A 57671-nucleotide genomic window follows, 5' to 3' on the forward strand; every position below is an offset into this window, starting at 1 on the left:
AGACAGCTCGTGCGCCGGGTCCTCTCGTCCGTCCCTCGGGGTCGGGAATCCCGACTCGGCTAGAAGAGCTCCTCGCCGATCACGCCGAGGTTCTCCTCCCACCACTGCTCGTCGAGGAGCTTGCCCTCGTCGTAGAGCCGCAGGAGGTTCGAGGTGAGGATGCCCGAGGCGTCCCCGGCCGTCCCGAGGCCGCTGATGTACCAGCTCCCGTCCTCCTCGACCGCGATGAGCGAGAGGTCGCCGATCCCGAGCTCGACAAGTGCCGGGATGTCCTCGAGGCAGCCCTTGATCTGCTCGCCCTCGACGTCGGCGCTGAAGCACTCTGCGTCCAGCTCGATCGAGCCGGACTCTCCGTCGATCTCACCCGCGATCGTCAACGAGTCGAGGACGAGCCACGCGATGCCGTCGTCCTCCTCGCGGAGCGAGAACGACGCCTCGACGTCGAGCTGCTCGAAGACGTCTTGCATCTCCTCGAGGTCTCCGCTCTCGAGCGCCTCGGTCGTGGCGTAGAGGGCCGCGGTGCGGCGGTCAGCCAGCGGGAGGGCCCTGAGGTAGGCATCGATCTCACCGGTCTCCGCGTACTCCTTGAGCCCCTCGACGAGTCCGACCGCAGCCTCCTCGGGAGTGTCGAAGGCGCCCGCGAGGTCGTCGGACGGCATGGTCCCGCGCACTCCGCCCGCCGAGACGACCGAGTACTCCATCACTGTGAGGTATGGGCTGACGTACCAGTCGCCGTCTTCCTCGACCACCATGAGGAACGGGTCGATGGCTTCCTCGGACGGCACGTCCTCGAGATCCAGGTCACCGGTGCCGAGGGAGTCGAGCGAGTCGAACGAGTCGAGGGACAACCCGCTGGGGTCGAACGCCAGGTCCTCGGCGGCCACCGTGACCGGGAGCTCCTCGACCGCGGTGGCGATCTGCTCACGGATCTCGTCGTCGGACGGCACCTCGCCACCGGCCGAGAGCTCGTCCCAGAAAGAGGACTCCTTCGCCATGTCGAGCGTGTCGATGACCGCGTCGCCGAGCTTGTCCGCATCCGCGTCGATCTCGAGGCTGCCGGAGGTGATCGTCACCTTCGCGAGACCGTCCTCGATCTCCTCGACGTCGACCTCGAGGTCGCTCAGCTCGAGCTCCATCGCGTCGAGGTAGGCCTCGAGGGTGTCCTTCGCGCCGTCGTCGTCGATGTCCTCCATGTGGCGCAGGAACAGGTCGTAGCCGGTCGAGACCTGGGACACCTCCGCGGGAGACATGACGCCGTAGACGGAGACGAGGTCCTTGTCCGCCACCCCCTCGACCAGCTGTGTCACAGCCGCCTCGGGGCTCGAGGCGCCACCCACCTTGGAGAACCACAGTGCGTTCGCCGCGAACGCCCCGCCGCCGATCGCGAGCACGCCGGCCACGCCGACACCGATCCACAGCCCACGCCGGGACTTCTTCTCCTGCGGCGGCGTGCCCCACGCGCCCGCCGCCGGACCCTGTCCGTACGCCTGGGCACCCGTCTGGTAGCCCTGCTGTCCGTACCCCTGAGCGGTCGGCTGCTGCCCGAAGCCGTGCGCGCCCTGCGGCTGCCCGGAGGACGCGAACGCCTGGCCGGCGGCGCCGAACGCCGAGGTTGCCGCGACACCGGTCGCAGACTCGGGCACCTGCGGAGACCAGGACGTCTGCACGGGGCGCTGCGCGATCGCGGCGTCCACGGCGGGGTCCCCGAAGGAGGCGAGCCAGGTGAGCAGGTCCGGGTACGCGGTCGGGTTCGACGCGACTGCAGCGCGCAGGTCGGGACGGTGGGTCGCGATGTCCGCGAGCACTGCGGCGGGAGTCGCCGGGTCGGCCGCCTGGGCCGCGGTGAACTGGGTGGGTTCGGTCATGATCAGCCTCACATCTCGGTGTCACAGGTGACCATAGTGGCCCTGCTGAGGGGGGCCAATGGGGACATCTATCCCCACTGTCCTGGGTGAAATCGATCGCCGACGCCAGACGCCGTACGGCCCCGCGCGACGGAGGAGCCCGGACGCGTGCGCGTCCGGGCTCCTCCGTCGGCCGTCGGGAGACGACCGGGCGTTGCGTCGAGCTGTCAGGTAGTGCGCGACCGGATCGCCGCGTCGATCTGAGGGTCCCCCAGCTGGCCGAGCCACTCGACGAGCGCCGGGTACGCGGTGGGGTTCGCCGCGACCTGCGCGCGCAGCTCGGGCGCGTTCTGGACGATGTCCGCGAGGACGGCCATCGGCGTCGCAGGGTCGGACGCCTGCGCAGCGGTGAAGCCGTGTGCTGCCGGCGCCGCCTCGGCTGCAGGTGGGGGCGTCGGCGCCGGTGCTGCCGACGGGGCGGCGGGCTGCGGCGCCGACTCGGTCGGCAGCGCCTTCGTCTGCCATGCGCCCGTCTGGGGGTTCTGGTCGCTCCCCTGGTACGGGGCCTGCGGCTGAGGAGCCCCCTGGTACGGGGCCGGAGCCTGCGGCTGCCCGGGGTACTGGTAGCCCGGCTGCTGCGCCTGAGGAGCGCTCCACTGGTACGCGGAGCTGTTCACCGCACGCGGGGCGGGACTGTTCGCCTGGAAGTAGGCCCGCACCTCCTTGGGCGCCGTCAGAGCGATCGCGATCATGGCGGGAAGGCCGAACGCGAGCACGAGGTGGCCCGGCGTCACGTACTTGAGGTCGCTCCCGTAGGAGTCGCTCGGGACGAGGATGAGGATGACGAGCCCGAGGACGAACAGCGCGCCGGCCGCCCCGAGGGCGATGGTGCGGCTGCCCGCGGGATCCTTGCGCAGCTGCATGCGTGCATAGAGGGCTGCTCCGACCGCGAGCAGTCCGAGGATGATCGTCGTCACGAGAGTCCCCGTGGGCTTCTCCGCGACGAAGAAGCCACCGTCCTCGAGCGTGAACCAGAGGATGGCACCCAGGACTGCAGCCCCGGCGACGAGGATCGCGTAGTCGAAGCCGTGCACGGCCGTGCCGATCCAGCTCTGCTCGCGCGGCTCGCGAACCATCGCCCGCAGCGTGGCCGGTGCCGACGCAGCGGCAGCGACCGCAGGGATGAAGATCGCGCCGAGTCCTTCGGCGAGCGACAGCGGGAAGACGAACGGGCTGAGGACGTCGCGCATCGTCTGGATCTTCGTCAGCGAAGCGTCTTCGCCTGCCCCGAACACGAAGATGCACACGAGGATCGTGGCCACACCGATGAGCGTGAGGCGCCACGACGGTGACTTCTGGACAGCGGTGCCGTAGATCATCCACAGGCTGAACGCGACGGCGATCGCCCAGGCGACGAGGTGGCCGACGACGTACATCGCGCCGAAGTCTGCGACGTCGCCGACGTCGACGAGGAAGAGGATCAGCGAGACGAGGTAGGTGAGGGCGATGAAGGCGCCGAGGCCGAGGGTGATCTTCAGCCAGAGCTCGCTCACCCCGCGGTCCAGGTCCTCCGGGCCGAGCTCGCACTGCCGTGGCTGCGCAGCGAGCACCGCGCCGGCCAGGCCGAGGGCGAAGATCGTGCCGACACCTTGGATCTTGTCGCTCGTGACCACGTCGAGCACGACATAGACGAGCACCACGAGGACATAGGGGGCGTTCGCGAGCAGCCGGACCAGTCGCGTCGTGTGGACGGTCCAGGACGGCGGGAAGATGCTCGCACGGGCCAGGTACGGCAGCGCGAGTGACACGACGGACAGCAGCGTCACGAGTGTGACGATGTAGTGGAAGCGGTCACCGACCCCCTCGAGGCCACGACCGGCCGTGACCGGGAGCACGAGCGAGACGAGGAGCAGCAGCGCTGCGAGACCGTCACGGACGAAGTCCGCGACGGGGATCCCCTTGAAGGGATTCGGGCGCGGAGCGGCAGCCTGCTGCGGGTACTGCCCCTGCTGGTACTGCCCTGGCTGCTGGGCGTACTGCCCCTGCTGGGGGCTGTACTGGCCCGGCGCGGGTGCGTACTGGCCGGGCTGAGGGGCGTGCTGCCCCGGCGCAGGCGCGTACTGACCACCCTGGGGCGCACCACCGGCAGGTGGCGGGTAGGACCCGGGCGGCGGGGTCTGCTGAGAGGGTCCACCCTGGGGCGGGTAGCCTCCCGTGCTCGGCGCCTGACCTTCGTTGCTCATCATCTTCCCTTCGTCTGTGCCGTCTGTGACAGCTCTCGTTCCGCGACGATCCCGGGACCCGGGATCTCGCGCTCGCGCTGCGCGACGTGACCCTCACAACCTACCGAACACGGCGGGACTGCGCCCGCACCGACCTGCGGCGTCATCACGCCGTCTTCTGTCGGTCCGCGTTCCCCTCCGGGCGGTCACCAGGAGTCGTCGTCCCGCCCGTCGTCCGTCGGCGTGACCACCGCCGCAGCGTCGGAGCGGGATCCCGCCCGCGCTGCAGAACCGAGATCCTGGGCGACGGGGTTGCCGTCCTCGTCGAGCGTGGGCGCCATGTAGTCCCCGGAGCGTCGCCGAGATCGCGACGAGCTGCCACCGCGGCCTGCCCCTCCCGCGCCTCCCGCCATCATGCCGTTGGCCCCTGCGCTGCCTGCCTTGGTCGCGGCACCGCCCTCGCCGCCCGCACCCGGACCGCCGAGCCCGGTCAGACCGCCCGCGCCGGGCATCGTGCCGAGTCGTCCGCCCGCCAGGCTCGCTCCTGCACCACCGACGCCGAGCACGCCTGCTCCGAGACCACCAGCCCCTATCCCACCCGGGCCCCCGGGACCGAAACCGCTCGTGGCGCTGCCGCGCGAGCCGGAGCCGGCTCCGCCGAGCCCGTCCATGCCGCCCGACGCTCCGCCGGCGCCCATCGCACCGGGCCCGCCCGGGCCGTAGCCGGCGCCGTACGCGCCTCCTGCGGTCACGGTGCCACCGACACCGCCGTCGACGGACGTCCGGCCACCCGGTCCGGTCACCGTGCTGCCTGTCCCCGTGCCGTCGCCGGTCCCGTCGCCGACATGGTCCGGGGTCAGGTCCCCGAGGTCACATCCCACCGTGGTCTCGCCGGAGCCGTCCGGCCGACCGATGGTGGTGGTCCCGTTCCCGTTCCCGTCTCCCTTGCCGTCGCCCGTGGACACCACTCCAGTGCTGTGTCCCGGATCGGCGTGGAGCGAGGAGTCGTCACCGCCCGGTCCACTCGTCGGCGACCCGGGAGCACGGGTGGGTGTGGGTGCCGAGGGCCCCTGGCCACCGGGAGGCGGTGGCTCGACGGGATTCGTCTCGATCGTCTCGAGTATGGTCTGGGCCTCGGTCGTGACGGTGGCCATCGCCGTGTCGAGCGTCGTGAGCGCGGTCGTGGCCCGAGCCTCCCGCTGGGCGGCGGTCGCCTCGGCCGTCAGGTCCGCATCTCCGTCGATGAGCGGTGCGTTCGGCTGGACCACGGTGCCCTCGACGACGTCGAGCCCCGCCCGCGCGGAGACCACCGCGGCATCGGCCGCCGCAGCGACCGAGGACAGCTTCGTCATGTTGTCCACGTGGACGTAGAGCGTCGAGCCGAGCGTCGTGAACGTCTCGCTCGCACTGTCGGCCGACGTCCCGGTCCAGCCGACGTCCGCCGCGATGTTCTTGAGCGACGCGGCGATGCTCTCCAGAGAGAGGGCGGCCGTGCTGAACTTGGTCACGTCCCGGGCCCACGGCTCGGTCCCCGTGTCCTTGACGAGCTTGAGCTCTTTCTCGTTGGGGCCGGCTACCATCTCATGTCCCTCGCTGTTCGTGTACGAGCCTCACCTGCACGGTACGGATGCTTCCGTACCTCGTCCTGCCGCCTGCGGGTCGGCGCACGACCGCGGCGACCTGCGTCATTCGGGCCGCGGTGCGTACGGCCCGTAGGTCGGGAGGGACATGACCGGCCCCTGCACCGGCGTCTGTCCTGGGCGCAGGAGGACCTCGTCCGCCTGCCTCTCCAGCTTCTCGAGCGAGGTCAGCGCGTCCTCGTCCGCGAGCTGGATCTCGTCGGCGAACTTCCGCAGCGACTCGACGAGCCCCGAGACCTTCGACTCCGCCTGGAAGAGCACGTCGACCGTCGCGTTCACGGCACCGAGGTAGCTCGCCGCGAACGCCTGGCACGACGGGACCGCGGTCCACGCCTGCGTGGTCGATCGCGCACCGATCTCCTGCAACGGCTTGTACACCGTCTGGATGTCCTCGAGGAGGACCGAGACGGTCTTGATCCTCGCCGCCAGGACTTGCTCATCGACGCTGACGCTGTCAGTGCTCACGGTCGTCCTTCCTCTCGCTCGTTCCGGCTCGTCGTTCGTCCGGGCTCGCAGTGCTCACGGCACATGCCGAGACGGAGAGAACCCGTCCGCCTCGGCACGACCGTCAGGACTACCAGCGCTGGGTGTTCGCGCGCTCTGTCGCCTGGTAGTCGTCGTTGCTCGAGGACACGGCCTTGCCGACGTCGGCAAGGAGCAGCTTCATGTCGCTGATCGCCGTCGACCACTTCGTCTTGGCGGTGGTGTAGGCGGAGGAGGCCTCACCGTTCCAGTTCGCGCGGAGCGGCTGGAGCGAACGATCCATGTCGTCGAGGATCCGCTCGAGGTTGGTCGCGCTGCCCTGGATGTCGGCTGCTGCGGTGGAGAGTGCTCCGAAGTTGACCTTGAGGTCGCTCATCGTGTCAGTCCTTCCTGGTCTGTGGAGAGTGGGGTGAGGGTCAGCCGAGACGCTGCGTGAGGTTCGTCATCGACGTGGACTGCGTCTCGTCCGCCGAGTCGTACGTCGTGCTCGAGGAGTTGAGGTTCGCCTCGAACTCGTTCAGCGCGTTGATCATCTTGGACGCGTCCTCGCGCCACCGGGACATGAGCGACGTGAAAGCCACGGCACCCTGACCGGTCCACGCAGAACCGATCGAGGAGAGCTTTCCTTCGAGCCCGTTGAGCTCCTTCTGGAGCTCCCCACGGGACTGGACGACCGCCTGGGCACCCTGCTTGAGTGCACCTTCGACTGCAGAGACTTCACCTGCCACAATGACTCCTTCTCACAGGCCCGAGGGCCAGATCTGGTGCACCCGTCGACCGACCGGTGCGCAGGGGCCGGGATCGCGGCTCCTGCATGCTGATGACACTCCGGACACTAGGGCGTCGGCCCGCCCGGACGCATCCCCGCGACGTGGGTAGATGTACCCATGAAGCGCGTAGCTCCAGTGTTCGTGTCACATCCGCCCCATGGGGAGTTCTCTCCTTCACCCCCGGACGCGGGTCCCGGGCGTCCGGACGGTCCGCGTCGCCGGCCCAGGGGTGCGCAGCAGGAAGGGTGCCCCGTCGTCCCGATGCCCCTGCCGCGAGCCGCGCAGGTACTCTGAACCGCACCTCAGCACGACGACACCACCGATGATCGCGCGCAGGCGCACGCAACCGACGAGCGCGTGCACGCGCTCACCACGCGCAGGCACGACCCGCGCAGAGAAAGAGGATCCGATGGCAGCACAGCCGAGCCCTCCTGCCGGATGGGGCCAGCGACCCGACACCGCACCCGCACCCGGGACGGACGGCCCCCGGCCGCGGACGGTCTGGATCGTCGTCGCGGTGGCTGTGCTGCTCGTCGTCGCCGTCGTCGTGGGGATCTCGATGCTCACGGACGACGACGAGCCGTCTCCCCCTGCTGCGACGTCAGCGACGACAGAACCCGCGGACGAGTCATCGACCAGCACCGAGGACCCGGCCGACGAGCCGTCGGTTCCCGTCGACACAGAGGGACCCGCAGGCACGCGCGACGACCCCTTCGCCGCCGGTGACCCCGTCACCGCGGGCGGCTGGACCACGACGATCGGGCCGACGGACGTCGACGGCTGGGCCTCGCTCAGTGCAGAGATGAGCGACGTCGAGCTTGCGCAGTACGCGCCTGCCGCGGGCACGAGCTACGTCGTGGCACCCATGACCGTGACCTACGCCGACGGCGTCCCGACCGACCTCGGCTCCTTCGAGGTCTCGTACGTGGGCGCCAGCGGCACCAGCTACACGGTCATCGGTTCCACGTGCCGTCTCGCGCTCGACGACCTCTTCCCCACCTCCGACGTCTACGAGCAGGCCGAGGTCACCGGAACCGTCTGCACCGACGTCCCGGCGGCCGACGCCCCGGGCGGGACCTGGCGCGTCGCCCTGAACATCTACGACGACAGCTCCTCCTCGGCCAGCACGGACTACGAGGGGTTCGTCGCGGTCGACTGACGGGCACGCCGCACCGGGCGTCCGGTGACTCACTATGCTGAGGCCCGTCGTCCCACCGTCTCGTCCCCCGAGCACACCGCCCGCCCGCTCACACCGCACAAGAGGACCCGCATGGTCGAGGTATCGCCAGCACCCACCGCACTCGGGACGCTCGTCCGCGTGTCCGTCGTCGCCGGCGACCGACGGCTCGACGTCGGTGCGCCCGGCAGCATCCCCGTCGCGGAGCTCGTGCCCGGTTTCGCCCGCACGCTCCGGCTCCTCGACTCGACCTCGGTGTACGGCGGGTACCACCTCGTCCGGGCGGACGGGACCGTGCTCGACACGAGCGTCTCGCTCATCGCACAGAGCGTGAGCGACGGCGCGGTCCTCACGCTCGAGGCCGGTGCGACGCGACCCGCACAGCGTGTGTACGACGACGTCGTCGAGGCCGTCGCCGACGCTGTCGAGAAGGACTACGCCCCCTGGACGGAGCAGGACAGCGCACGGACGGCCGTCGGTGCCGCGTCCGCCTTCCTGCTGGCCGGGGCCGTCCTCCTCCTCGGGGGCGAGCGTGGAGAGCTCCTCTCCCCGGTCGTCGCGACCGTCGTCGGCACCCTCGTCCTCATCAGCGCCGCCGTCATCGGTCGACGCGAGAACCACACCACCGGGGCCCAGGCGATGGTGCTCTGCGGTGCAGCGTTCTGGATGGTCGCCGGCTACCTCTTCATCACCGATCCCGGTGCCTCGGGCGCCTGGGGCTGGCCGCTCGCAGCCACCGGCGCAGGAGCGCTGTGCGCGGGACTCGCCGGTCTCGTCATCCTTCCCGAGCGCCACGAGATCTGCATCGTCCCCGTGACGATCGGCGTGGTCCTCGGCGCGGCCGGCTCGGGCATCGCGCTGACCGACGTCGGAGCAGGTGAAGCGCTGGCGCTCACGATCGCCCTCGCAGTGACCGCTAGCAACGGGATCCCGTGGCTCGCGCTGTCGAGCACATCGCTGCGGGCCGTCTCGCCGCAGTCCGACGCCGAGATCGCACTCACGCCGCCGCCCGTCGTCGAAGCAGACGTCCGCCGCGACTACCAGCGCGGCTACCGCATGCAGTTCGGCCTGCGCGGCGCCGTGGCGCTCGTCGCGCTCCTCGTGACACCCGCCGTCGTCGGCCTCGGCCTGAGCGGGACCATGCTCATGGTCCTGTGCTACACGGGCATGCTCCTCAGCGTGCGCCAGACGTTCTCCCGCGCGGACGTGCTCATCGTCATGGCGACGGGCATCCTCGGCGTGACCTTCACAACCCTCACCGCGGCGGTGCTGCACCCGGAGTGGCGCGGGACGCTGCTCGTCGTGGTCGCCGTCGTCGCTGCGGTCGTCGTCGGCGCGTGCCTCATCGCTCCTCGACCACGAGCGGCGTTCGGGCGCGTGGCCGACTCCATCGAGATCCTCAGCCTCGCCCTCCTCCTCCCGCTCGGCGTCACCGCCGCCGGTCTCCTCTAGAGCGGGCGACGATGGCCTCGAAGAAGGAGCTCGTCGAAGCGCAGGCGTTCAGTCGTCGGCGCCTGCTGACGGCATTCGTCAGCGGAACGCCAGGGGGACGCGAGCTCGAACCGACCAAGCCCATGCGTGCCGTCGTCGCAGGTGTCGCGCTCTCGGTGCTCCTCGTCCTCGGCAGCCTCGGCTTCGGGCTCCTCAAGCCCGGGCTCCCGAACGGCTGGGACGACAGCTCTCTCGTGCTGACCCAGGGCAGCGGTACCCGCTTCGTCGCCGTCAAGGGCACCCTCTACCCGGTCACCAACACCACGAGCGCCCGCCTGCTCATCCCGTCTGCCGACTTCAAGGTCGTCGAGGTCCCCGAGGACAAGATCGCCGAGGTCCCTCGCGGTGCCCGCATCGGCATCACCGGCGCGCCCGACGAGCTGCCCTCTCGCGAGAACCTCGTCGACGACGGATGGTTGTCCTGCACCGCCGAGGACGGCGCCGTCCTCACACAGGTCGTCCCCGACGCGGGAGGGGCCACGCTGTCGACCAGCAGCGCGGTCGTCACCACGGGCGACCAGACCTTCGTCGTGCACGGCGCGTTCCGCCACCTCGTCGCGCCGGGACAGGAGACCGCCGTGCTCCGCGCACTCGGGCTCGAGTCCGCCGAGGTCACCGCGGTGCCCGGCCTGTGGCTCAACACGTTCACCGCCGGGTCGACGCTCGAGCCGCTCACCCTCGCAGGAGCGGGCACACCTCTCGGAAGTCCCCTCGACGTGTCGGGCGCGGTCGTCGGCTCCGTGCTCGAGGTCCCCGGGACCGGGAACGCTCCCAAGCGGTACGCCGTGACGTCCGCCGGAGAGCTCGCTCCGCTCACCGAGGTCGCCTACCAGCTCTACCAGCTCGGCTCCGGGTCCGACCTCACCGGTCCGATCCGCGCGACGAGCGCCGAGATCCGCGACCTCGAGACTGCGGCTCCGCTCGCACCCGAGTCCTGGCCCGTCGATCCCTCGCCGGCCCTGGACTCCGGAGCGCCGCTGTGCGTCGTCCTCGACGGGTCGGCGAGCCCGGCTGCCCGAGGACACCTCGCGGACGCACCGGAGGACGCAGCACCGACCGCACCAGGGCTCGAGGTGGTCGTCGCCCCCGCTCGTGGCGCACTCGTCCGTGGGACCGGCGACGAGATGCCGGACCGCGGGATCGTCCAGCTCGTCGACTCCTCCGGGACCACCTTCGCCGTACCGGACGCGTCGACCGAGGTGCTCGCCCAGCTCGGCTACACCGACGCGGACATCGTCCCCGTCCCGCAGGCGTGGCTCGCGCTCTTCCCCGCCGGACCCGAGCTCACCGCCGAGGCAGCGAGCCAGACGCCGCAGGTCGCGAGCGCCTCGTGACCCGGCGCGCCCTCGTGGGAGGCGTCCTCGCCCTCCAGGTGGCCTGCGCGGGACTCGTCGTGCCGGTCGCGGTCGCGGCCGCGCACGATCTCCCGTCGGCGGCCCCTGTCCCGGGCGCCTCCACGCTCGCTCTCCCGGGCGCCGCCTGCACCCCCGAGACGACCGTCTACTCCCCTGACGTCCCGGCGGCGCTCGAGCAGCTCAACAGCGAGCTCGCCTGGCAGGTCGCGACAGGACGCGGGGTCACGGTCGCTGTCGTCGACTCCGGTGTGGCGGCCGGGAACGCGCACCTCGGCACAGCCGTCCTGCCCGGTGTGTCGCTCGTGAGCGTGCCCGAGGCCGACAGCTCCCCGACCGCGGACGTCATGGCTCACGGCACGGCCGTGGCCGGCCAGATCGCCGCTCGCCCCGTCACCGGCTCCGGCGTCGTCGGGCTCGCGCGGGACGCCACCATCCTCCCCGTCCGCGTCTACTTCTCGACCGACGAGCAGATCGTCGATGCCGGCAACGGGCCGCGGGACGACCGCATGGCTGCAGGCATCCGGGCTGCCGCCGACGCCGGCGCGCAGATCATCAACGTGTCGATGAGCAGCACCGTCGACAGCCCCGAGCTGCGGTCGGCCGTCGAGCATGCGACGTCGCTCGGCTCGCTCGTCGTCGCCAGCGCCGGCAACCGGAACACCACAGAGGACAAGGAGGACTCGCCCCGCTACCCGGCTGCGTACCCCGAGGTCCTCTCGGTCACGTCCGTCGACAGCGCTGGCCTGGCCACTGCGGACGCGATCCACGGCCCCCACATCGACGTCGCCGCGCCCGGCACGGACGTCCTGACGACGTATCTCGCAGCAGGCGACTGCCTCATGGGCGACGGCGTGCCGTCGACGAGCTACGCCACCGCCTACGTGAGCGCCGCGGCGGCGCTCATCGCCGAGGCACATCCCCAGGAGAGCCCCGCGCAGTGGGCCCACCGGCTCGAGGTGACCGCGAGCCGGAGCACGCTCGACGTCCGGGACTACTACACCGGGTGGGGCGTCATCCGCCCGACCGAGGCGCTCACCTTCGTCGACGACGGCACAGCCCGCGGTCCGGAGAGTCCCGTCTTCCCGCGCCAGGACCAGCCGACTCCTCCGCCACAGTCGCTCGACCTGGACCAGACGGTCGACCCGATCCTGCGCACGCAAGGAGTCGCCGTGTGGTGGGCCCTCGGAGGTGTCGGAGCAGTCCTCGCGACCGTGCTCCTCGGCCGGCTCGTCGGCCGGCGCCGCACCACCCGCCGCTGACACGACGTCGCCGCGCCGCGCGTGCCGGCGCTGCGCGTGCGGTCCGGCACGCTTCCGGCTGATCAGCGTCAGTGCACGGGCTGCGTCGACGCCACCTGGATGACCTCGCGGCCACGCTCGCGGGTGACGAGCTGCGCACGGCCCGGCACGGACGGGATCGGTCGCGCGGTCCCGATGAGCTGTCCTTCTTCGGAGCTGCCCGAGAGCAGGATGCCCGGGGCGGCCGTGTCACGGAGCGCCTGGAGGACCGGCTCGTAGAGGACCCGGCTCGCGCCTCCGGAGCGGCGTGCGACGACGAGGTGCAGGCCGACGTCCCCCGCCTGCGCGACGAGCGGAGCCAGGGCCGCGAGCGGGTTGCCCAGCGAGGTCGCGACGAGGTCGTAGTCGTCGACGAGGACGAACACCTCGGCGCCCGACCACCACGACCGCGAGCGGAGCTGGTCCGCCGTCACGTCCGGGCCGGGCAGGCGACCACGCAGGTACGTGGCGAGGTCGGTGAGCTGTCCACCTGCCGTCTCGTGGGTGGTGAGGTATCCCGCGAGGTACTCCTCCGGGATCTCGCCGAGGAGGGACCGCCGGTAGTCCACCGCGAAGAACTGCGCCTGGGCGGGCGTGAACTGGCGCATGACCTCGCGAGCGTAGCCACGCAGGAGCCCGGACTTGCCCGACCCGCCGTCGCCGAAGGCGTAGAGGTGCGGCTCGTCCATGGGGTCGAGACCGACCGGGGCGAGGTTGGCCTCGTCCACCCCGAGCCAGATGGTGCGCGTCCCGGCCGGGGCCTGGGCGCGGACTGCATCGAGCGAGATCTCGTCGGGCAGGAGGCGCAGCTTCGGTCCGGCCGGACCCGTCCAGCTGGCATTGACGGTCTCGACGAGGTGCTCGACACCGGCTCCGAGCGTCGTCGCGCTCGTGTCCGAGTCGATCCGCGGGAGTGCGGAGAGGATGTGGTGCTTGGAGGCGACGATGCCACGACCGGGCCGGTCCTTCGGCACGTTGACGGCGACCTTGCGGTCGACGTCGGAGTCCATGGGGTCACCCATGCGGAGCTCGATGCGCGTCCCGAAGACGTCCTTGACCTGGCTGCGGTAGTCCATCCACCGCGTGGCGGTGGCGAGGAGGTGGAGACCGAAGGTCAGGCCGCGCCCCGCGAGCGCCTGGATCTGCGGCTCGAGCTCGTCGAACTCTGCGCGGATGGTGCTCCAGCCGTCGACGACGAGGAAGATGTCGCCGTAGCCGTCGTCGACACGGCCTTCTCGACGGCGCTGCCGGTACGTCTCGATCGAGTCGATGCCGTGCGCCCGGAAGTAGTTCTCGCGGCGGTCGACGATGCCGCGGACCTCGGCGATGATGCGCCGGACCACGTCTGGCTCGCTGCGGCTCGCGACCCCGGCGACGTGCGCGAGAGAGGCGAGAGGGCTGAACGTGCCGCCGCCGAAGTCGAGGACGTAGAACTGGACCTCGAGCGGCGTACGCGTCAGCGCGAGGGCGGTGACGACCGAGCGGGCCACCGTGCTCTTGCCGGTACGTGGACCACCGACGACCGCCATGTGACCGGCCGCACCTCCGAGAGAGACGACGAGGTCCTCTCGGCGCTGCTCGAGCGGACGGTCGACGATCCCCAGCGGGACCACGAGGTCTCCCGCCGCTCGCCACGACGGCGAGACGAGCCCGAGCGAGGGATCGACGACGAGGTCGGGCATGAGCTGGTCGAAGGTCTGGGGCGTGATGAGCGGCGGCAACCACACCTGGTGCGCGGCAGGTCCGCGGCCAGCCATGGCGCGGACGGCGATGTCGAAGGTCGCCCGCTCCTCCTCGGCCTGCGCGGCGATCTCGACGGGGGCGACCTCCTCGACCGACCTGCGTACGACGGGCGCCGCGGTGAAGGGCTCGAGCCCCCCTGCACCGGACGTCTCGAGCGAGCGACGCTGGCCGCTGCGGGCCTTCGGCGGACCCGACACGTACGACGCCCGGAACTGGATCATCGTCGTCGTGTCCGGCTTGAGGTAGCCGATGCCGGGGATCGGCGGGAGGTTGTACGCGTCCGGGACGCCGAGCACGGTGCGCGACTCGGCAGCCGAGAAGGTCCGCAGACCGATCCGGTAGGACAGGTGGGACTCGAGCCCACGGAGCCTGCCCTCCTCGAGCCGCTGCGAGGACAGCAGGAGGTGCATCTGGAGGGAGCGTCCGAGCCGGCCGATCGCGACGAAGAGGTCGACGAAGTCGGGACGGGCCGCGAGGAGCTCGGAGAACTCGTCCGCGACGATGAGCAGGGCGGGCAGTGGCGCGAGGTCCGTGCGTCCGCCGAGGCGCGCCTTCTCGTAGTCCGACACGTTGGAGAAGTTCCCGGCGGAGCGCAGGAGCTCCTGCCGACGCGTCATCTCGCCCTGCAGGGCGTCCTGCATGCGGTCGACGAGCGTGAGCTCCTCGCCGAGGTTCGTGATGATCGCCGAGACGTGGGGCATGTCAGCCATGCCCGCGAACGTCGCACCACCCTTGAAGTCGACGAGGACGAAGTTGAGGTCCTCCGGCGAGTGGGTCAGCGCCAGCGCGAGGACGAGGGTGCGGAGCACCTCGGACTTGCCCGAGCCCGTCGCACCGATGACGAGGCCGTGCGGGCCCATACCCTGATGGGCGGACTCCTTGATGTCGAGGGCGATCGGCTGCCCCTGGTCCGTGAGGCCGATCGGCACCCGCAGGCGGTCGCGCTGGAGCCGCGGACGCCACGTGACGTCGAGGTCGAGATCACGGATGTCACCGATCCCGAGGAGGTCCACGAGCTCCGCGGACACCGCGGTCGACTCGCTCGGAGACTCCCCGGAGCCCACGAACATCGGGGTCAGCCGGCGGGCCATGGCCTCGGCGTCCGGGATGGACGCCGCGTCGGCGAGAGCGAGACGCGGCTCATCCCCGAGGTGCACGAGCTCCACCGGCGCGCGAGCCCCGGCGCGCGCGGGGGCCGCGCCGACCGCGAGCCGCAGCCGGAGCGGGTCGGAGAGATCGTCCCAGAACTCCGGGAGCTCGAGGACCGTGACGCCCATGACACCCTCGGGTGGCGCGATGACGCTCCCGGGCGCGACGCGGCCCCCGTCGAGGACGATGAGGACGTGCGGCGAGACGGCCTGCCCGTTCGGTGAGAACCGCGACCGCTCGTGCATCCCGGCGGGGAGCATGGCCTCGAGGTCGTCGAGGTCCGTCCCGATCATCCGGGCGGGGCCGACGCTGTCCTTCTCGCGCGTGCTGTGGGTGTGCGGGAGCCACTTCGCCCACTCCCACTCGGCGAGCGCCGTCGGCGAGGCGACCACAGCGATCTGGAGGTGCTCCGGGGAGTGGAAGGCGGCGAGCTGGGACACGAGCGCACGGGCGAGCCCGCGGGCCCCGCTCTCGGGCCCCGTCACCTCGATCCGCGAATAGCCCGCGATGTCGATCGACACCGGGATGTCGGGCTGCATCTCGTGCGTGACGAGGAAGCGGTGGGCCGCCGACGCGGCGACAGGGTCGAGCTGGGCGAGGGGTGGTGTCTCGGCAGCCTCGAGAGCGAGGCACAGCGGTTGGCTGGCGACACCGATGCGGGCGTGGAGGTAGTCACCCTGACCCGGCGAGCGCTCCCACACACGTTCGCCGTCCTCGGCGAAGGAGGCCAGCGCCGTGGGCTCAGGGTTGTTCCACAACCCGTGACGGCGCTGCTGGTTCGCGGCCTGCCGCACCGTGGCGCGCAGGTCCGCGAGGTACGCGAGGTACTCGCGCCGGCTCCCGAGCACCGTCGCCTGGTGCTGCGAGCGCTGCCGCCAGCCGTTGACGACGACGAAGCCGAGAGAGGCGACGAGGAACATCCCGCCGGCGATCATGCCGCGGGGGCCGGGCGACGCCATGGCGACGAAGACGATGGACCCGACGCTGCCGAGCATCGGGACGAGAGACGAGATGAGTCCGCTGACGCCGTCGGACGGGACGAGCTCGGGGGGTGCCTGCATGACGACGCGGCCGGAGGGCAGCGGCGGGGCGGGCTTGCGCACGTCACGGTACAACGGGGTACTCATGAGGGCCTCTCATAGCTGTCGTCCACGGTGAACGGCCCGCCAGCTGGACGAGCGCACGACCGCACGGGAGTCAGCCCACACAATAATGGGTAAACTCGCGCAGCACGGCGTGAAGCAGCAGCGACGGTGAGGAGGTCTCGCGTGACGGACACGATCGCCCCGTCCCGACGCGTCGTCCTCCAGTTCTCGGCTCACAGCGTCGACGTCCTCATCCCCGACCACGTCGCTCTCGCGGACGCCTTGCGGTCGGTCGGCGTCGACCCCACCGACCCCTCCGTCGTCGTCGTGACGTCCGACGGGGCGCGGGTCGACCTGCGGGCGACCGCGGGCGACTCCCTGCGCGACGGCGCGGTCCTGCACGTGAGCGCGGTGCCGTCGCGGTCGGTCGAGCGCGCGAGCACCCGTCCGGTCCCTGCTGACGCCGCACTCCCACGGACCGTCCCTGCTCCACCTCCCCAGGTGCTGCTCGTGGCTCTCTCCGGCGCCTGCGCGCTGGTCGTGGTCCTCGTGTGGGCGATCCCCGGCCTCCTGCCCGTCGACCGGATCTCCGCGGCAGGCCAGCAGACCGTGGCCGGGGCCTTCCTCCTCGCCGCACTCCTCCTCGCGCTGTGGCCCACGGTGCGGCACGCAGGTCGCAACGAGATCTGCATCGTCGTGGCGGCTCTCCTGGCGTGCGCCGGCGGGGCGAGCGCGGTCGACGCGAGCCTGGCGGCCGGCAACCAGCTGGCGGTCCTCGCGGCCTTCGTCAGCGCGAGCGCGGTGTCGGCCCTGGCTGCGGTCCGCGCTCGCACAGCACGGGGTGAGGGGCTGCAGGTCGCGGTCGTCCTCACGTCCCTGTTCGCGCTCTTCGCTGTCGTCGCCGGCGTCGTCCTCTTCCTCGAGCTCTCTGCGTGGGTCACCGCGGCTGTCCTCCTCGGGCTCGTCCCTCTCCTCCTCCGAGCCCTGCCGTCCTTCGCGCTCCAGGTCCCGGTGGTCTACCTCGTGGACGCAGCCCACGTGACCCGGAGCGCGCTGTCCGTCCGCGGCGGGCCGGCCCGCCCGTCACCTGCGCTGCGCAACCCCGTCGTCGAGACCGCCGTCGGCCGCGGCGACCGGCTGCTGGCCGCGGGGACCGTCGCCCTGAGCGTCTCGGCCGCGATCCTCACCCCGTTCGTCCTCCTCGGTGCGCCGTCCGGTGGCACGGCGGGAGTCGCCGCCCTCGTCCTCGTCCTGCTCGTGGCGTTCGCCCTCGTGAGCATCCCGCGCACCGCCCGGGCGTCGTCGTCGAAGACCGCGCCGCGCGCGGCCGCCGCCGTCATGCTCCTGACGCTCGTCCTCGAGACCACGTTCGTCGACCCGCCGGACAGCATCACCGCGCTGGCGTGCGCCCTCACGATCCTCGGCCTGCTCATCGCGTTCGTCAGCGGCCCCATCCGTCATGGGCGCCGCTCCGTCGGTCTGTCCCGCCTCACCGACGGCCTCGAGGGACTGGCCGTCACGCTCAGCCTGCCGGCCGCGCTCGTCGCGATCGGAACCATCGAGATGGTGCGGAGCGCCTTCTCCGGATGAGCGGATCCCGAGCCCGTGAGGACCACCGGCTGCTAGCATCGCCCGCACGCGCACCGGGTCGACGACCGGAGACGCAGAGCGCGACCTGCGCCTCTCCCAGAGCTCTCGAGGGACGGACATGACCATCACGACCGGCGCACCTCTTGCTCCGCACAGCACGTCCCGTGCCGGCCTCGACCCCGCGCCCGCCCGGGTCCCGTCGATGAGCGTCGCACCCGTCGGGCGCCGCGTCGCAGCCTTCGCGGTCGACCTCGCCGTGACCGCACTCGTGGTCGCCGGCGTCTACCTCGCGACCGACGAGGTCGTGTACGCCGCGCTCGCCCTCGTCGAGGTCCCCGTCGCGCTCTGCGTGTGGGAGGCCCGTTCCGGCCTCACCGTCGGCAACGCTCTCCTGGGGGTGCGGACCGTCCGAGCGGACGGCCCGTACGCTCCCGGGATCGCGCGCAGCACCGTGCGCGGCCTCGTCGTGCTGACCGGCTTCCTCGTCGCCGCAGTCGGGCAGTGGGTCGTGGTGGCCTCAGGTGCCTGGGACCGGAGCCCGCTCAGGCAGGGCTGGCACGACGCCGCCGCACGGACGACGATGATCGACGTCTCCCGGCGGTCTCGCTCACGACGCGCAGAGGAAGACCGTACCGCCGGCCCAGGCAGCGCGCTCGAGCAGTCCCGACCGGCCTTCCACGAGCCCGTGCTGAGCGCGCCGGAGGGACCCACACGGCGATCGGACGTCTCCACGTCGATCTCCCCGGCCGGGCCAGGTGCGCTGCCCCTCGCTCCCGCTGTGCCTGCGACACCTGCAGCGCTCGCCGTGCCTGCAGCGCCTGGAGTGCCCGCCGTGCCTCCCGTGCCTGCACGCACTGTGACGCCCGTCCCGGCGCACGGCGCAGGATTCACCCAGGCGCTGCCGAGCTGGTCCCCGCCGCGCGCGGACGTCACGCCGGACCTACCGGCTGCGCCAGCGGTCCAGCCGCCCCCCGCCGCTCCCCCGCGGCGCGCGGCGGCGGTGGGCTTCCTCCTGTCGTTCGACAACGGGCAGTCCTTCACCGTGCACGGCTCGGGCCTCGTCGGCCGCAAGCCTCAGTCAGCCCAGGGCGAGCGGCACGACGACCTCCTGGCCGTCGACGACGAGAACCGCTCGCTGTCCAAGACCCATCTCGAGTTCGGCATCGACGAGGGCGGCTTCTGGGTGACCGACCGGGGGTCGACCAACGGCACGAGCGTCCTCACCGCGCACGGCGAGCCGCTCGACGTGCTCGTCGGGATGCGGGTCCACGTCCCTGGCGACGGCAGCGTGCGCGTCGGTCAGCGTCAGTTCACCGCGCGAGCACTGACCCGCTGAGCCCCGTCAGAACCCCATGCGGCCGAGCTGCTTGGGATCGCGCTGCCAGTCCTTGGCGACCTTCACGTGGAGGTCGAGGTAGACCCGGTTGCCGAGCAGCGCCTCGATCCCCTTGCGCGCCTCGGTCCCGACGTGCCGGAGACGCGATCCGCCGCGACCGATGATGATGGCCTTCTGGCTGTCCCGCTCGACGAACAGGTTCACCCGGACGTCCAGCAGGGGGTTGGGGCCGCTGCCCCCCTCGCGCGGCGTGATCTCGTCGACGACGACGGCGAGCGAGTGCGGGAGCTCGTCCCGGACACCCTCGAGCGCCGCCTCACGGACGAGCTCGGCCACCATGACGCTCGCGGGCTCGTCGGTGAGCTCGCCGTCGGGATAGAGGTCTCCGCCCTCGGGCAGGTGCTTGACGAGAACGTCCGCGAGCGTCTGCACCTGGTACCCGTCGACCGCCGAGACGGGCACGATGTCCGCCCACTCCCCCAGGCCGTCGATCGCCAGGAGATGGATCCCGAGGTCCTCGCGGGACACGAGGTCCGCCTTCGTCACGACAGCCACCACCGGTGTGGGGTGACGGCCGGTCATGAGCTGCGACAGCTCCTTCGCGATGTACCTGTCCCCAGGGCCGACCTTCTGGTCCGCGGGGAGGCAGAACGCGATGACGTCGACCTGGGTGAGGGTCTCGCGGACGAGGTCGTTGAGCCGCTCGCCGAGCAGCGTCCGCGGCCGGTGGAGCCCCGGGGTGTCGACGAGGATGAGCTGCGCGTCCTCGCGGTGGACGATCCCGCGGATCGTGTGCCGCGTGGTCTGCGGACGCCCCGAGGTGATCGCGACCTTCTGGCCGACGAGCGCGTTCGTCAGCGTGGACTTGCCGGCGTTGGGCCGTCCGACCATGCACGCGAACCCGGACCTGTGCGGCGCCGTGCCCCCGGACCTGTCTGTGGCTGTGCTGGGGGTCATCGTTCCATCTCCTGCTGCTCGGTGGGTGCGCGGCGGTCGTCGCTCGCGCGGTTCTCGTCCAGTACTCGTCGTTCTTGGGTGGTCGCCCGCTCGCCGGTGTCGCTGCGCCGGACGAGGATGGTCGCAAGCTGCTTGCGACGACCCTCGATGCGCTCGGCGACGAGGTGGAGCCCGGTGATGTCTGCCGTCGCGCCGGCGAGCGGTACCTTGCCGAGAGCCTTCGCGAGCAGGCCGCCGGCCGTGTCCACCTCGTCGTCGTCGACGTCGAGGTCGAACAGCTCGCCGAGCTCGTCGAGGGCGAGTCGTGCTGGGACACGGAACGTGCCCGGCTCGATCTCCTCGACCTCCGGTGCGGCGGAGTCGTGCTCGTCGGTCAGCTCGCCGACGATCTCCTCGAGCGCGTCCTCGATCGTCACGAGCCCGGCGATGCCGCCATACTCGTCCACGACGAGCGCCATGTGCGAGGAGGCGCCCTGCATCTCGCGGAGGAGGTCGTCCACCGCCTTGGACTCCGGGACGAACGTCGCGGGGCGCATGACCTCGCCGAGGGTCCGGGTCTGGCCGTCCTGCGAGTGGTTGAGCACCCGGACGACGTCCTTGAAGTAGGCGATGCCGAGCAGCTCGTCGACCGACTCACCGACGACAGGCACCCGCGAGAAGCCCGAACGCAGGAACAGAGCGAGGGCCTTGGGGAGCGGTGTCGCCGCCATCGAGGTCACCATGTCGGTGCGCGGCACCATGACCTCGCGTGTGAGGGTGGTCCGCAGCTCGAACACCGACCGCAGCATGGACCGCTCGTCGTCCTCGATGACGCCGGAGTCGCTCACGCGGTCGACCATGTCCCGCAGCTCGTGCTCGTCGCTCGCGTCGGAGGGTGTCCGTGCAGCTCCCGTGTACCGCGTGACGGGCCCGGTCACACGGAGCACGACGGACAGGAGCGAGCTGAGCAGGACGAGCGTCTGCGCCGGCCTCCTCCTGCCGAGCGTGCGCGGGCTGATCCGCACGAGGACGAGCGCGACGAGAGCACCGACGACCACGGAGACGAGGAGCACGAGCCACCACGGGTCCACGAGAGACCCGACGCAGACGGTGATGCAGGCGGTCGCGAGCATCTCGGCGAAGACCCGGACGAAGGCCGCGGACGCCGCGGTGTGCCCGGGGCTCTCGACGAGGCGCCGGATCCGGTCGGCGATGTCTCGACGGTTCTCGGTGATCTCGCTCACCGCGGAGCGCGTCACCCGCACGACGGCCGCCTCACCGGCGCTGAGCAGCGCGGCGAGCGAGATGCCGAGGAGCGCCAGGACGAGGAGCCACCCGATGGGGGCGCCGCTGAGCGCGTTCACCTCACGACGACCGTCGACCGGCGAGGAAGGTGAGGAGCAGGGTGCGCTGGAGGCCGAACATCTCCTTCTCCTCCTCCGGCTCTGCGTGGTCGTAGCCGAGGAGGTGGAGGATCCCGTGCGTGGTGAGCAGGAGCATCTCCTCGACCGTCGAGTGACCTGCTCCGGCGGCCTGCTGCGCGGCGACCTCGGGGCACACGACGACGTCGCCGAGGAGGCCGGCGGGGGTGACGTCGCCCTCGCGGCCAGGGCGCAGCTCGTCCATGGGGAAGGAGAGGACGTCGGTCGGGCCCGGCTCGTCCATCCACTGCACGTGGAGCTCGGCCATCACCTCGGTATCGACGAAGAGGATGGACAGCTCCGTGAGGGGGTGGACGTGCATCTCCTCGAGCACGAACCGGCCCAGCGCCGCGAACTCTGCCTCGTCGACCTCGTAGCCGGACTCGTTGTTGACTTCGATGCTCACCTGCGGTGGCCCTTCTCGTGTGCCCGGTCGCGAGGACCGCGGTGTGCTGACGTTGCGGTGGTGCTGCTGACGTCCCAGCGTGCGTAGGCGTCGATGATCTCGCCGACCAGCCGGTGACGGACCACGTCGGCGGAGCTCAACGTGCAGAACTCGACGTCGTCGACACCCGTGAGGACGTCTTCGATCATGCGCAGGCCCGACGGCGTCCCGCCCGGGAGGTCGACCTGGGTGACGTCCCCGGTGATGACCATCTTCGAGGAGAAGCCGAGCCGCGTGAGGAACATCTTCATCTGTTCGGTGGACGTGTTCTGGGCCTCGTCGAGGATGATGAACGCGTCGTTGAGCGTCCTGCCGCGCATGTAGGCGAGCGGCGCGACCTCGATCGTCCCGGCCTCGATGAGCTTCGGGATGGACGCCGGCTCGAGCATGTCGTGGAGGGCGTCGTACAGCGGCCGCAGGTAGGGGTCGATCTTGTCCGACAACGAGCCCGGGAGGAAGCCGAGCCGCTCGCCTGCCTCGACGGCGGGTCGGGTGAGGACGATGCGGCTCACCTGGCGCGCCTGCAGCGCCTGGACGGCCTTGGCCATCGCGAGGTACGTCTTGCCCGTCCCCGCCGGGCCGATCCCGAAGGTCACGGTGTTCGCGTCGATCGCGTCGACGTAGTGCTTCTGGCCCGCCGTCTTGGGGCGGATGGTCCGGCCCCGGCTCGACAGGATGCTCAGGGTGAACACGTCCGTCGGTCGCGTCGCCGACTGCGCCATGAGCATCGTGATCGACCGCGCCACCACGTCGGCCGTCAGCGCCGTCCCTGCTGCGGCGACATCGATGAGCTCGTCGACGAGGCGTGAGGCGAGCGCGAGGTCGCCGACCGGGCCGCGCAGGGCGATCTCGTTCTCGCGGACCCGGACGTCGACGGTCGGGAAGCCTGCCTCGATGGCGCGCAGCACGGAGTCGACCGGCCCGAGGAGCGCGGAGACCGACACGTCCGTGGGAACGACGATCCGGTGCTCGACGTGGGTGTGCGGCGCTCCCGCGCTCGTGTCGTCTGGTGCCATGTGGCGTTGTGCTCGCTCCCGTGGTCCTCGCTCGTCCGGACGTGTCGTCGCAGATCGTCCCAGTCTATCTTTCGCACGGTCTCCACCAGCACGCGGGGTGGCCGATCAGGCGGGCGACCACCCGAGGTGCGTGCCACCGATGACGTGACCGTGGACGTGGAAGACGCTCTGGCCGGCGTGCGGACCGGAGTTGAAGATGAGTCGGAACTGGCCGTCCGCGTGCTCGCTGGCCACCTCGTCGGCGAGCGCCACGACGTCGGCGAGGAGATCGGGCGCCCCTGCCGCGAGCTGGGCGATGTCGCCGAAGTGCTCGCGCGGCACCACGAGGACGTGCATCGGGGCCTGGGGGTTGATGTCACGGAACGCCAGGACACGCTCGTTCGAGGCGACGACGTCGGCCGGGACCTCCCCCGCGACGATCTTGCAGAACAGGCAGTCTGCGTCAGCGGGCATGGGCTCGGTCTCGCGGTCTGTCGTCATCCTGCGAGGCTAGCGCGTCAGCGCCGGGCCGTCAGCGCCAACGGCCGAGCCGCTGTGCGACGAGGGCAGCGGCGACCGGCCCGGCGGTCGAGGTCCGCAGGACGTGAGGTCCGAGCCGCACCGGCACGGCACCCGCGTCGACGAGGCGTGCGAGCTCGCGGTCGCTGATCCCACCCTCGGGCCCGACGACGAGCATCACCTCGCGGGGAGGCCCGGTCGGTGGTCGTCCGTCGCTCCCGTCGCTCGCTCCGGGAAGCTGCACGTCGGCGAGAGGCTGCGTCGCCTCCTCGTGGAGGACGAGCGTCACCCCGCCGTCTGCCCGCACGCGCTCGACGGCGGCGGCGAGGCCGGTCGCGTCGACGACGAGCCCGACGCGGGGCATGACGGCTCGACGAGCCTGCTTGGTCGCCGCACGCACGACCCCGAGCCAGCGGGCGCGCGACTTCGCCGCCCTGTCCCCGCGCCACACGACGACCGACCGCTCCGCCTGCCAGGGCAGGATCGCGTCCACACCCACCTCCGTCGCTGCCTCGACGGCCATCTCGTCCCGGTCACCCTTGGCGAGCGCCTGGACGAGCACGATCTCGATCCCGTCCCTCGGCTCGTGCACCACGTGCTCGACCGTGAGGTCGAGGTGCGAGGACTGGACGGACGCGATGACGCACCGCAGCCGCACGCCCACCCCGTCGACGACGTCGATGCGCTCCCCCGGACCGCGCCGCTGCACGACGCCGGCGTGCCGACCCTCGGCCCCGTCGAGCACGAACGTGCTCCCGGCCGCGTACGAGGAGAGCTCGCCCGGCTCGGCGAGGAAGACGGGCGCGCTCACTACCGGCCTGCGAGCTTGTCGCGCAGCCGGGAGAACACCCCGGGGTGAGCGGCGGACATCTGCCCCTCGACGCGCTCCTCGCCCCGGAGTGCAGCGAGCTGACGGACGAGCTCCGTCTGCTCGTCGGACAAGCCGGTCGGGATGTGCACCTCGACGTGGACGTTGAGGTCCCCACGCCCGCTGGAGTGCAGGTGGCCGATACCGAGCCCCTTGAGCGTGATGACCTGGCTCGGCTGGGTGCCCGGGCGCAGGTCGAGCTGCTCGGGTCCGTCGAGCGTCTCGAGCTCGACGACCGTGCCGAGCACGGCAGCAGTCATCGGGACCTCGAGGGTGCAGTGCAGGTCGTCCCCGCGCCGCAGGAACGTCTCGTGCTTGCGCTCGCGGATCTCGAAGTAGAGGTCCCCGGCAGGGCCGCCCGCCGGGCCGACCTCGCCTTGCGACGTGAGCTTGATACGGGTCCCGGTCTCGACGCCGGCAGGCACCTCGACGGCCACCGTGCGACGGCTGCGGATGCGCCCCTCACCGGCGCACTCGGCGCACGGTTCCGGGATCGTCGTGCCGAAGCCCTGGCACGCGGCGCACGGCGCCGTCGTCATGACCTGACCGAGGAAGGAGCGGGCGACCCGCTGCACGGTACCGCGACCGTGGCAGACGTCGCAGACACGCGGGGAGGTGCCGGGCGCGCAGCACGAGCCGGAGCAGGTGCCGCAGACGACCGCGGTCTCGACCGGGATCTCGCGGCGCACGCCGAACGCGGTCTCCGCGAGGTCGAGGTCGAGGCGGATGAGGGCGTCCTGGCCGCGGCGCGAGCGCGGGATCGGGCCGCGCTGGGCCTGCCCGCCACCGAAGAAGGTCTCAAAGATGTCCTGGAAGCCGAAGCCTCCGCCCATGCCGCCACCCGGTGCCGACGGGTCGCTGCCCATGTCGTACGAGCGACGCTTGTCCGCGTTGGACAGCACCTCGTAGGCGCGGGACACGTCCTTGAACCTGTCCTCGGCCTCCGGACCGGCGACGTCCGGGTGGAGCTCGCGCGCGAGCTTGCGGTACGCCTTCTTGATCTGGTCCTGGCTGGCGTCCCGGGCGACGCCGAGGATCTCGTAGTAGTCAGTCACTGAGTGCTCTCTGCCGTTCTGTGGTGGGTGCTCGGGGTCTGGCGGGGAAGGATCACGAACCGAGGATCCTCGAGAGATAGCGGGCCACCGCTCGCACGGCGGCGATGGTGCCGGGGTAGTCCATCCGGGTGGGGCCGATCGACCCGATCGTCGCGACGGCGTCGCCGTCCGACCCGTAGCCGGTCGTGACGATCGACGTCTCGAAGAGGCCGGCCAGCTGCGTCTCACGACCGATCCGCACGTTGACGCCGGCCGAGTCCTCGGCCATCTCGGTGAGGAGGTTGAGGAGGACGACCTGCTCCTCGAGTGCTTCGAGGACAGGGCGCAGGGCGTGCTCGAAGCGCATGCCCGCCTGCGCGAGGTTCGCCGTGCCCGCGAGCACGATGCGCTCCTCGCTCTCCTGGGAGAGCGTCTCGGTGATGACGTCCGCGATCCGCTCGACGAGGTCGCGGTCGACCGGGTGGTAGGTCTCGGCGAGCGCAGTCAGCGCGGTCCGGAGCTCTTTGAGCCTGCGGCCGGCGGCCGCGGCGTTGAGCCGGGCACGAAGGCCGATGAGGAAGGTCTCGTCGGGAGGTTCGGCGAGCTCGAGCGTCCGCTGCTCGACGCGGCCGGTGTCGGTGATGAGCACGACGAGGAGGCGGCGCTCGCCGAGGACGACGAGCTCGAGGTGCCGCAGGCCCGACCGGCGCAGAGAGGGGTACTGGACGACGGCGACCTGGCCGGTGAGCTGCGCGAGGAGGCGTCCGGCGCGCGTGACGACGTCGTCGAGGTCGACCGCTCCGGCGAGGAACGTCTCGATCGCGTTCTTCTCGGCGGTGGAGAACGCCTTGACGGTCGAGAGCCGGTCGACGAACATCCGGTAGCCCTTGTCGGTCGGCACACGCCCGGCCGAGGTGTGCGGCTGGGCGATGAAGCCGCTCTCCTCGAGGACCGCCATGTCGTTGCGGATCGTCGCGGACGAGACGCCGAGACCGTGACGCTCTGCGAGCACCTTCGAGCCGACGGGCTCGCGGGTCTGCACGTAGTCCTCCACGATCGCGCGGAGCACGTCGAGCCTGCGATCGTCGCTCGCCGCCATCCTGCCTCCACTCCTCGTGCTGCGTCCGGACCGGTCGGTCGCACCGATACTGGTAGCACTCACCGAACCTGAGTGCTAATTCTACGCCGTACCCGCGCCGGGCTGCCCCCGTGTCGCGCAGGTCACGATCGCCGGCGTGCGGCTACCCTTCCTCGCGTGAGCCATGAACGCTACTCCCCCGACGTCCTGTCCTCCGGGTCCCGCGAGCGCACCGCGCGGCCCACCTCCCGACCCGTCCCGGCCGAGATCGGGCTCGTCGTCGAGGAGGTCCTCACCGGCTGGGTGGGGGCGGTGCTGCGGACGGAGAAGTCGGGAGGCATGCACGTCGTCGTCCTCGAGGACGGGGCCCGGCGCACCCGGACGTTCCCCCTCGGTCCCGGGTTCTGGATCGACGGCGAGCCGGTCGAGCTCGTCCCGGCGACCCGACCGGCCGCCCCGGCGGCGCCCGCGCGCACCGCCTCGGGGTCGCGTGCCGTGGCCGGCGCGCGCGCCCGGGTCGCACGCGGGAGCCGCATCTGGGTCGAGGGCCGGCACGACGCGGAGCTCGTCGAGAAGGTGTGGGGCGACGACCTGCGGATCGAGGGCGTGGTCGTCGAAGGGCTCGACGGCGTCGACAACCTCGCCGACGCGCTCGCCGAGTTCGGCCCGACAGCGAGCCGCCGCGTCGGCGTCCTCGTCGACCACCTCGTTCCCGGGAGCAAGGAGCGTCGCATCGCCGACGACGTCATGCGACAGTTCCCCGGCGGCCGGGTGCTCATCCTCGGTCACCCGTACGTCGACGTGTGGCAGGCGGTGCGACCGCAGCGGATCGGGCTCACGGAGTGGCCCGTCATCGACCGGGGGACGGAGTGGAAGTACGGGATCCTCCGCCGGCTCGGGTGGCCGGCGGAGTCCCAGACGGACGTGGCGCTCGGGTGGAAGAAGATCCTCGGGACGGTACGCAGCTACGCGGACCTCGAGCCGTCGCTCCTCGGCCGGGTCGAGGAGCTCATCGACTTCGTCACCGCTCCTGCGCCCTGACGTCGCACGTCACCCGGTCGCGGCCCGCCCCGCGGCATCGGTGAGCCCGGCGACGAGCGTCCGGGCGTAGAGGTCCTGGCCCGGACCCTGGGGGTGGACACCGTCCTTGCCGATCCCTTCCGGCGCGGCCGCGAGCGCGCTCTGCCAGTCCGCGACGACGACGTCGGGGTACCGGGCGGCGGCAGCGCGGATCTGGTCGTTGGTCGGTCCGATCCACGGACGGTCGCCGTACCCGGTGACGAGCACCACGTGGTGGCCCGGCCCGATCGCCGCGAGGGCCTCGTCCATGACGCGGTCGGTCACGGTGCTGTTCGTCGCGAGCGACACGACGACGTACGGGCGCAGCGCGCCGGCAGCACGCAGCGCGGCCACGGCCTCGGGCGTCGTCTTCATCTGCCGAGACACCGCGGCGTCGATGTAGACACCGGGCAGCGCGACGTGCAGCGCCTCCGCGCTGATGAGCGTCACGGAGTCGCCGATGACGGTCACCTGGTCACCGGGCGGCGGCCCGACGGCAACCGGTGGGGCGGCAGGCACCGCTGGAGCGGGCGACGGCGACGGCGTGCCCGCGCCGGGAGCAGCGGCGGTGGGTGACGGGTCCGGGGTGGGTGTCGGTGCGCCGGGCACCTCCGCGTCGTCGTCCGACGTGGTCGCACCGGGGCTGTCCGCGCCCTGCTGCGTCGTGGCGTCGGCGATCTCCAGGCCCCGGAGGATCTCGGCCTCGAGGTCGGACCGGGCAGGCTCGCGGACGAACGCAGCCCCCACCGCGCCGACGAGGAGCACGACGAGCAGCGTGGACGCGGCGAGCCGCGCGCGGCGGCCGTGGGTGTGCCAGCCGCCGTGCCGCTCGACCCAGGCGGCGTCGACCCGGTCCCGCACTCGACGCGCCACGTCCGCGGCGACGGTCCGCAACCCGTGGTCGAGCACCGGCTTCTCGACGAAACGGTAGGAGATCCAGGCTGCGGCGAACGTCAGGACGGTAGCCGTGACGGCGACGAGCGGCTGGGACGCGCGTCCTGGATGGGCGCCGTCGAGCACCTGCGCGACGAGCACGACGAGCGGCCAGTGCCACAGGTAGAGACCGTACGAGCGTCGTCCGACCCACTCCAGCGGTCCCTTCTCGACGACGCGCGCCACCCGCTGGCCACGGACCAGCACCGCGATGACGCCGACCGTGGCGAGGGACGCGAGCACGAGGCCGCCGCGGTACGTGAGAGGCGAACCGGTCCGCAGGGCGAGCGCGAGCGCGACGAGCACGGTGCCGCTGGCTGCACCCACGAGGACGGTGGTCCACCGTCCCCACGACGCGATGGGCCTGGGCGTCCACCGTGAGGTCCGCCCGGGCGCCTCCGGGGTGCGGGGCGCGAACCACAGCGCGAAGAAGGCTCCCGCCATGAGACCGAAGAGATGGGTGTCCGTGCCGTAGTAGACACGCGACGGGTCCTCCCCCACCTGGTAGGTGACAGCCATGAGGACCGCGGATCCGATCCCGATCAGCCCGGTCACCGCGAGCCCGACGGCCCGTGACCGACGTGTCGCGTACACAGCGACGAGCGCGAGCGGCCACAGGAGGTAGAACTGCTCCTCGACGGCCAGCGACCAGAAGTTGGCGAAGAGCTGCGGGCTGAGGTCGTCCGAGTACGTCGCACCCTGAGCGACGTAGACCCAGTTGCTCGAGAACGTCAGGGCACCGGCGACCTGGCTGCGGATCCCGACGAGCACGTCCCCGCCGAGCACGCCGGCGAGCGCCGTGCACGTGACGACGACGAGCACGAGCGCCGGCAGGAGGCGTCTCGCCCGCCGCACCCAGAACGCCCGCAGGGACACGGTCGTGGTGCGGACGCGCTCCCGGACGAGGAGGGTCGTGATGAGGAAGCCGCTGAGCACGAAGAAGATGTCGACACCGATGAACCCGCCCGGCAGGACTGTCGGGAAGAAGTGGAACGTCATGACCGCGAGCACGGCGACCGCGCGCAGCGCATCGAGGCCGTGGATCCTCGGTGGGCGTCCGGAGGGGCGGGGTGCGACCGGCTTGCGTGCAGCGCCGGTCGACCCGTCCGGGTGGACGGGCAGGCTCACACGGGTCGGAGCGAGAGTCATCGGAGGTCCATCAGCAGTCCGTCTCCATCAGTCCGTCAGGTCACGCACCACGGTGTCGGCCAGGAGCCTGCCCGTGCGGGTGAGCACCACACGCCCGTTCAGCACCGCCCTGCCGTCGACGAGACCGGTGGCGATGTGCCCGGCGACGGCGCGGCGGGCCCGTGTCGACAGCAGCGCGAGGTCCAGGCCCTCCCGCAGCCGAGCCCCGAGCATGACGGTCTCGAGCTGAGCGGACGCGTCGTCGAGGATCTCACGGCCGGCAGCCGGGCTCAGGCCCTCGGCGAGGCGCGCCGCGTACCGCAGCGGATGCTTGACGTTCCACCACCGCACGCCGCGCGTGCCCGGTTCGTTCGAGCCCATGTACGAGTGTGCGCCCGGACCCACGCCCCACCAGTCCTCGCCACGCCAGTAGGCGAGATTGTGACGGCAGGCGCGCTGCACGCCGTCGACCGTCCGGGCCCAGTTCGAGACCTCGTACCAGTCGAGCCCCGCCGCCGTGAGGAGGTCGTCCGCCAGCTCGTACTTCTCCGCCTGGTCGTCCTCGCTCGGCAGGGCGATCTCGCCGCGGCGCACCTGGGCGGCCATCTTCGTGCCCGGCTCGACGACGAGGGCGTACGCCGACACGTGGTCGACACCCGTCGCGAGCGCGGACTCGACGCTCGTGCGCCAGTCCTCGATCGTCTCCCCCGGCGTCCCGTAGATGAGGTCGAGAGACACCTCGAGGCCGGCGTCGCGCGCCCACCGCACGACGTCGGGGATCCGACGAGGGTCGTGGGTCCGTTCGAGGGTCGCGAGGACCCGGGGGACGGCGGACTGCATGCCGAAGGACACGCGCGTGAAGCCGGCGTCGGCGAGGAGCGCGAGGGACTCGGGCGTGACCGAGTCGGGGTTCGCCTCGGTCGTCACCTCGGCGTCGGGGTCGAGACCCCACGCGTCGCGGACGCCGTCGAGCATGCGGGCGAGGTCGCCCGCCGGGAGAAGGGTGGGGGTGCCTCCCCCGACGAAGACGGTCGAGACCGTCCGCGGCGGGAGCCCGGCACGGTCCATCGCTCGCCTGGCCAGCGCGATCTCGGCGAGCGCGGTCGTCGCGTACGCGTGCTGGCTCGCCCCGCCGCCCAGCTCGCTCGCGGTGTAGGTGTTGAAGTCGCAGTACCCGCAGCGGACGGTGCAGAACGGGACGTGCAGGTACACGCCGAAGGCGCGGTCGTCCGCACCCGACGTGACCCACGCGGGCAGCGAGCCGTCGTCCGGGACCGGCTCGCCGTCGGGAAGAGCAGGAGTCACAGGACGCTCGTCACTTCTTCTTGTCCCTGGTCTCCGTCTGGTCGGAGGTCAGGGCGGAGATGAAGGCTTCCTTGGGGACCTCGACGGTACCGATGGTCTTCATGCGCTTCTTGCCCTCCTTCTGCTTCTCGAGGAGCTTGCGCTTGCGGGAGATGTCACCGCCGTAGCACTTGGCCAGGACGTCCTTGCGGATCGCGCGGATGGTCTCGCGCGCGATGACGCGGGCACCGATGGCGGCCTGGATGGGCACCTCGAACTGCTGGCGGTTGATGAGGTTCTTCAGCTTGCCCACCATCATCAGCCCGTAGCTGTAGGCGTTGTCCTTGTGCACGATCGCGCTGAAGGCGTCGACCTGCTCCCCCTGGAGCAGGATGTCCACCTTGACGAGGGCGGCAGCCTGCTCGCCGATGACGTCGTAGTCGAGGGACGCGTACCCGCGGGTCCGGGACTTGAGGTGGTCGAAGAAGTCGAAGACGATCTCGGCGAGGGGAAGGATGTAGCGCATCTCGACGCGGTCGGCCGAGAGGTAGTCCATCCCCTGGAGCTCGCCGCGGCGACCCTGGCAGAGCTCCATGACGGCACCGATGAACTCCGACGGCGCGATGATGGTCGCCTTGACGATCGGCTCGCGGACCTCGCCGATCTTGCCGCCGGGGAACTCGCTCGGGTTCGTCACCGTGACGATCGACTTGTCGTCCATCGTCACCTCGTAGATGACGTTGGGCGCGGTCGAGATGAGGTCGAGGTTGAACTCGCGCTCGAGCCGCTCACGGACGATCTCCAGGTGGAGCAGTCCGAGGTAGCCCACGCGGAAACCGAAGCCGAGCGCGACGGAGGTCTCCGGCTCGTAGATGAGCGCGGCGTCGTTGAGCTTGAGCCGGTCGAGCGCGTCGCGCAGGATCGGGTAGTCCGAGCCGTCGACGGGGTAGAGCCCGGAGAACACCATGGGCTTCGGGTCGGAGTACCCGCCCAGTGCCTCGTCCGCGGGCTTGGCGAAGTTGGTCACCGTGTCGCCGACCTTGGACTGGCGCACGTCCTTGACGCCGGTGATGAGGTATCCCACCTCGCCCACGCCGAGGCCCTTCGTCGGGATCGGCTCCGGAGAGGAGACGCCGATCTCCAGGAGGTCGTGCGTCGCCCGCGTCGACATCATGACGATCTTCTCGCGCGGCGTGAGGTTGCCGTCGACCACCCGGACGTAGGTGACCACGCCGCGGTAGGTGTCGTAGACCGAGTCGAAGATCATCGCGCGCGCGGGGGCGTCGGGGTCGCCGGTCGGCGGCGGCGTCTTGAGGACGATGCGGTCGAGCAGCTCGGGGACACCCATGCCGGTCTTGCCGGAGATGAGGAGGATCTCCTCCGGCTCGCAGCCGACGAGGTTCGCGAGCTCCTCCGCGTACTTCTCGGGCTGTGCGGCCGGCAGGTCGATCTTGTTGAGCGCCGGGATGATCGCCATGTCGTTCTCCATGGCGAGGTACAGGTTGGCGAGCGTCTGGGCCTCGATGCCCTGCGCAGCGTCGACGAGGAGGACCGCGGACTCGCAGGCAGCGAGGGAGCGCGACACCTCGTACGTGAAGTCGACGTGGCCCGGTGTGTCGATCATGTTCAGCGCGTAGCCGGTGGGGACGCCGTTCTCGTCGTCCACCTCCCACGGCATGCGCACGGCCTGGGACTTGATCGTGATCCCGCGCTCGCGCTCGATGTCCATGCGGTCGAGGTACTGCGCACGCATCGCACGCGGGTCGACGACGCCGGTCATCTGGAGCATGCGGTCGGCCAGCGTCGACTTGCCGTGGTCGATGTGCGCGATGATCGAGAAGTTGCGGAGCAGCTCCGGTGCAGTGGCCGCGGGCTGGATGCGGGCGAGGTTGGCCTCTGAAGGGATGGGAGTCACACGGTCGATTCTCCCACGAGCCCACGGCGGGGCCCGACACGCCGTACGGACGACGACGGCGCGTCGGGACCACCTCGCGGGCCTGCGGAGAGACCTCAGTGCGGGGCGACCGCCTTCTCGGAGCCCGCTCCCGTGAGGGAGCGCACCTCCATCTCGGCGTACTTCTCGAGGTCCGGACGCTCCTTGCTCGTGAGCGTCCCGACGATCCCGAGGAGGAACGCGAGCGGGATGGTGACGAGTCCAGGGTTCTCGAGCGGGAACCACGCGAAGTCGACGCCCGTGTTCCGGATCATCGACGCGCTCGTCCCGTCCGGGTTGAGCTTTCCGGACACCACGGGCGAGAATGCGATGAGGACGATGCACGAGCCGAGGCCGCCGTACATGCTCCAGAGCGCCCCGCGCGTGTTGAACCGCTTCCAGAACAGCGAGTAGATGATCGTCGGCAGGTTGGCGCTCGCTGCCACCGCGAACGCGAGGGCGACGAGGAACGCCACGTTCTGGCCGTTGGCGAAGATGCCGCCGATGATCGCGAGGAAGCCGATCGCCACGACGGTGATCCGGGCGACCCGCACCTCGCCGTCGGGGGCGATCTCCCCCTTCTTGATGACCGACGCGTAGATGTCGTGCGCGAAGCTCGCTGCAGCGGTGATCGTCAGCCCGGCGACGACCGCGAGGATCGTCGCGAAGGCGACGGCGGAGATGATCCCCAGGAGGATCTCGCCGCCGAGCTCGAACGCGAGCAGCGGCGCGGCCGAGTTCACACCTCCTGGTGCGGCGTTGATCGTGTCCGCCCCTACGAGGGCACCCGCCCCGTACCCGAGCACGAGGGTGAAGAGGTAGAAGATGCCGATGAGCCAGATGGCCCAGACGACCGAGCGCCGGGCCTCCTTGGCCGTCGGGACCGTGTAGAAGCGCATGAGGACGTGCGGGAGGCCCGCCGTCCCGAGCACGAGCGCGAGGGCGAGGGAGAGGAAGTCGAGCTTGCTCGTCTCGGAGCCGCCGTAGCGAGCGCCCGGCTCGGCCAGCGCGGGGTTGCCCGACGTGTTGATCGCGCCCTGGATGACGTCCGAGAGGTTGAACCCGAACTTCGCCAGGACCCAGACGGTCATGACGCCGGCGCCCGCGATGAGGAGGATCGCCTTGATGATCTGCACCCAGGTGGTGCCCTTCATGCCACCGACGAGGACGTAGAGGATCATCAGCGCGCCGACGACCGCGATGACCACACCCTGGCCCACGCTCCCGTCGATGCCGAGGAGCAGTGCGACGAGACCGCCCGCACCCGCCATCTGGGCGAGCAGGTAGAAGAACACGACCGCGAGAGTGGTGATCGCCGCCGCCATGCGGACGGGGCGCTGCCGCAGACGGAACGACAGGACGTCCGCCATCGTGAACTTGCCCGTGTTGCGGAGGAGCTCCGCGACGAGCAGGAGCGCGACGAGCCACGCGACGAGGAAGCCGATGGAGTAGAGGAACCCGTCATAGCCGTTGACGGCGATCGCGCCGACGATGCCGAGGAAGCTCGCCGCAGAGAGGTAGTCGCCGGCGATGGCCGTGCCGTTCTGCGGGCCGGTGAAGCTGCGGCCGCCGGCGTAGTAGTCGGCCGCCGTCTTGTTCGTGCGCGAGGCGCGCAGGACGATGACGAGCGTGACCGCCACGAAGGCGAGGAAGATCCCGATGTTGACGACCGGGTTGCCGATCTCGCTCGCGGCGAGAACGACCTGGGGCGACTCGGTGGTGGCGGTCATACGATGTCCCGTCCTTCGATGCGCTGGCGGAGCTCGTTGGCGATGGGGTCCTGACGCTTGTTCGCCCACCGGGCGTAGAGCATCGTGATGGCGAACGTCGTGACGAACTGCCCGAGCCCCATGAGGAGGCCGACGTTGATGGTTCCCCAGACCTGGGTGCTCATGAAGTCGTGGGCGTAGTCCGCCAGCAGCACATAGGTGAGGTACCAGACGAGGAAGAACGCGGTCATCGGGAAGACGAAGCGGCGGAACCGCCGCCGCAGGTCCTGGAACTCCGGGCTGTCCTGCACACGCTGGTAGTCGGTCTGCGTCATGGCTCCGTCGCCACGTGCATCTGCTGGATCACCCGTCGCCGGCCCGATCCGGGATGGATCAGTCATTGCGCCTCCAGAGGTCGGTGCGCTGTGCATCGTTGCCCAGCGCGACGCATGCAAATGTGACGTACAGCACGCAACTGCGCAAGTGGGAAGCCCGATATCGTTGTCGATCCCGCCAGGTGCCGCCCCTGAGCGACGGGCGCGCCCCCTCGCCCGACCCCCGCCGGTACCCTTCTCTCGTGCCGACACCCAACTGGACGTCCCTCCTCGCGAACGCTGCGCGGCGCGCCCTCGCGCCCCTCGTCGCCCGGGACGGCCGCGGCTCCGCCGGCTCTCCCGCAGCCGACCCGCCGCCCCGCGCCCCCCGGGCTCGGGGAGCCCGAGGCCGTTCCAACCCGTCACCCGAGCCGCGGCCCGCCGGGACGACCGCCAACCGCGAGAAGCCCGCGGGCACCAGCTCCGCCCCTCCCGACCGCGACGTCTACCCCGGCGACTTCGAGGGAGACCTCCACCCCGAGTACTCCCCCTCTCTCGACGGCGAGCCGGACCCCGGCGAGATCGTCTGGACCTGGGTGCCGTACGAGGACGACCACGCACGGGGCAAGGACCGACCGGTCCTCGTCGTCGGACGCGACGGTGACTGGCTCCTGGCGCTCATGCTCTCGAGCAAGGACCACTCGCAGGATGCTGCCGACGAGGCCCGCTGGGGTCGCCGTTGGCTCGACATCGGCTCCGGCCCGTGGGACCCGCAGGGTCGGGAGAGCCAGGTGCGCCTCGACCGGGTCGTCCGGGTCGACCCCGGAGCGGTCCGCCGCGAAGGGGCGATCATGGACCGCTCGCTCTTCGAAAGGGTCACGGCACGGACGGACTGAGCCGGTCGGGCGCTCCGGTCGAGGGACGACACCTGCTAGTCTCTCTAGTTGCGTGTCCGCCCGGGTCGGCGGACACCATTCCAGTACCTCTCCACGGGTTCCCCACCCCAGTCCCGGTGCTGGAAACGCCTTCTACGACCTGTTCACATCGCTTCGGCGAACACACAAGAGAGTCCTCACGTGGCTAACATCAAGTCCCAGATCAAGCGCATCGGCACCAACGAGAAGGCGCGCCTGCGTAACAAGGCCGTCAAGTCTGAGCTCAAGACGCACGTTCGTCGCGTCCGTCAGGCTGTCGCTGGTGGCGACAAGGAAGCTGCTTCCGCTGCTCTGGTCGTCGCATCCAAGAAGCTCGACAAGGCCGTGTCCAAGGGAGTCATCCACTCCAACCAGGCCGCGAACCGTAAGTCAGCTCTCGCGAAGGCCGTCAGCGGTCTGTGAGTCTCATGGTCTCCCCTCGGTGACGGGGTGAGACCGACCGAAGGCGCCGTTTCCCGTGTCGGGACGGCGCCTTCGGTGTGTCCGGGGCCGGACGGCCGGGCCAGCGCGCCATCGTGGCCGGCGGAGACCGGCCGCCGCGTCAGCGCCCCGCGCTGCGTGCGACGACGAGCACCGCACGCTCGACCGCAAAGACCGGGTCGCGGCCTGCGCCCTTGACCTCCGCGTCCGCCTGCGCCGTCGCAGAGATCGCCGTCGCCAGCCCTTCGGGCGTCCATCCGGCCAGGTCGCGTCGAGCGCGATCGACCTGCCAGGGAGCGAGCCCGAGGTCTGCCGCGGAGCGGCCGCGGCCGCGGAGCCCGGCAACCTTCGCGAGCGTGCGGAGCTTCATCGCCAGGGCGGCGACCACGGGCACCGGGTCGGCTCCCGTCGCGAGCGCGTGGCGCAGGAGCGAGACCGCCTGGCCCGCGTCCCCCGCGATCGCCGCGTCGGCGACGCGGAAGCCCGTCGCCTCGACACGGCCCCCGTAGTACTTCTCGACCGCGGGCTCGTCGATCGCACGGTCCGAGTCGGCCACGAGCTGCGCGCAGGCCGCCGCGAGCTCGCGGAGGTCGCTGCCGACCGCCTCCACGAGGGCACGGACCGCGCCGGCCGAGGCACGACGCGACGCTCGCTTGAACTCGGCGCTCGCGAACGCGACCTTGTCCGTGTCCTTCTTGATCGGCTCGCACGTCACGACGGGGGCACCCGAGGCCTTGACCGCATCGAGCATCTTCTTGCCGCGCACCCCGCCCCGGTGCTCGACGACGAGCCACACGTCCGCCGCGGGAGCCGCGACGTAGGAGATGACATCGGTGAGGAGCGCGTCCGACGCAGCCTGGGAGCCTGCGAGGACGACGATCCGCGGCTCGCCGAACAGGGACGGGCTCGTGAGCACCGAGAGCATGCCCGACTGGTAGGTGGATGCGTCGACGACCGTCCGCTCGACCTCGGGATCCGTCTCGCGCGCGAGCCCCGTCAGCCTCTCGACCGCCCGGTCGACGAGCAGGCCCTCGGCGCCGTGGACGAGGACGACCGGCGCGAGCTGCGCCTGGTCCCACGAGGTTCCCGACGGTGTCGGACGGGCGCTGCTGCGGGAGGGGGCTGCCATGGTCCTAGGGTGTCACGTCCGCGGTCCCGCCGAGCAACCGGTCTCGGACATCCGCACTCACTTTCAACGATCAGCCAACGTGGGCTGATCGAGAACTCAACGGCCAAATGACCGTCATTGGCGCAGCTCGGAAGCGGCAGACCTGCGCCAGCTCAACCGAGCCGTCTATCATCACCAGAGTTATGCCAGAGAGGGCTGGGCGTGAGACGGCTGAATTGACGGCGGGCCAAATGCAGACGAAGTCACCGAGACCAAGACCGAGAACGCGACCAACGTCCACGGCGTCCGGCGGTTCAACTCGTATCGAACCATCATGGCGCGGATCAAGCACTTGAAGAACCTGGATCTTCAAGTCCGCACTACTTCCCATGCCCGGAAACGAGATTATCGAGCAGCCCCCCAACTGGATGTCCGCACGACACATTGCCCGACCATGTCGCACACGGGGCTGCCCATCCACTGCCGAAGAACTATCACGGTTGCGCACATCCGTCGTGCCGTTCACCTTTGACCAGGTTCGATGTCAGGACTGAGCGGGATACGAAACGACTCAACCCGTGCGCCAATGGGCGTAAAGACTACCGCCGTGCACTATTGCGTCGCGCCGTTCCAGACACACGGAGTCTCAGAGCATGTGGCCGTCGAGTTCGTCGTGTGAGGGCCTCCCTCTCCTGGGTTGGATCGGATGCCGACTTCTCGAGTCAACTCCAGCGGCACGCTCGCCGCGTCTAGGCCCCTCCCGGCGAGTGCCGTCTGGACCATCCGTCCCATGCCCAGCGCGTCGCTACCGCGCGGCGCGGACCCATGGGATCCTGGAACCCGTAGCCAGCACGACTGGTGACGTGACCCCTACCGCTCGAGCAGGCTACCGAAAGGACACGAAGCGTGACGCAAAACGAGCCAGTTAGTGGACTCTTGTTGGATGAAAGCAATCCAAGATTCGCCGCGAACGCCCTAGGACAGGACGACGCAGTAACCGCACTACTCGTCGACGCTCCCTCAAAGATGGTCAATCTGGCAAAGGACATTGTCGAGCAGGGCATGTTGAACCCTACCGAGATACCAGTTGCCGTCGAAGAGGACGGGCACCTCGTAGTGATTGAGGGCAACCGCCGCCTAGCCTGTCTCAAATTGCTCATGAACCCTGATCTCGCAGCGCCCGCAACGAAGCAACTGGCGCTGGACCTCGTCAAGCGCTTTAGAGACATCGCCAAATCAGGCTTGGCACCAACCGAGGTAGAAGTACACGTTGCAGCCAATCGCGAAGCGGCCAAACATTGGCTCGACCTACGCCATACGGGCGAAAATGACGGCGTTGGCGTGCTGGAATGGGCGTCCTGGCAGGCCAACAACTTTCGGCGAAAGCGTGGCTCGCAAGCCGATCGGGCGGCCGTCTTTTGCGACGCCGTAGAGGCGACATTTCCCGACGATGAACAACTCGCAGCGGATATTGTCAAAGTCCGCCGCAACCGCCTCACCACTTTGGGAAGGCTAGTTGCAGATCCAGAGGTGCGAGCGAACTTTGGGTTTACCTTTGAAGATGACGAACTTGTCTTATTTTATGAGCCTAAAGATCTCATAGAGGGATTTAGAAGAATATTCTCTGACCTCGCGGGAGACTTGACAGTTACAGAAATTAAGACGAAAGAACAACGCGCAGAATTCATTCGCAAACGAAATGACACTTTGCCCGACCGGAGCAAAAAGCTCTCAAGCCCGAACCAATCGAACCGGGCCGCGTCTGATCGCACGGGCAGTTCCGGTGGCGGACCGGGATCCGGGAAGCAAGAACCCCCGCAATCGGACGCGGACTCGAATGAGACAGTCGCACCGAACCCAAACCTGGGAGCCGGAACAAATCCCGCCAAGCCTGAACCGGTGATCTTTCACAAGCTGAAGCTCAACCATGTCAACGCTCGCATCAGCAAACTACTGAAAGGTGCGCAGAAGATTCAGATTGATGACTCGCCTCAGGTGGTTGCCGTGCTGATCAGAATCCTACTCGAACTCGTGGTCTCTGACGGCATCGAGATAGGGGTCGTAAACAGTACCGAGGGAGCCAAGTTGAGCAAGAAGCTGCGAGCAGCACTGTTAGCAATCGACCCCCAGTGCTACGACCCCATCAATCGAGACAAGCAACTGGAGATGGCCTGGACGCGCACTCAAGAGAACGACGGAATGGCAATTCAGACTCTGCATGCCTTCGTGCACAATCTGTACGGCGACCCCACCGCCTCCGAAGTTCGGAGCCTCAGCGCAACTTTCCGCCCGGTCCTGCAGGGCGTGGATGCCCTGATTGGAGGCGCAAAGTAGTGTCAGAACGCTACGTCAGTCCTTTGCGTTACCCAGGCGGCAAAGCTCGAATGGCCCCCTATCTCGCGCAGCTAATACGTTCGCAGGAGCATCGTCCCGTAAGCTATGCGGAGCCGTTCGCAGGCGGTGCCGGTGCCGCCTTGAAACTTCTCGTCGACGAAGCGGTGAAAACGATCCACCTCAATGATCTCGCGCCCGGTGTCGCGGCCTTCTGGCGTTCAGTGTTCAACCACACTGAAGCCTTGACGGGGCTCGTTCTAGAAGCTGTCGTGAACATCGACGCCTGGCATGTTCACCGCGAGATCTTCGATAACCCCTCCCAGCACGACGACCTCTCGCTCGGATTCTCGACCTTCTTTCTAAATCGATGCAATCGGTCCGGTATACTTTCCGCCAGGCCAATTGGCGGGCTAGGTCAATCTGGAAACTGGAAACTAGATGCTCGATTCAATAGACAGAATCTCGCTCGCCGGATAGCCACACTTGGACAATACCGCCGTAGGGTCTCAATCACCCAACTGGACGCGAAAGATTTCATGTCGAGCGTTGAGCATCTGGGTGCCTCGCTGCTGGCCTACGTTGACCCCCCATATATCGTTCAGGGCGAGAATCTCTACCTCGATTCATTGACCTACGCGGATCACGTGGCACTGGCCACTCATCTCTCTACAAGCGCCGTCCCGTGGATCCTGACCTATGACACTGCGGAACAAGTCACTACCGACCTGTATAGAGGGTTCCGCGCCGCTCAATTCAGCATTGCGCACACAGCGCAGAAACAACACGTCGGGTCGGAGTACGTGGTATTTAGCGACCGGCTCCAAGTCTCGAGTCTCGAGTTGGTCAACCGAGCAAACGCTCACTGGGTCACAGTTTGATGGAACCAGACCGGCCCTACCGGCGCGTTGCCGAAGGAGCTGCCCGTGATCACGCTCCGCACAGGACCCGACCGAGGCCAGGCCGACTGCCACCCCAGACGCCGCTGTCCCACCCGGCGTTTCGGCGTGGCAACCGCCTCGCGCGATGCAACGTGCCCTACAACGGGGGGCGATGAATCACAGTAGGACGCGCCCTCAATATCTGGCGATACACCCGACTCGATTCTACGTTTCGGCTCGTTGCGGCTCGAACCGGTATCGCAACGCTTTCGCGTCCCGAATCCCCCCTAGGTTCATGGATCCCTGCGGGACCACAATCAGGTGGTTCAGCGGATCCGTGAATATCAGAATCTCGGGCCCTTTCTCACCCTGCTCGACATTCCCGACCACGACGAGGAAGAACTGCTCGGTCTCCTGCGCGCGCCGAAATTCAGAGTTGGTCAGTGAGACGACTTCAGGGATCGGACCGGCATAGACCTTGAGTTCGAAGAAGTTCTCTAGATCGTCGACGGCATCCGCTCCGACGTTGTGCTGGTGTCGAATGTCAACGATGCCCGCTTCATTACCGCCGAGAACTCGCCTCACCAATTCCAGGCCAATCGTCTCTCTCTCTTGGTCTGTATAGTTCTTAGCGACATACCCGTTTCCGCCCGGCTTCCTGGGATTTGACACGTCAGGTTCACGAGGCTTGTCCGCGGGAGTCCTCGGAACGAAGGTCGCCAGCTTTCCATCGTCGAGAGACAGCGGCCCGCCGACAATCTCGCCATCTTCGATTTTCAGCGTCAAAGCGTCTAGGTCGATGAGTCGCCGCATAGGCTTTGGGGCAATCTCAGTAGAGGGCACCGTATCGGGCTTCCGGATTTTTGAGCTTTCTGGGTTCACCTTGTCTGACTTCGATCGACGTGTCCTGCCCTGGGCGGCGAGCCGACGGAGCGACTCTTCGCTCCGCTCGTCGCGCACTCGTTTGCGCTCTGCGTCTAGACTTGCGGCCGTTGTGATCGAATCCGCGCGTTCCCCTTCCAACGCCATCGACCACGCTGCAGCCCAATCATGCGCAATTCGACGAGCATCTCCTTCGAAGACTGATGCGATTGCATACGCGCCTGAATTAGGTGCACCGATCGCACGTTTGTCCGAGACGTAGAAGGCTCTAGCCGAGACGTCCAGCCAAGAACCGAGCTCGATGGTCTCGTCAAGGCCGTGGGTTGGTTCGACAAGTCTGACTCGAAGGTCAGGATCCACTTTGACGCTAAGCGCAGAAAGTTCGTCCCAGGAGATCCGTAGACCCTGCTCAGTGTCGGGGTCGCTGCGCGCAAGGTCGGAACGGAGAATGTCCACGGCCGTAGAAAACAGCTTCGTGAGGTTGGCGTCACAGACCGCCGCCTCGGCATCCACGACCTGGCCATGCGATGCGCTCAGCCTGGTCAGTTTGTACGCGTTGAGAAGAGGGGCAAACTGCACCAGTGACCCTCCGGGCCTCCAGAGTGGGACGCGATCCACTACTCCGTCGGCGATCAGAGAGTTATCCGTGGCATAGATGGGGCGGCGGCGCTGCCACCGATCACCAACCCACACAGACGCCCTCTTCAAGATTCCTCGATCGGACTCGGGCAGTTCGACCAGTAGACGCAACGCCTCCAGCATGACGTACTTCTCGTCGAATGTCAGAACGCGCTTGTGGGCAAGTTCAGTGAGTATGTCGCGCGCGTCGTATGCGGTCGGACGAGAGATTCCGAGTAGTGACCAAAGTGGGTTGGTACCCGAGACCGAGGGAACGAAATCGCGCATCTCCTGGAAGATTGGTGGCCCAGCGAGCACGACACTTGGACGTCGCCAACCGTTTTGTGTCGCGATCAGACCGTCTCCTCGACTGAAGGCTCTACGAATTGACACTGCAGACTGACCACCTATGCGGCCACCGCGCACCTGCAACGCCAGCGCCTGATACAACTGCGCGGCGAGGTCCTCCGCACCCTGCGGAGTGCCGGTGGTTTGTGCCCGCACATTTTCTAGCTTTTGGACCAACTCCGACACCGTTGGATCGCCGGCGACCCCGAGGCGAGCCAGCACTTCGCGGTGGGCCTCGCTATCTAGCGCTGGATTCAAGTAGCGTGCGGTGTCGTCCCCGTAGAGCGCAATCGTAGCCGAGCTCTTGATTCGCAGCTCTTGAGGAGCGGCCGCTGTGCCATTCTCCGATTGCAACCAGGCAATCGATGCGGCACTGCTAATCCACCAGGCGTCCACTTCGCCCTTTTCCTGCCAGGTGTAATACGGAGTAGCCGCTCTGACTCTTGCGCTTTCACTCAGTCGCTCCCAAGCTCGCGTCAGAGTCCCAAGGACAGCGGCCGCTCGCCGCCGCCGCCGGGCGTCGTCTCTCTCCTCAGCGATGCTCGTCAGAACGGCGTCAAGGTCGGGTGCAGCCAGGTCGTTCACTGTAAAAGTTGCCTGGAGGCTCCTCAACGCCTCGCGTCGACGAGCCGGAGAACCGGCCGCCGATTCAGACACGCCGGGAGCTTGCGTCTGCAGCGGTCTATAGCTGTTCGGATGGTCTCTGAGGCGTGGTGCTACCTCTGCGCCAAGCAGGCGGAACAGGCGCTGAGCGCCAACGCCGTCGCGCCCACTGGCGCTCCTGACCTTCTCCGAGTATCGGCGGTCAATCCAGACCAATCCCGGAGTCTTCCCTGCTGCGACAAACCACGTATTGGTCTCACGCTCGATGAAGTATGCATCACACGGCCGAGCGTGCACCTTCGACCGGGCACCGGAGGGCTCATACACGACAGCGTCGACTCTGATCGCCTGACCAATGCCTAAGCCGAGTTCAGAGCGCTCTGGTTCCGCGATAGCTTCGAGGCTCACACGCAGTACTTCTAGTTGGGAGTCCGACAGTGGGAATTCAAGAGTGCCCCTGTTGCGTCCGGCACGAGAGAGTACGGCGAGAGCGTCCGCTCCCGTCGCCGCAGACCTTAGCCACTTGCCCCTCTGGAGCCAGTCGCGAATCACGTTCCACTGTGCATGTTCGCCAAACGCCGGGTGGAGGAGCGATCCAATATTCAGCGACTCCCAAATCGGGTCGAAACCTGACGGCAGCAGCACAGCCAAACCCGTCCGGCTGCTTGGCAACACGCGCTCATCATCGTCAAGTATCAAGCAAGCTCGTGAGCCAAGCGTCGATTCCAGTCCTGCTCCGAGAACGACGGACAGTAAGTCGACCACAAACTCCGGTGAACGCTTGTCGTCATCGAGCAGGATGCTGGCGTCTTCGACGCTCACGAACCCTGGTGTCGCAGCACCGACCTGGCCAAGGTCATCAATAACTTCTCGCCACCGCTCTCCCGATGAACGAACGTCGTTAGAAAGGACGCCTGGCCGCGTCGAGACCAGTCGAACATCTTCAGGGGCAAGCGCCGAAGTGAGCTCGACCGCTTCGTAGGCCAGATCCGCCAGGGCGTAGCAGACGCCGCCGTCTTCGAGTCTCAGAGCCTCGGCGAACTCGACCCGCGCACGCCGTAACAGATACGCGTCTAAATTGGAGCGCAGCCGCCCGGTTGTACGGCCGTCCGCATCGAACTCCGCCGACGTGGGCACGGCCGACCATCCTCGCGTCGGCGCGAGGTCAAAAAGGTTCAACGCTGCGTCGCGCCAGAAGCGGGCAAGGGAAGGAATGAGAGCCATGTTCCAGTCCGTGTCAGCGATATCACGCCGCGAGGGCTGCGGATCGAATTGTGCGAGCATCCGGAACGGTAGACCGACTGGGCGCACTGGTAAGCCGACGTGGATGTGTCCAATATCACCCTCGAAAAGTGCCAAGGCGAGTCCTAGAGGGGTGCGAGACCCGTTAGCTTTTCCAGCCCGTTCCTCGTCGGCCGGGGCGGCGACACTGCGGTTGTAGACCACCCACTGCCGACCGTCAGTTGCGGTGACCATTCGCCTCGTCGTGTGGTCCCCGTCAAGTTCCAGAGTCTCTAACGGCCCGAAGGTCACACCCAGTCGGACGATCTCATCTCCGGCCCCATTGATCAGCCTCACTGAAGCGACACTTCGGAGGAAGACCAACCCGGAGTCGTCCCATTGCCTAAGCCATCTGACCGCATCATCACTACGGATGGAGCCCGAACGAAACGGGACCGAGAAAGTGGTCATAGCAGATTCGCAATTCGGCCAGCCGCTTAGTTTCTCGATAGGCTGAATGGTGTCCGAACTGAAGCGTACTCGGAAATGGCCCTGGTGGACCTCGAGTATATCGGAAAGCGCGTGCAACGTCTTGAGCCCGATACCGAATCGACCTAGTTGCTCTTCGTCGGACACCTTGAGGCTTAGCCAGGGGATGGCCAGGGCCCAGACATCGTGAAGCGTCAGCGGGGCCCCGTTGTGTGTGAATAGAAGCCGTGAGCCGACCTCATCCAAGGCAATGGTGACTTCGGTAGCGCCGAGATCGTCGGCATTCTGGATGAGCTCTGCCAACCCTTGGAGCCGGTCGTCGCTAAGTAGAGCTGCACTGTCGCCAGCACGCTTCAGGGCGGAGCGGATCGAGCCGGGTAGGCTATTCATGCACTTTACGAGTTCCAGCACGCTCGCATCTGCAGCCATCAGATCGGCTGGAATTAGCGCAGCGGTACGTGGAGCCTCGGATGAATGATCCGCAACCATGCGCGCCACCTCGGAGGCTTCTTCAAGTACGAAGACACGCGTCGTCAAGCCGTTCGCCACACTGCCTCCTTCACACACGTCAATCGAGACCTTCATCCGAGGTCGCTCATCCCGCACAGGAGCGGCGCGAGCGAAGGTATCCGACACCAGCAGATCGAGACCCCGGCAGGATCGAACACTAGCGGATCAGGAGCGATCTGCCTCCGGCTTGCACCCACACACCTACGTCGAACATCACGCCAGCAGAGCGTCCTTCGCTGATACGAGGCCCGGCGGACCCCGGGGCAGCTGAGACACCCAATTTGAGTTCCAGTGGCTGCCAGGCGCGGAGTTGCCGTGGACTCAACCTCCTCGCCCTTTCCATGCGGGTGCATCCGCGCAAGTTCCCCCAGCGGTATCCGCGTAGCCATGGCGCTGCTCGCTGTGGGACGTGCCGGACCAGCACCCGCTCGTCTCGGAGGTCGCCCGAGATCTGGCTACCTCCGATCTTGGCGAGCGGTATAGCTGACTCTCCGTGGTCTCCATGATCATCAACCCCAGCGGTGGAAATCTATTCGAGCAGGTCGAAGTCGTCGTCCGACTCTGGCCCAGAGGGCACAGCGAGTCCATTCAGGGCGTTTCGGAACGCGGTATCTCCGGCTCGACGGTCCTGAGCGGCCGAGTACCGACGCAGCCTCCGCTATGGTCAGCCCGCGCGATTCGAGATCTTGTCTGTGTCCAACTTCGTTCTCATGCCAGCCGTGTCGCCATCCATGATCCGAGACTGCGAGGGCCCGCTGTCCACACATCCCGAAGTTCGGTGGTGCGAGGCGCCCGCGGCCGGTGAGTCGGCCTGCGGGAACGTGCTCAAGCAGAGACCTCGGGTCGTTAGCCACTTCGTCATGGCACCCGCGGAGCCATGAGCCCGCGCCTATGGTCGGGGTCGGACCGTCGCATGGGACGCTCACGACATCGCCGCTCGTCGACGGTCAGACTGGCAGCGGCGAGACCCACGTGCTCAGTCGAATGTCTGGGCCGGCGCTGTCTGAGGTCGAGACGAACCGACGAGACTCCTCCTCCCCCTTTTCTGCGCCCTATGCCGGTGCTCGATGACGAGGCAGACGTCGGCCGCCGAGGTCGCAACAAACGAGAGGATCCGGTGCTAGCCGAAGAACGTCGGACTCGCGAGCACCGCGAACATGCCTGGCTGGTGCGCCGAGCAACTGGACCCGCTCATCGACAGTCCCCCACGACGAGCAGCTCGCCGTCTCTCTCCAGCACGCCGACCGTGCCGCACTCGTCCGTGCGCAGGATCGCGCTGCCCGCCGCCCGGTAGAGGCTCACGGCCTCGGGGGCGGGGTGCCCGTAGGTGTTCCCGGCTCCCGCGCTCACGAACGTCACCCTCGGCGACAGGAGCTCGGCGAGCGCCGGGTCCTGGACCGCTGAGCCGTGGTGCGCCATCTTCACCACGTCGACCTCGCCTTCACCCTCCTCGCGCAGACGGCGGAGCACCGCGGCCTGGCCGTCGCGCTCAAGGTCACCGAGCGCGACGACGGTGAGGTTCTGCGTCCGGATCTCGAGAGCCACGCTGCCGTCGTTCGCGCCGCCCTCGGCCCCGAGCGCGCTCACGGTGCCCGCAGCCGGGTCGGCGACGGGGGCGAGGACACGCCACGCGACCTCGGCGTCGCCCGCGACGGTCCCGGCCGCGGTCGACGGGGCGGTCGTCACGAGGACGTCTGCCTCGGCGAGCATGTCGAGGACCGCGGTCGCCTGGTTCACGGGGTCGAGCACCGGGCTCACGAGCACCTCGGCGACAGAAGCCGCACCCAGCACGTCCTCGAGCCCGCCGACGTGGTCGGCGTGGAAGTGCGTGAGGACGAGGAGGTCGAGGTGATCTATCCCGAGCTCGGACAGGCAGGCGCCGGCGCCCCCGCCCTCTGGTCCGACGTCCACCATGAGCCCGTGGCCCGTGGCCGTACGCACCACGAGCGCATCCCCCTGACCGACGTCGCACTGCGCGACCTCCCAGTCCGGGGGCCACCCCGCCGGACCGGGTCCGGGTCCACCGGCGAGCATCCCCACCCATGGCGGGCGGATCAGCGCGACGACCACGAGGAGGACCGCTCCGACGCCGAGCGCGGCGAGGAGCGGGGCGAGCGGCCGTGCCGCCCGGCGGGCCGGCGCCAGCGCTGCCGCGGCCGGACCGGCGACCGCGTCCACCGCGCGGGAGACACGCCCGTCGTCGAGCAGCCTCGAGAGCCCGCGCGCGGGCCGGCTCGGCGACGGAGCCCACCCGAGCACGAAGAGCCGCGTGCGCGCCCACCACAGGAGGCTGCGACGCGTCGCGCACAGCAGGACGAGAACGGCCGTGAGGCCCGCCAGGAGCCAGGCGCCGCCCGCTCCCGGCATCCAGGGCACCCGGGCGAGCGGGGCCGCGGCGAACGCCTCGGCCACCTCGGCGATCCACCAGGTGGACCAGCCGGCGACCTGGGCCACCGCGAGCGCGCCGGCCGGCCACCACGAGGAGAGGAGCGCGCTGACGACGCTGAGGATCGTCGCGGGGACGAGCGCCGGTGCGGCGAGGAGGTTCGCGGGGACCGCGTACAGCGACACCGACGGGTCGAGGAGGACGATGACCGGTGCGCACGCGAGCTGGGCGGCGACCGGCACGGCGACGGCGAGCGCGAGCCACGACGGGACGAGCCGCGCGAGCAGCCGGGTGATCGGTGCCGTGCCGACGACGAGCCCGGCGGTCGCGAGCACGGAGAGCGCGAAGCCGTACGAGCGTGCGAACCACGGGTCGACGAGGAGCAGGACCATCGCCGTGACGCTCAGCGCCGCCACGGCCTGCGAGGGACGTCCGAGGAGCACGGCCAGGAGAGCGACCGCGCACATGACCCCTGCTCGCAGGACGCTCGGCTCCGGGTGCACGAGCAGCACGAAGCCCGTCATCACCGTCCCCGCGACGCCGACCCGGCCCCAGCGCGGCACGCGCAGGAGCGAGCAGAGCCCGGCGACGGTCGCGGCGATGATCGCGAAGTGGGAGCCGGAGACCGCCGTGATGTGGGTCAGGCTCGTGACGACCAGCGCCTCGTCGAGGGCGGGAGCGAGCATCGACGTGTCCCCGATCCCGACGCCGGGCACGAGGCCCCGCGCCTGGGCGGGCAGGTCGCGGGACACGCTCATGAAGTCGGAGCGCACCGCGTTGACCGCGCGGGTGGTCGCGCCCGGGGGCTCGTCGAGCCGGACGACGGCCGCGTCGTCGTCGGGATCTCCCCGCGCGACCATGAGCATGGCGGTCCGGGAGTCGCCGGGCTCGAGCGCCCGGAGGGTGCCCCGGACCGTGACCACCGACCCGTAGGCGGCGTCGAGGAGCTCGGCGCCTCCGAGCACGAGGAGGGTGACGTGCGCCGAGCCACGGACAGGACCGTCAGGCGTCGACCACTCGACCGCGGTGGCCGCGAGGTCGAGCCGCGTACGTCCACCGACGCCTCCAGCCACCGGCACGGCCGAGGTGACCACGCGGCCGGTCACGTGGACCTCGGCGCCCTCTCGGACGAGCGAGGACATCTCGCCGCGCTCGCGCACTCCGCCCTGACCGGCGACCGCGCCTGCGGTGCAGGCGACCACGAGCGAGACGAGGAGGATCTGGCCGACGCCGGTGGTGAGGAGCCGCAGCACGCGGCGGGGCGCCGACAGTGCACCGAGAGCCACCTCCTGGCTCGGACGCTGAGCGACGCGCGCAGCAGCGACCAGGGCGACGACGGCGACCGCCGCAGCGAGTGCCGCGGTGCGTGCGCCGCGCTCGGGAGTCTCGGCGACCAGCACGAGCGCCGTGAGCCAGCACGCAGCCGCGGCCGGGACGAGCCGAAGGTCGAGGGGAGCCATCTCAGACGGTCACGAGGTCACGGATCTTCCCGAGGACGGACGGTCCGATCCCGGAGACGTCCGCCAGCTGGTCGACCGTGGCGAACTCGCCGTTGTCGGTCCGCCACTGCACGATCCGCTCGGCCAGAGCGGGTCCGATCCCCGGCAGGGTGTCGAGCTCGTCGACGGTCGCCGCGTTGACGTCGACGAGACCGGTTGGCGCGGCGACGGCTCCACCACCACCAGGTGCCGTGGAGGTGCCCGTCGAGGCACCCGGGGCGACCTCGCCCGGGAGCGGGACGTAGATCTGCTCCCCGTCGACGACCTCGCGGGCCAGGTTCACCGCCGCGGTGTCGGCTCCGGCGGTGAGCCCGCCTGCTGCGCCGATCGCATCGATCACCCGGGAACCGACGGCGACCTCGACGACGCCGGGCGTCGCGACCTGGCCGACGACGTGGACGAGGACGACGTCGGCGGCGCCCGCCTCGATCGGGCCGTCGCCCGCACTGTCCGGTCCCGGCTCCGTGCCCTCCGCGCCCGCAGCGCCGTCCGTTCCGTCCTTCGCTCCCGGAGCAGCTCCGTCGCCCGGCACGACCGGCGCCTCGCCCCCGTCGTGCTCCGGGTCCGCATCCTCGAGAGCGACGACCTCCCCCGGCGTCGCGGCGATCTGGGACACGACGACACCGCCGGCGAGGAGGACGAGGAACGCTCCGGCGACGAGTGCGACGCGCAGGCTCAGGGCCCATCGTCGGCGGGCGGACTCGGCGGCGACGAGCCCTTCGTGGTCCATCGGGTGACCGTGGGCGGCGGTGTACGCGGTCGAGACGGAGCCGACGAGGCCGGAGACCGAGCGCAGGCGCGCGGCCGCGTGGGCGTCGTCGGCCGGTCGGGAGCGCTCGTGCTGGTCCGTGGATGTGGTCACACGGGGACGCTACGGTCGGCGCGCGGGCCCGTCCGCTCGACCCGTCGTCACCTGTGGGAAGGCGAGGAGCCGGGCGCGCTGTGGGGAACGTCGGCCGGGGGGAGGTCCCGCGCCGTGATGAGAGCGAGGAGCCCGGGGCCGACGTGCGCGCCGAGGACCGCGCTCACCGGCGAGACGACCACCTCGCGGCCCGTCGCGTCCGTGATCCGCCCGGCGCACTCCCAGACGACCGAGTCGTCACCGAGATGATGCATCGCGATCCGGGTGTCGACGTCCTCCTGCGCTGCGGCGATGCCCGCTGCGACGAGCCGCTCGACGACTGCGGCGCGCGTCCGGATCTTCTGCACGACCTCGACGTGCCCGGCCCGCAGCCCCAGGACCGGGCGGAGCCCGAGCGCCGTGCCGATCGCGGCGGAGGTCGCGCTCAGGCGTCCCCCACGACGGAGGTGGTCGAGGGAGTCGACGACGAACATCGCGGTGCTCGAGCTCGCCACCCGGAGCGCGGTCCGCGCCACGACGGGCCCGCTCGCGCCGTGGGCGGCCTCTCGGGCCGCGGCCAGGACGGCGAAGCCGAGGCCCATCGCGACCGTGCGGGAGTCGACGACGTCGACCGGCACGGATGCGTCCCGCGCCGCGAGGGCCGCGGCGTGCACGGTCCCCGAGAGCTCACCGGACAGGTGGAGCGACACGATGCGCTCGGCACCCTCGCCGGCGGCACGCTCGTAGGCCTCGGCGAACGCCCGAGGGGTCGGCTGGGAGGTCGACAGCGACGCGTGGTCGTCGAGGGCTCGCACGAGGTCGCCCGTGCTGAGGTCGACACCCTCGAGGTGCGCACGCCCGTCGACGACGACCTGGAGGGGGACGACGTGGACGCCCCACCGACGCGCCAGGTCTGCCGGGAGGGAGCACGTCGAGTCCGTCACGACGTGCACGGTGCGCGTCGGCGATGTCGAGGAGCTCACGTGCTCACCCTATGCGCGATGACCGCGGCCCTCGCACCGGCACCACGGTCGGCTCGCAGCGGTCGGCTCGCGGCGGGCACGGTCCCCCGCACCCGCTGCCGGCCCGTCTCAGGCAGGGACGACGTTGACGAGCTTCGGGGCGCGCACGATGACGGTGCGGATCCCCCGCCCGTCGAGCGCGCGCTGGACGCCCGGGTCCGCCAGGGCGAGCGCGGTGAGGTCCTCGTCGCTGATGCCGGTCGCGACGTCCGCGCGACCGCGGACCTTGCCCTGCACCTGGAAGATGCTCGTCACCGAGTCCTCGACGAGGTACTGCTCGTCCGCCACCGGGTAGGGCTCGTACGCGAGGGGCTCGGGGTGACCGAGCCTCGCCCACAGCTCCTCCGCGACGTGCGGTGCGATCGGCGCCGTCATGAGGACGATCGCCTCGGCCGCCTCGCGCGGCACCGACGACAGCCCCGTGAGGTGGTTGTTGAGCGTGATGAGCTTGGCGATCGCCGTGTTGGCCCGCATGTGCTCCATCTCGACGCGGACGTCGGCGATGGTGTGGTGGAGGAGCCGGCGCGTGGCCGTGTCCGCGGGCTCGTCGCTGACGACGACCTCGCCCGTCTCCTCGGAGACGACGTTGCGCCACAGGCGCTGCAGGAACCGCTGCGAGCCGACGACGGCACGGGTGTCCCACGGCCGCGAGACGTCGAGGGGGCCCATCGACATCTCGTAGACCCGGAACGTGTCGGCGCCGTACGCCTCGTACATCTCGTCGGGGGTCACGACGTTCTTGAGCGACTTGCCCATCTTGCCGTACTCGCGGTTCACCGGGGCGCCGTCGAGCGTGTACGTCACGGTACCGTCCGGGGCGGTCGTCTCCTCGACCGCGGACGCCTCGACGTACTGGCCGCGCTCGTCCGTGTAGGCGTACGCCTGGACGTAGCCCTGGTTGAAGAGCTTGTGGAACGGCTCCACGCTCGAGACGAAACCGAGGTCGAAGAGGACCTTGTGCCAGAAGCGGGCGTAGAGCAGGTGCAGGACCGCGTGCTCGACACCGCCGACGTAGAGGTCGACGCCGCCCGCAGCGCCGGCGGTGGCGTTGTGGTCCGGGCCGAGCCAGTAGGCGTCGAGCGTCGGGTCGACGGGCGCGGTCGCGTCCGGCGAGCTGTTCGTAGGGTCCAGGTAGCGCAGGTAGTACCAGCACGACCCGGCCCAGTTGGGCATCGTGTTCGTGTCCCGGCGGTAGGCGCGCGGCCCGTCTCCGAGGTCGAGAGTCACGTCGACCCAGTCGTCGTTGCGTCCGAGAGGCGGCTCGGGCGACGAGGTGGCGTCGTCCGCCGCGAAGGTCCGCGGCGAGTAGTCGGGCACCTCGGGGAGGTCGACGGGCAGCAGCGCGTCGGGCAGCGCGACCGGCTGGTCGTCGTCGCCGTAGACGATCGGGAACGGCTCGCCCCAGTAGCGCTGGCGGCTGAAGAGCCAGTCCCGCAGCCGGTACGTGATCGTCCCGGCACCGCGGCCGGTCTGCTCGAGCCACGCGATCATCGCGCTCTTCGCCTCAGGGACGGAGAGCCCGTCGAGGCTGATCTCGTCGTTCGCGGAGTTGATGATGGCCCCGTGCCCCGTCCGGGCACCTGGCTCGTCGTCCGACGCCTCGACCGTGTAGACGACCGGCAGCTCGAACGCCTCGGCGAACGCGAAGTCGCGCTCGTCGCCGCCCGGGACGGCCATGATGGCACCGGTGCCGTAGCCCATGAGGACGTAGTCGGCGGTGAAGACCGGGACGAGCGCGCCGTTGACCGGGTTGCTCGCGAAGATGCCGGTGAAGACGCCGGTCTTCTGCTTGGCGTCCGCCTGGCGCTCCACCGCAGTCTTGACGGCGGTCTCGCGGGCATAGGTCGTCACGGCCTCCGTGGGCGTGGCGTAGCCGCCCGTCCAGGCGTCCTTCGTGCCCTCCGGCCACGTGGACGGCACGTGGTCGGCGAGGACCGGGTGCTCGGGTGCGACGACCATGAACGTCGCGCCGAACAGCGTGTCGGGACGCGTCGTGAAGACCTCGATCGTCGCGTCGGCGTCCACGGGGAACCGGACGTGCGCGCCCTCGGACCGGCCGATCCAGTTGCGCTGCATGGCCTTGACCTTGTCCGGCCAGTCGATGCTCTCGAGGTCGTCGACGAGGCGGTCGGCGTAGGCGGTGATCCGCATGTTCCACTGGCGCAGGCTGCGCTGGAACACCGGGAAGTTCCCACGCTCGGAGCGTCCCTCGGAGGTGACCTCCTCGTTGGCCAGCACCGTTCCGAGGCCGGGGCACCAGTTGACCGGCGCGTCGGAGACGTAGGCGAGGCGCTGGTCGTTGACGAGCGCCCGACGCTCGGCCGTCGAGAGCGCGTCCCACGAGCCGCCGGGGACGGGGCGGGCACCCGAGGCGTACTCGTCCTCGAGCTCGGAGATCGGCCGCGCACGTCCGACGCCGCCGTCGGGGCGCGCAGCCGAGTCGTCGTACCAGGAGTTGAAGATGCGCAGGAAGATCCACTGCGTCCAGCGCACGTACTCGGAGTCGGTCGTGGCGAAGGTGCGACGGTCGTCGTACGCCATGCCGAGGCGTCCGAGCTGGCGTCGCATGTTCGTGATGTTGAGGTCCGTGGTGGTCCGCGGGTGCTGGCCCGTCTGCACGGCGTACTGCTCCGCGGGAAGACCGAACGCGTCGAAGCCCAGGGCGTGCAGGACGTTGTCGCCGCACATGCGACGGAAGCGCCCGACGACGTCCGTGGCGATGTACCCGAGCGGGTGCCCCACGTGCAGGCCCGCACCCGAGGGGTACGGGAACATGTCCATGACGAAGAAGCTCGGGCTCGCAGGATCGGCGTGACGGCCCTTCGCGTCGGTCAGCTCCCCGACGGGATTCGCCGCGTGGAAGGTCCCGAGCTCCTGCCAGCGCTCCTGCCAGCGGACCTCGATCTCTGCGGCGAGCGCGGCGGTGTAGCGGAACGACGGTGCGGCGGGTCCCTGCGAGGAGGGACGGGGAGCATCGGTACGGGGAGAATCCTGCGTGGTCACCCGGTCAACTTTACCGTCCGGCAGGTGCCCGGCCGTGCGTCGCGCCCGACGCCCACCCGGCCTCGTCGTCAGGCGCCAGGCCTCGGGCGTCAGCGGTCAGGCGTAGCGCAGGTGGTCGGCGATCGCGGGGCCCATCGCGATGAGCACCCACGCGATGACGACGACGTAGAGCACCACGATGACGATCGACCGGTTGGCCACGAGCAGCGAGCGCAACCGTTCCGGCACGGCGACGAAGCGCTCCTGGACCACGTAGGTCGCCACGTGGACGAACAGGGGGATCACAGCGACCCACACAACCATGCAGTAGGGGCAGAGCTTTCCGAGCACCGACACGGACGTGTGGACGAGGAAGAGGACGAGCCCGAGGGCCGCCACGACCCCGCCGAACAGGGAGAGCCAGTACCACCGCGGGAGCCGGGCGCCCGTGAGGAGGACGACTCCCGTCGTGACGACCACCGGGAACGCCGCGACACCGATGAACGGGTTGGGGAAGCCCAGGAGCGTGCCCTGCCACGAACCCATGGCTGCGGCACAGTCGAGGAAGATGTTGATCGAGCAGCTCGCCACGCGGTCGGGGTCCGCGAGCTTGAGGACCTTCTCGATGCTCAGCGCGAGGGAGGCCGCGAAGCCGACGAGCCCGAGCACGACGAGGGACCAGCCCAGACGGACAGGAGTGAGGAGGTTCTCTGCGCGCGCGGGAACGAGCTCGTCGACGAGGAGGTCGTCGTCCAGCTCGTGGGGTCCGGGGACGGGGTGCGGCCGATCGTCTGTCACGCCAAGCTCCTTCGTGGGTGCGCAGGTGCGCGGTCCACCATGCTAGACGGGCTCGCTGGATGGGGCGTCGAGGATGTCCGCCGAGACGCGGGAGGTGTGCTGGCGACCGAACGCGAGCACGAGGGCAAGACCGACGAGCGTCATCACGACACCGACCCATGCGAGCGACAGGTAGCCCCACGAGGCCGAGATCACGAGGCCGCCCACGAAGGCACCGTTGGCGTTGGCTGCGTTGAGCGACGAGTGGCACAGAGCCGCACCGAGCGAGGGCGCCGCGGGCGAGAGGTCCATGAGGCGCGCCTGGAGTGCGATGCCGAGGATCTGCGACGTGATCCCGATGAGGACGAGCGCGAGGACGGCCGGGACGGGGCTGCGACCCACGAGCGCGAAGAGCGCGAGCGAGACCGCCGTGCTGAGGTAGCCGACATAGGTGGCCCGCATGACGTTGCCGTCGACGAGCCGGCCGCCGACGAGGACGCCGATCGTCATCCCGACGCCGAACACCGCCAGGACGACGGGGACGGTTCCCTCGGACAGACCGGTCACGTACATGAGCGTCGGCTTGACGTACGTGTAGACGATGAAGAGCCCACCGAACCCGATCGCCGAAGCGCCGAACGTGATCCACAGCGGGCCGTTCCGCAGGGCGCCGAGCTCCCGGCGCACGCTGGCGTCCACCGGCGCGGGCGGGTCGGGGAGCAGGAGCAGGAGGAAGGCGACGGTCACGAGACCGAGGACGCCGACGATGACGAAGGTCGCGCGCCAGCCGAGGTTCTGCCCGGCCCACGCCGACAGCGGCACGCCGACGACGTTGGCGACCGTGAGCCCGGCCATCATCATCGCGACAGCATGACCGCGCCGGGCGGCTCCGACGACCGCGGTGCCGAGCACGGCACCGACCCCGAAGAACACCCCGTGCGGCAGCGCGGTGAGGAAGCGCCCGACCAGGAGGAGCTCGAGCGTCGGGGCCCAGGCCGAGAGGAGGTTGCCGAGCGCGTAGGCCGCCATGAGCCACACCGCGAGGATCTTGCGCGGCACACGCGCCGCGAGGACGGTGATGAGCGGCGCGCCGACGACGACGCCCAGGGCGTAGGCGGTGATCGCGTGGCCGGCGGCCGGGATCGTCGTCTCGAGCCCGTCCGCGATGTTCGTGAGGATGCCCATCGTCGCGAACTCGGTCGTCCCGATGGTGAAGCCACCGAGGGCGAGGGCGAGGAGCGCAGCACCGGGCCGGGCGGCCGCGCGCGAGCGCAGGCCGTGCACGACGCCGCTCATGCGAGCGAGATCCACACCGCGTCGGCCGCCCGGAGGCCGAGGTCGGTCCGGCGGCTGCCCTCCGCCTCCTGCACGGGGGCCCACTCGACGGTGACGGTGCCGGCGAAGTCCCGGCGCTCGACCACCCGCACGTGGGCGTCGAGGCCGAAGCCCAGCTCTGCGAAGTAGCGCAGCACCTCCGGGTCGGCGTCCGAGATGCGGGAGACGTGGCCGCTCGCTCCGGCGTCGAGGACCGCGAGGGTCAGTGCGCTCGACACAGGGACGACGCCGTCCGCACCGGGGATCGGGTCTCCGTGCGGGTCCCTGCTCGGGTGGCCGAGGTGGTTGTCGATGCGCTCGACCATGAGGTCGGAGACGGCGTGCTCGAGGACCTCCGCCTCGTCGTGCACCTCGTCCCACGTGTACCCGAGCACGGAGACGAGGAACGTCTCGATGAGGCGGTGGCGTCGCACGATCGTCACGGCGTGCTCGCGTCCCGCGGCCGTGAGCTCGATGCTGCCGTAGCGCGGGTGCTCGAGGAGACCCTGCCCGGTGAGGCGTCGCACCGTCTCGGAGACCGTCGAGGTCCCGACGCCGAGCCGCTCGGCGAGGAGCTTGGTCGTGACCGGCTCGGTGGACCACTCCTGGAGGCTCCAGACGATCTTGAGATAGTCCTGCGCCACGGAGGTCAGGTTGAGGTCGTCGGTCACGCGCCCAGCCTAGGTCACGTCCTGCGCGCCCTGGCGGGGCTGGTCACCGCGTAGGCGGTCGCGAACGCCACACCCTGCGCGAGGACGACCATCCCGGCGCTCGACGTGTCGAGGTGGTAGCTGGCGTACATGCCCGCGAGCGCGCAGACGGCCGCGACAGCTGGGGCGATGACGAACATGCGGGAGATCCGGTCGGTGAGCAGGAAAGCTGTCGCGCCGGGGGTGATGACCATCGCGACGACGAGGATGACGCCGACGGCCTGGATCGCGACGACGACGGTCACGGCCAGCGCGGCGAGGAGCAGGGCACGCAGCCGTCGCGGGGACAGCCCGATCGCGTGGGCGTGCACGGGGTCGAAGGCGAGGAGCGTGAGGTCGCGCCGCTTGAGCAGCAGGACGGCGGCGGTGAGCACACCGAGCACGACGACCTGCCAGATCTCGGCGTCGGTCACGCCGAGGAGGTTGCCGAAGAGGATGTGGGTGAGGTCGACCTGGCTCGGGACGACGGAGATGAGGACGAGCCCGAGCGCGAAGAGCGTGGTGAAGATCACGCCGATGACGGCGTCCTCCTTGAGCCTTGTCGTGTCGCGGACCGTACCGATGAGGACGACCGCTCCGAGACCGAAGACGAGCGCGCCGATCGCGAACGGAGCACCGACGACGTAGGACAGCACGACGCCGGGCAGGACGGCGTGCGACACGGCGTCCCCGAGGAGCGACCAGCCGATGAGGACGAGCCAGCAGCTGAGGAGGGCGCAGACGACGCTCGCGACGACCGTCACGAGGAGCGAGCGCTGCATGAACTCGTAGGCGAAGGGGTCGGTGAACCACGCCACCACCTGCTCGGTCATCGCAGGTCCTCCCCGCCGAAGGCGAGCGCGAGGTTGTCCGCGGTGAGCACCTCGGCGGGCGTCCCGCTCGCGAGGACCCGGTGGTGGAGGAGGACTGCACGGTCGGCGAGCGTGGGCAGCGCGGCGAGGTCGTGCGTGGAGACGAGCACCGCTCCCCCGCGCGC

The 57671-nt window shown here is 69.7% G+C and carries 42 protein-coding genes (1 of these 42 running past the window's edge); 11 read left to right on the forward strand and 31 right to left on the reverse strand.

Annotated features, from left to right (window positions below; all coding sequences use genetic code 11):
* Nucleotides 1-59: 59 nt before the first annotated feature.
* From ABKW26_RS06015 to ABKW26_RS06040, 6 genes are all read right to left on the reverse strand, one after another.
* A complete protein-coding gene (locus ABKW26_RS06015; protein WP_348591786.1) occupies nt 60-1865 on the reverse strand; it encodes a hypothetical protein in 1806 nt (601 codons plus the stop codon).
* Nucleotides 1866-2071: 206 nt separating this feature from the next.
* Nucleotides 2072-4090: a hypothetical protein gene (locus ABKW26_RS06020; RefSeq protein WP_348591788.1), complete on the reverse strand. Its 2019-nt coding sequence runs from the start codon at nt 4088-4090 to the stop codon at nt 2072-2074.
* Between the two features lie 182 nt (nt 4091-4272).
* Nucleotides 4273-5646, reverse strand: coding sequence for a hypothetical protein (locus ABKW26_RS06025; protein WP_348591790.1), 1374 nt, complete (start codon nt 5644-5646; stop codon nt 4273-4275).
* A 105-nt stretch (nt 5647-5751) separates the two neighbouring features.
* On the reverse strand, nt 5752-6171 hold the full coding sequence (locus tag ABKW26_RS06030) for a hypothetical protein (RefSeq protein WP_348591792.1): 420 nt from the start codon (nt 6169-6171) through the stop codon (nt 5752-5754).
* Between the two features lie 109 nt (nt 6172-6280).
* Nucleotides 6281-6565 carry a WXG100 family type VII secretion target gene (locus tag ABKW26_RS06035; protein WP_348591794.1) on the reverse strand — a complete coding sequence of 95 codons (285 nt, stop codon included), beginning with the start codon at nt 6563-6565 and terminating at the stop codon, nt 6281-6283.
* A 40-nt stretch (nt 6566-6605) separates the two neighbouring features.
* The gene (locus tag ABKW26_RS06040) at nt 6606-6917 is read right to left on the reverse strand and encodes a WXG100 family type VII secretion target (protein WP_348591796.1); all 312 of its coding nucleotides are present in this window, start codon (nt 6915-6917) and stop codon (nt 6606-6608) included.
* A gap of 451 nt (nt 6918-7368) precedes the next feature.
* Between ABKW26_RS06040 and ABKW26_RS06045 the strand changes: the two genes are divergently transcribed.
* The 4 genes from ABKW26_RS06045 (at nt 7369) to ABKW26_RS06060 (ending at nt 12241) form a co-directional block, all read left to right on the forward strand.
* A complete protein-coding gene (locus ABKW26_RS06045; RefSeq protein ID WP_348591798.1) occupies nt 7369-8118 on the forward strand; it encodes a hypothetical protein in 750 nt (249 codons plus the stop codon).
* Between the two features lie 111 nt (nt 8119-8229).
* A complete protein-coding gene (gene eccD, locus ABKW26_RS06050; RefSeq protein ID WP_348591800.1) occupies nt 8230-9588 on the forward strand; it encodes a type VII secretion integral membrane protein EccD in 1359 nt (452 codons plus the stop codon).
* A gap of 11 nt (nt 9589-9599) precedes the next feature.
* On the forward strand, nt 9600-10961 hold the full coding sequence (eccB, locus tag ABKW26_RS06055) for a type VII secretion protein EccB (RefSeq protein WP_348591801.1): 1362 nt from the start codon (nt 9600-9602) through the stop codon (nt 10959-10961).
* A complete protein-coding gene (locus ABKW26_RS06060; RefSeq protein ID WP_348591803.1) occupies nt 10958-12241 on the forward strand; it encodes a S8 family serine peptidase in 1284 nt (427 codons plus the stop codon). The genes eccB and ABKW26_RS06060 overlap by 4 nt, the downstream gene beginning before the upstream one ends.
* 68 nt (nt 12242-12309) lie before the next feature.
* On the opposite strand, the gene eccCa is transcribed toward ABKW26_RS06060, so the two are convergent.
* Entirely contained in the window at nt 12310-16278 is a 3969-nt protein-coding gene (gene eccCa, locus ABKW26_RS06065; RefSeq protein ID WP_348591805.1) for a type VII secretion protein EccCa, read from the reverse strand.
* A gap of 141 nt (nt 16279-16419) precedes the next feature.
* Between eccCa and ABKW26_RS06070 the strand changes: the two genes are divergently transcribed.
* Nucleotides 16420-17826 (forward strand): hypothetical protein, encoded by a 1407-nt coding sequence (locus ABKW26_RS06070; protein WP_348591806.1) that lies wholly within the window; start codon nt 16420-16422, stop codon nt 17824-17826.
* Between the two features lie 118 nt (nt 17827-17944).
* On the forward strand, nt 17945-19162 hold the full coding sequence (locus tag ABKW26_RS06075) for an RDD family protein (RefSeq protein ID WP_348591809.1): 1218 nt from the start codon (nt 17945-17947) through the stop codon (nt 19160-19162).
* Nucleotides 19163-19168: 6 nt separating this feature from the next.
* Here ABKW26_RS06075 and era read toward each other — a convergent pair whose 3' ends face one another.
* From era to hrcA, 8 genes are all read right to left on the reverse strand, one after another.
* Nucleotides 19169-20119, reverse strand: a complete 951-nt coding sequence (gene era / locus ABKW26_RS06080) for a GTPase Era (protein WP_348591811.1) — start codon at nt 20117-20119, stop codon at nt 19169-19171.
* Nucleotides 20116-21462 carry a hemolysin family protein gene (locus tag ABKW26_RS06085; RefSeq protein ID WP_348591813.1) on the reverse strand — a complete coding sequence of 449 codons (1347 nt, stop codon included), beginning with the start codon at nt 21460-21462 and terminating at the stop codon, nt 20116-20118. Before ABKW26_RS06085 ends, era begins: the two co-directional genes overlap by 4 nt.
* Nucleotide 21463: 1 nt before the next feature.
* On the reverse strand, nt 21464-21925 hold the full coding sequence (ybeY, locus tag ABKW26_RS06090) for an rRNA maturation RNase YbeY (protein ID WP_348591815.1): 462 nt from the start codon (nt 21923-21925) through the stop codon (nt 21464-21466).
* Nucleotides 21922-22980: a PhoH family protein gene (locus ABKW26_RS06095; RefSeq protein ID WP_348591816.1), complete on the reverse strand. Its 1059-nt coding sequence runs from the start codon at nt 22978-22980 to the stop codon at nt 21922-21924. The genes ybeY and ABKW26_RS06095 overlap by 4 nt, the downstream gene beginning before the upstream one ends.
* A 105-nt stretch (nt 22981-23085) precedes the next feature.
* Nucleotides 23086-23460, reverse strand: a complete 375-nt coding sequence (locus ABKW26_RS06100) for a histidine triad nucleotide-binding protein (protein WP_348591818.1) — start codon at nt 23458-23460, stop codon at nt 23086-23088.
* A 31-nt stretch (nt 23461-23491) separates the two neighbouring features.
* Complete coding sequence (locus ABKW26_RS06105) at nt 23492-24289, reverse strand: 16S rRNA (uracil(1498)-N(3))-methyltransferase (RefSeq protein WP_348591820.1); 798 nt, start codon at nt 24287-24289, stop codon at nt 23492-23494.
* Entirely contained in the window at nt 24289-25401 is a 1113-nt protein-coding gene (dnaJ, locus tag ABKW26_RS06110) for a molecular chaperone DnaJ (protein ID WP_348591822.1), read from the reverse strand. Before dnaJ ends, ABKW26_RS06105 begins: the two co-directional genes overlap by 1 nt.
* Before the next feature lie 52 nt (nt 25402-25453).
* On the reverse strand, nt 25454-26479 hold the full coding sequence (gene hrcA, locus ABKW26_RS06115) for a heat-inducible transcriptional repressor HrcA (protein ID WP_348591824.1): 1026 nt from the start codon (nt 26477-26479) through the stop codon (nt 25454-25456).
* 156 nt (nt 26480-26635) lie between these two features.
* Here hrcA and ABKW26_RS06120 point away from each other — a divergent pair, with 156 nt between their 5' ends.
* Nucleotides 26636-27499, forward strand: coding sequence for a DUF3097 family protein (locus ABKW26_RS06120; RefSeq protein ID WP_348591826.1), 864 nt, complete (start codon nt 26636-26638; stop codon nt 27497-27499).
* 9 nt (nt 27500-27508) lie between these two features.
* On the opposite strand, the gene ABKW26_RS06125 is transcribed toward ABKW26_RS06120, so the two are convergent.
* From ABKW26_RS06125 to ABKW26_RS06145, 5 genes are all read right to left on the reverse strand, one after another.
* The gene (locus ABKW26_RS06125; protein ID WP_348591828.1) at nt 27509-29599 is read right to left on the reverse strand and encodes an acyltransferase family protein; all 2091 of its coding nucleotides are present in this window, start codon (nt 29597-29599) and stop codon (nt 27509-27511) included.
* Nucleotides 29600-29626: 27 nt separating this feature from the next.
* Complete coding sequence (hemW, locus tag ABKW26_RS06130; protein WP_348591830.1) at nt 29627-30883, reverse strand: radical SAM family heme chaperone HemW; 1257 nt, start codon at nt 30881-30883, stop codon at nt 29627-29629.
* A 10-nt stretch (nt 30884-30893) separates the two neighbouring features.
* Complete coding sequence (gene lepA, locus ABKW26_RS06135) at nt 30894-32777, reverse strand: translation elongation factor 4 (protein WP_348591832.1); 1884 nt, start codon at nt 32775-32777, stop codon at nt 30894-30896.
* Nucleotides 32778-32872: 95 nt separating this feature from the next.
* Entirely contained in the window at nt 32873-34525 is a 1653-nt protein-coding gene (locus ABKW26_RS06140) for a cation acetate symporter (RefSeq protein WP_348591834.1), read from the reverse strand.
* Entirely contained in the window at nt 34522-34839 is a 318-nt protein-coding gene (locus ABKW26_RS06145; RefSeq protein WP_348591836.1) for a DUF485 domain-containing protein, read from the reverse strand. The genes ABKW26_RS06140 and ABKW26_RS06145 overlap by 4 nt, the downstream gene beginning before the upstream one ends.
* A gap of 242 nt (nt 34840-35081) precedes the next feature.
* On the opposite strand from ABKW26_RS06145, the gene ABKW26_RS06150 reads away from it, so the two are divergent.
* Nucleotides 35082-35714, forward strand: a complete 633-nt coding sequence (locus ABKW26_RS06150) for a type II toxin-antitoxin system PemK/MazF family toxin (protein ID WP_348591838.1) — start codon at nt 35082-35084, stop codon at nt 35712-35714.
* 180 nt (nt 35715-35894) lie between these two features.
* Nucleotides 35895-36155: a 30S ribosomal protein S20 gene (rpsT, locus tag ABKW26_RS06155; RefSeq protein ID WP_348591839.1), complete on the forward strand. Its 261-nt coding sequence runs from the start codon at nt 35895-35897 to the stop codon at nt 36153-36155.
* A 139-nt stretch (nt 36156-36294) separates the two neighbouring features.
* Here the strand turns inward: rpsT and holA are convergent, their stop codons facing one another.
* A complete protein-coding gene (gene holA, locus ABKW26_RS06160) occupies nt 36295-37302 on the reverse strand; it encodes a DNA polymerase III subunit delta (protein ID WP_348591841.1) in 1008 nt (335 codons plus the stop codon).
* A gap of 885 nt (nt 37303-38187) precedes the next feature.
* On the opposite strand from holA, the gene ABKW26_RS06165 reads away from it, so the two are divergent.
* Both ABKW26_RS06165 and ABKW26_RS06170 read left to right on the forward strand, forming a co-directional pair.
* Nucleotides 38188-39615: a hypothetical protein gene (locus ABKW26_RS06165; protein ID WP_348591843.1), complete on the forward strand. Its 1428-nt coding sequence runs from the start codon at nt 38188-38190 to the stop codon at nt 39613-39615.
* The gene (locus tag ABKW26_RS06170) at nt 39615-40493 is read left to right on the forward strand and encodes a DNA adenine methylase (RefSeq protein ID WP_348591845.1); all 879 of its coding nucleotides are present in this window, start codon (nt 39615-39617) and stop codon (nt 40491-40493) included. Before ABKW26_RS06165 ends, ABKW26_RS06170 begins: the two co-directional genes overlap by 1 nt.
* A gap of 225 nt (nt 40494-40718) precedes the next feature.
* On the opposite strand, the gene ABKW26_RS06175 is transcribed toward ABKW26_RS06170, so the two are convergent.
* The 10 genes from ABKW26_RS06175 to ABKW26_RS06220 all read right to left on the reverse strand — a co-directional run.
* On the reverse strand, nt 40719-45239 hold the full coding sequence (locus ABKW26_RS06175; RefSeq protein WP_348591847.1) for a hypothetical protein: 4521 nt from the start codon (nt 45237-45239) through the stop codon (nt 40719-40721).
* A gap of 1116 nt (nt 45240-46355) precedes the next feature.
* Nucleotides 46356-49010, reverse strand: coding sequence for a ComEC/Rec2 family competence protein (locus tag ABKW26_RS06180; RefSeq protein ID WP_348591849.1), 2655 nt, complete (start codon nt 49008-49010; stop codon nt 46356-46358).
* A 1-nt stretch (nt 49011) separates the two neighbouring features.
* Entirely contained in the window at nt 49012-49911 is a 900-nt protein-coding gene (locus tag ABKW26_RS06185; RefSeq protein WP_348591851.1) for a ComEA family DNA-binding protein, read from the reverse strand.
* 47 nt (nt 49912-49958) lie between these two features.
* A complete protein-coding gene (locus tag ABKW26_RS06190) occupies nt 49959-50873 on the reverse strand; it encodes a DegV family protein (RefSeq protein ID WP_348591853.1) in 915 nt (304 codons plus the stop codon).
* Between the two features lie 108 nt (nt 50874-50981).
* A complete protein-coding gene (leuS, locus tag ABKW26_RS06195; protein ID WP_348591855.1) occupies nt 50982-53915 on the reverse strand; it encodes a leucine--tRNA ligase in 2934 nt (977 codons plus the stop codon).
* A 96-nt stretch (nt 53916-54011) separates the two neighbouring features.
* Nucleotides 54012-54692, reverse strand: a complete 681-nt coding sequence (locus tag ABKW26_RS06200; RefSeq protein WP_348591857.1) for a vitamin K epoxide reductase family protein — start codon at nt 54690-54692, stop codon at nt 54012-54014.
* A 42-nt stretch (nt 54693-54734) separates the two neighbouring features.
* A complete protein-coding gene (locus ABKW26_RS06205) occupies nt 54735-55967 on the reverse strand; it encodes an MFS transporter (RefSeq protein WP_348591859.1) in 1233 nt (410 codons plus the stop codon).
* The gene (locus ABKW26_RS06210) at nt 55964-56656 is read right to left on the reverse strand and encodes a metal-dependent transcriptional regulator (RefSeq protein ID WP_348591861.1); all 693 of its coding nucleotides are present in this window, start codon (nt 56654-56656) and stop codon (nt 55964-55966) included. Before ABKW26_RS06210 ends, ABKW26_RS06205 begins: the two co-directional genes overlap by 4 nt.
* 14 nt (nt 56657-56670) lie before the next feature.
* Nucleotides 56671-57507, reverse strand: coding sequence for a metal ABC transporter permease (locus ABKW26_RS06215; RefSeq protein WP_348591862.1), 837 nt, complete (start codon nt 57505-57507; stop codon nt 56671-56673).
* Nucleotides 57504-57671 carry the end of a metal ABC transporter ATP-binding protein gene (locus ABKW26_RS06220; protein WP_348591864.1) on the reverse strand. It continues 591 nt past the right edge of the window, so the window shows 168 of its 759 coding nt (coding positions 592-759); its start codon lies off the right edge, out of view; the stop codon is at nt 57504-57506. Before ABKW26_RS06220 ends, ABKW26_RS06215 begins: the two co-directional genes overlap by 4 nt.

It is taken from the genome of Sanguibacter sp. 25GB23B1, assembly GCF_040012415.1.
Classification (GTDB): Bacteria; Actinomycetota; Actinomycetes; order Actinomycetales; family Cellulomonadaceae; genus Sanguibacter.

Excerpts from the sequence above, each read along its gene's own strand:
- ABKW26_RS06015 (WP_348591786.1), bottom strand. The coding sequence starts at position 1,865 with ATGACCGAACCCACCCAGTTCACCGCGGCCCAGGCGGCCGACCCGGCG.
- ABKW26_RS06020 (WP_348591788.1), bottom strand. The coding sequence starts at position 4,090 with ATGATGAGCAACGAAGGTCAGGCGCCGAGCACGGGAGGCTACCCGCCC.
- ABKW26_RS06025 (WP_348591790.1), bottom strand. The coding sequence starts at position 5,646 with ATGGTAGCCGGCCCCAACGAGAAAGAGCTCAAGCTCGTCAAGGACACG.
- ABKW26_RS06035 (WP_348591794.1), bottom strand. The coding sequence starts at position 6,565 with ATGAGCGACCTCAAGGTCAACTTCGGAGCACTCTCCACCGCAGCAGCC.
- ABKW26_RS06045 (WP_348591798.1), top strand. The coding sequence starts at position 7,369 with ATGGCAGCACAGCCGAGCCCTCCTGCCGGATGGGGCCAGCGACCCGAC.
- eccD (WP_348591800.1), top strand. The coding sequence starts at position 8,230 with ATGGTCGAGGTATCGCCAGCACCCACCGCACTCGGGACGCTCGTCCGC.
- eccB (WP_348591801.1), top strand. The coding sequence starts at position 9,600 with ATGGCCTCGAAGAAGGAGCTCGTCGAAGCGCAGGCGTTCAGTCGTCGG.
- eccCa (WP_348591805.1), bottom strand. The coding sequence starts at position 16,278 with ATGAGTACCCCGTTGTACCGTGACGTGCGCAAGCCCGCCCCGCCGCTG.
- ABKW26_RS06075 (WP_348591809.1), top strand. The coding sequence starts at position 17,945 with ATGACCATCACGACCGGCGCACCTCTTGCTCCGCACAGCACGTCCCGT.
- era (WP_348591811.1), bottom strand. The coding sequence starts at position 20,119 with ATGACCCCCAGCACAGCCACAGACAGGTCCGGGGGCACGGCGCCGCAC.
- ABKW26_RS06095 (WP_348591816.1), bottom strand. The coding sequence starts at position 22,980 with ATGGCACCAGACGACACGAGCGCGGGAGCGCCGCACACCCACGTCGAG.
- ABKW26_RS06100 (WP_348591818.1), bottom strand. The coding sequence starts at position 23,460 with ATGACGACAGACCGCGAGACCGAGCCCATGCCCGCTGACGCAGACTGC.
- hrcA (WP_348591824.1), bottom strand. The coding sequence starts at position 26,479 with ATGGCGGCGAGCGACGATCGCAGGCTCGACGTGCTCCGCGCGATCGTG.
- ABKW26_RS06125 (WP_348591828.1), bottom strand. The coding sequence starts at position 29,599 with ATGACTCTCGCTCCGACCCGTGTGAGCCTGCCCGTCCACCCGGACGGG.
- ABKW26_RS06140 (WP_348591834.1), bottom strand. The coding sequence starts at position 34,525 with ATGACCGCCACCACCGAGTCGCCCCAGGTCGTTCTCGCCGCGAGCGAG.
- ABKW26_RS06145 (WP_348591836.1), bottom strand. The coding sequence starts at position 34,839 with ATGACGCAGACCGACTACCAGCGTGTGCAGGACAGCCCGGAGTTCCAG.
- holA (WP_348591841.1), bottom strand. The coding sequence starts at position 37,302 with ATGGCAGCCCCCTCCCGCAGCAGCGCCCGTCCGACACCGTCGGGAACC.
- ABKW26_RS06175 (WP_348591847.1), bottom strand. The coding sequence starts at position 45,239 with ATGAAGGTCTCGATTGACGTGTGTGAAGGAGGCAGTGTGGCGAACGGC.
- ABKW26_RS06180 (WP_348591849.1), bottom strand. The coding sequence starts at position 49,010 with ATGGCTCCCCTCGACCTTCGGCTCGTCCCGGCCGCGGCTGCGTGCTGG.
- ABKW26_RS06205 (WP_348591859.1), bottom strand. The coding sequence starts at position 55,967 with ATGAGCGGCGTCGTGCACGGCCTGCGCTCGCGCGCGGCCGCCCGGCCC.
- ABKW26_RS06215 (WP_348591862.1), bottom strand. The coding sequence starts at position 57,507 with ATGACCGAGCAGGTGGTGGCGTGGTTCACCGACCCCTTCGCCTACGAG.